Origin of the sequence: Streptomyces sp. NBC_01261 (genome assembly GCF_036226385.1) — a bacterium.
Classification (GTDB): Bacteria; Actinomycetota; Actinomycetes; order Streptomycetales; family Streptomycetaceae; genus Streptomyces.
The window spans coordinates 10,101,017-10,156,926 of sequence record NZ_CP108463.1; the positions used below are offsets into that span (position 1 = coordinate 10,101,017).

General features: G+C 70.8%; 56 protein-coding genes (1 of these 56 cut by a window edge). 33 read left to right on the top strand and 23 right to left on the bottom strand.

Annotated features, from left to right (window positions below; translation table 11 throughout):
• Positions 1-392 carry the start of a SulP family inorganic anion transporter gene (locus OG226_RS44780; protein ID WP_329353704.1) on the bottom strand. The gene continues 1,081 nt to the left of window position 1, outside the view, so only the first 392 of its 1,473 coding nucleotides appear in the window; the start codon lies at positions 390-392; its stop codon lies beyond the left edge, outside the window.
• A 274-nt stretch (positions 393-666) separates the two neighbouring features.
• Here OG226_RS44780 and OG226_RS44785 point away from each other — a divergent pair, with 274 nt between their 5' ends.
• Both OG226_RS44785 and OG226_RS44790 read left to right on the top strand, forming a co-directional pair.
• The gene (locus OG226_RS44785) at positions 667-1,071 is read left to right on the top strand and encodes a MerR family transcriptional regulator (protein WP_329352345.1); all 405 of its coding nucleotides are present in this window, start codon (positions 667-669) and stop codon (positions 1,069-1,071) included.
• Positions 1,072-1,194: 123 nt separating this feature from the next.
• Positions 1,195-2,661 carry a WGR domain-containing protein gene (locus OG226_RS44790; RefSeq protein WP_329352346.1) on the top strand — a complete coding sequence of 489 codons (1,467 nt, stop codon included), beginning with the start codon at positions 1,195-1,197 and terminating at the stop codon, positions 2,659-2,661.
• 61 nt (positions 2,662-2,722) lie between these two features.
• On the opposite strand, the gene OG226_RS44795 is transcribed toward OG226_RS44790, so the two are convergent.
• Positions 2,723-2,851, bottom strand: coding sequence for a hypothetical protein (locus tag OG226_RS44795; RefSeq protein WP_328685243.1), 129 nt, complete (start codon positions 2,849-2,851; stop codon positions 2,723-2,725).
• A gap of 124 nt (positions 2,852-2,975) precedes the next feature.
• On the opposite strand from OG226_RS44795, the gene OG226_RS44800 reads away from it, so the two are divergent.
• Complete coding sequence (locus tag OG226_RS44800) at positions 2,976-3,263, top strand: DUF6059 family protein (protein WP_328685244.1); 288 nt, start codon at positions 2,976-2,978, stop codon at positions 3,261-3,263.
• Positions 3,264-3,267: 4 nt separating this feature from the next.
• On the opposite strand, the gene OG226_RS44805 is transcribed toward OG226_RS44800, so the two are convergent.
• The 5 genes from OG226_RS44805 to OG226_RS44825 all read right to left on the bottom strand — a co-directional run bounded on the left by OG226_RS44805 (position 3,268) and on the right by OG226_RS44825 (position 9,301).
• Positions 3,268-4,503 carry an FAD-dependent monooxygenase gene (locus OG226_RS44805; RefSeq protein WP_328685245.1) on the bottom strand — a complete coding sequence of 412 codons (1,236 nt, stop codon included), beginning with the start codon at positions 4,501-4,503 and terminating at the stop codon, positions 3,268-3,270.
• Positions 4,504-4,512: 9 nt separating this feature from the next.
• Positions 4,513-6,366: an asparagine synthase (glutamine-hydrolyzing) gene (asnB, locus tag OG226_RS44810; RefSeq protein WP_329352347.1), complete on the bottom strand. Its 1,854-nt coding sequence runs from the start codon at positions 6,364-6,366 to the stop codon at positions 4,513-4,515.
• A 94-nt stretch (positions 6,367-6,460) separates the two neighbouring features.
• Complete coding sequence (locus OG226_RS44815; RefSeq protein WP_328685247.1) at positions 6,461-6,718, bottom strand: acyl carrier protein; 258 nt, start codon at positions 6,716-6,718, stop codon at positions 6,461-6,463.
• 79 nt (positions 6,719-6,797) lie between these two features.
• On the bottom strand, positions 6,798-8,033 hold the full coding sequence (locus OG226_RS44820; protein WP_328685248.1) for a ketosynthase chain-length factor: 1,236 nt from the start codon (positions 8,031-8,033) through the stop codon (positions 6,798-6,800).
• Positions 8,030-9,301, bottom strand: coding sequence for a beta-ketoacyl-[acyl-carrier-protein] synthase family protein (locus tag OG226_RS44825; protein WP_328686608.1), 1,272 nt, complete (start codon positions 9,299-9,301; stop codon positions 8,030-8,032). The genes OG226_RS44820 and OG226_RS44825 overlap by 4 nt, the downstream gene beginning before the upstream one ends.
• A 255-nt stretch (positions 9,302-9,556) precedes the next feature.
• Here OG226_RS44825 and OG226_RS44830 point away from each other — a divergent pair, with 255 nt between their 5' ends.
• A complete protein-coding gene (locus tag OG226_RS44830) occupies positions 9,557-11,188 on the top strand; it encodes an NAD(P)/FAD-dependent oxidoreductase (RefSeq protein ID WP_328685249.1) in 1,632 nt (543 codons plus the stop codon).
• 145 nt (positions 11,189-11,333) lie between these two features.
• Here OG226_RS44830 and OG226_RS44835 read toward each other — a convergent pair whose 3' ends face one another.
• Entirely contained in the window at positions 11,334-11,912 is a 579-nt protein-coding gene (locus OG226_RS44835) for a flavin reductase family protein (protein ID WP_329352348.1), read from the bottom strand.
• Positions 11,913-11,929: 17 nt separating this feature from the next.
• Positions 11,930-12,757 (bottom strand): AfsR/SARP family transcriptional regulator, encoded by an 828-nt coding sequence (locus tag OG226_RS44840; RefSeq protein ID WP_328685251.1) that lies wholly within the window; start codon positions 12,755-12,757, stop codon positions 11,930-11,932.
• A 514-nt stretch (positions 12,758-13,271) separates the two neighbouring features.
• Between OG226_RS44840 and OG226_RS44845 the strand changes: the two genes are divergently transcribed.
• The gene (locus OG226_RS44845) at positions 13,272-14,603 is read left to right on the top strand and encodes a cation:proton antiporter (protein WP_328685252.1); all 1,332 of its coding nucleotides are present in this window, start codon (positions 13,272-13,274) and stop codon (positions 14,601-14,603) included.
• A 762-nt stretch (positions 14,604-15,365) separates the two neighbouring features.
• Here OG226_RS44845 and OG226_RS44850 read toward each other — a convergent pair.
• A complete protein-coding gene (locus OG226_RS44850) occupies positions 15,366-15,971 on the bottom strand; it encodes a TetR/AcrR family transcriptional regulator (RefSeq protein ID WP_328685253.1) in 606 nt (201 codons plus the stop codon).
• 198 nt (positions 15,972-16,169) lie between these two features.
• On the opposite strand from OG226_RS44850, the gene OG226_RS44855 reads away from it, so the two are divergent.
• The 4 genes from OG226_RS44855 to OG226_RS44870 all read left to right on the top strand — a co-directional run bounded on the left by OG226_RS44855 (position 16,170) and on the right by OG226_RS44870 (position 20,377).
• Positions 16,170-17,174 carry an ATP-binding cassette domain-containing protein gene (locus tag OG226_RS44855; protein WP_328685254.1) on the top strand — a complete coding sequence of 335 codons (1,005 nt, stop codon included), beginning with the start codon at positions 16,170-16,172 and terminating at the stop codon, positions 17,172-17,174.
• 39 nt (positions 17,175-17,213) lie between these two features.
• The gene (locus tag OG226_RS44860; protein ID WP_328685255.1) at positions 17,214-18,065 is read left to right on the top strand and encodes an ABC transporter permease; all 852 of its coding nucleotides are present in this window, start codon (positions 17,214-17,216) and stop codon (positions 18,063-18,065) included.
• A 280-nt stretch (positions 18,066-18,345) separates the two neighbouring features.
• Positions 18,346-18,996, top strand: a complete 651-nt coding sequence (locus OG226_RS44865; RefSeq protein ID WP_328685256.1) for a response regulator transcription factor — start codon at positions 18,346-18,348, stop codon at positions 18,994-18,996.
• Between the two features lie 196 nt (positions 18,997-19,192).
• Positions 19,193-20,377, top strand: coding sequence for an acyltransferase family protein (locus OG226_RS44870; RefSeq protein ID WP_329352349.1), 1,185 nt, complete (start codon positions 19,193-19,195; stop codon positions 20,375-20,377).
• Between the two features lie 87 nt (positions 20,378-20,464).
• On the opposite strand, the gene OG226_RS44875 is transcribed toward OG226_RS44870, so the two are convergent.
• From OG226_RS44875 to OG226_RS44890, 4 genes are all read right to left on the bottom strand, one after another.
• Positions 20,465-21,565, bottom strand: coding sequence for an acyltransferase domain-containing protein (locus OG226_RS44875; RefSeq protein WP_328685258.1), 1,101 nt, complete (start codon positions 21,563-21,565; stop codon positions 20,465-20,467).
• Between the two features lie 128 nt (positions 21,566-21,693).
• A complete protein-coding gene (locus OG226_RS44880; protein ID WP_328685259.1) occupies positions 21,694-22,725 on the bottom strand; it encodes a methyltransferase in 1,032 nt (343 codons plus the stop codon).
• 88 nt (positions 22,726-22,813) lie between these two features.
• The gene (locus OG226_RS44885; RefSeq protein ID WP_329352350.1) at positions 22,814-24,742 is read right to left on the bottom strand and encodes an AMP-binding protein; all 1,929 of its coding nucleotides are present in this window, start codon (positions 24,740-24,742) and stop codon (positions 22,814-22,816) included.
• Positions 24,739-25,191 (bottom strand): nuclear transport factor 2 family protein, encoded by a 453-nt coding sequence (locus tag OG226_RS44890; RefSeq protein WP_328685261.1) that lies wholly within the window; start codon positions 25,189-25,191, stop codon positions 24,739-24,741. Before OG226_RS44890 ends, OG226_RS44885 begins: the two co-directional genes overlap by 4 nt.
• A 181-nt stretch (positions 25,192-25,372) precedes the next feature.
• On the opposite strand from OG226_RS44890, the gene OG226_RS44895 reads away from it, so the two are divergent.
• Genes OG226_RS44895 through OG226_RS44930 form a run of 8 tightly spaced genes read left to right on the top strand, consistent with a single transcriptional unit; the run spans position 25,373 to position 32,716 of the window.
• Entirely contained in the window at positions 25,373-26,188 is an 816-nt protein-coding gene (locus OG226_RS44895; RefSeq protein WP_328685262.1) for an SDR family NAD(P)-dependent oxidoreductase, read from the top strand.
• A gap of 44 nt (positions 26,189-26,232) precedes the next feature.
• Positions 26,233-27,201 (top strand): aromatase/cyclase, encoded by a 969-nt coding sequence (locus OG226_RS44900; RefSeq protein ID WP_328685263.1) that lies wholly within the window; start codon positions 26,233-26,235, stop codon positions 27,199-27,201.
• A complete protein-coding gene (locus OG226_RS44905) occupies positions 27,194-28,891 on the top strand; it encodes an FAD-dependent oxidoreductase (protein ID WP_329352351.1) in 1,698 nt (565 codons plus the stop codon). The genes OG226_RS44900 and OG226_RS44905 overlap by 8 nt, the downstream gene beginning before the upstream one ends.
• 1 nt (position 28,892) lies before the next feature.
• Entirely contained in the window at positions 28,893-29,342 is a 450-nt protein-coding gene (locus tag OG226_RS44910) for a PPOX class F420-dependent oxidoreductase (RefSeq protein ID WP_328686609.1), read from the top strand.
• Positions 29,343-29,344: 2 nt separating this feature from the next.
• Positions 29,345-30,436 (top strand): class I SAM-dependent methyltransferase, encoded by a 1,092-nt coding sequence (locus OG226_RS44915; protein WP_329352352.1) that lies wholly within the window; start codon positions 29,345-29,347, stop codon positions 30,434-30,436.
• Positions 30,433-31,449 (top strand): aldo/keto reductase, encoded by a 1,017-nt coding sequence (locus OG226_RS44920; protein WP_328685266.1) that lies wholly within the window; start codon positions 30,433-30,435, stop codon positions 31,447-31,449. The genes OG226_RS44915 and OG226_RS44920 overlap by 4 nt, the downstream gene beginning before the upstream one ends.
• Positions 31,450-31,463: 14 nt before the next feature.
• Entirely contained in the window at positions 31,464-31,901 is a 438-nt protein-coding gene (locus tag OG226_RS44925) for a PPOX class F420-dependent oxidoreductase (protein ID WP_329352353.1), read from the top strand.
• Positions 31,898-32,716 (top strand): aromatase/cyclase, encoded by an 819-nt coding sequence (locus OG226_RS44930; protein WP_329352354.1) that lies wholly within the window; start codon positions 31,898-31,900, stop codon positions 32,714-32,716. The genes OG226_RS44925 and OG226_RS44930 overlap by 4 nt, the downstream gene beginning before the upstream one ends.
• 96 nt (positions 32,717-32,812) lie before the next feature.
• On the opposite strand, the gene OG226_RS44935 is transcribed toward OG226_RS44930, so the two are convergent.
• Positions 32,813-33,847, bottom strand: a complete 1,035-nt coding sequence (locus OG226_RS44935; protein WP_328685269.1) for a methyltransferase — start codon at positions 33,845-33,847, stop codon at positions 32,813-32,815.
• Between the two features lie 235 nt (positions 33,848-34,082).
• Here OG226_RS44935 and OG226_RS44940 point away from each other — a divergent pair, with 235 nt between their 5' ends.
• Positions 34,083-35,105 (top strand): carbohydrate kinase family protein, encoded by a 1,023-nt coding sequence (locus tag OG226_RS44940; RefSeq protein WP_328685270.1) that lies wholly within the window; start codon positions 34,083-34,085, stop codon positions 35,103-35,105.
• Positions 35,102-35,986 (top strand): methylenetetrahydrofolate reductase [NAD(P)H], encoded by an 885-nt coding sequence (metF, locus tag OG226_RS44945; RefSeq protein WP_329352355.1) that lies wholly within the window; start codon positions 35,102-35,104, stop codon positions 35,984-35,986. Before OG226_RS44940 ends, metF begins: the two co-directional genes overlap by 4 nt.
• Before the next feature lie 132 nt (positions 35,987-36,118).
• Here the strand turns inward: metF and OG226_RS44950 are convergent, their stop codons facing one another.
• Positions 36,119-36,856: an SDR family oxidoreductase gene (locus OG226_RS44950; RefSeq protein WP_328685272.1), complete on the bottom strand. Its 738-nt coding sequence runs from the start codon at positions 36,854-36,856 to the stop codon at positions 36,119-36,121.
• Between the two features lie 205 nt (positions 36,857-37,061).
• Here OG226_RS44950 and OG226_RS44955 point away from each other — a divergent pair, with 205 nt between their 5' ends.
• The 5 genes from OG226_RS44955 to OG226_RS44975 all read left to right on the top strand — a co-directional run bounded on the left by OG226_RS44955 (position 37,062) and on the right by OG226_RS44975 (position 41,762).
• Entirely contained in the window at positions 37,062-37,997 is a 936-nt protein-coding gene (locus OG226_RS44955) for an MBL fold metallo-hydrolase (RefSeq protein ID WP_328685273.1), read from the top strand.
• Between the two features lie 88 nt (positions 37,998-38,085).
• Positions 38,086-39,663: an acyl-CoA carboxylase subunit beta gene (locus OG226_RS44960; RefSeq protein ID WP_328685274.1), complete on the top strand. Its 1,578-nt coding sequence runs from the start codon at positions 38,086-38,088 to the stop codon at positions 39,661-39,663.
• The gene (locus OG226_RS44965; protein WP_328685275.1) at positions 39,660-39,899 is read left to right on the top strand and encodes an acyl-CoA carboxylase epsilon subunit; all 240 of its coding nucleotides are present in this window, start codon (positions 39,660-39,662) and stop codon (positions 39,897-39,899) included. Before OG226_RS44960 ends, OG226_RS44965 begins: the two co-directional genes overlap by 4 nt.
• Before the next feature lie 134 nt (positions 39,900-40,033).
• Complete coding sequence (locus OG226_RS44970; RefSeq protein WP_328685276.1) at positions 40,034-40,519, top strand: cation:proton antiporter regulatory subunit; 486 nt, start codon at positions 40,034-40,036, stop codon at positions 40,517-40,519.
• Positions 40,520-40,523: 4 nt separating this feature from the next.
• On the top strand, positions 40,524-41,762 hold the full coding sequence (locus OG226_RS44975; protein WP_329352356.1) for a cation:proton antiporter: 1,239 nt from the start codon (positions 40,524-40,526) through the stop codon (positions 41,760-41,762).
• 104 nt (positions 41,763-41,866) lie between these two features.
• Here OG226_RS44975 and OG226_RS44980 read toward each other — a convergent pair whose 3' ends face one another.
• Positions 41,867-42,799, bottom strand: a complete 933-nt coding sequence (locus OG226_RS44980) for a M56 family metallopeptidase (protein WP_328685278.1) — start codon at positions 42,797-42,799, stop codon at positions 41,867-41,869.
• A gap of 6 nt (positions 42,800-42,805) precedes the next feature.
• Positions 42,806-43,195, bottom strand: a complete 390-nt coding sequence (locus OG226_RS44985) for a BlaI/MecI/CopY family transcriptional regulator (RefSeq protein ID WP_328686610.1) — start codon at positions 43,193-43,195, stop codon at positions 42,806-42,808.
• A 200-nt stretch (positions 43,196-43,395) separates the two neighbouring features.
• Between OG226_RS44985 and OG226_RS44990 the strand changes: the two genes are divergently transcribed.
• Both OG226_RS44990 and OG226_RS44995 read left to right on the top strand, forming a co-directional pair.
• Positions 43,396-43,971 carry a TerD family protein gene (locus OG226_RS44990; protein ID WP_328685279.1) on the top strand — a complete coding sequence of 192 codons (576 nt, stop codon included), beginning with the start codon at positions 43,396-43,398 and terminating at the stop codon, positions 43,969-43,971.
• Positions 43,972-44,247: 276 nt separating this feature from the next.
• Entirely contained in the window at positions 44,248-44,472 is a 225-nt protein-coding gene (locus tag OG226_RS44995) for a hypothetical protein (RefSeq protein WP_329352357.1), read from the top strand.
• Positions 44,473-44,520: 48 nt separating this feature from the next.
• On the opposite strand, the gene OG226_RS45000 is transcribed toward OG226_RS44995, so the two are convergent.
• Complete coding sequence (locus tag OG226_RS45000; protein ID WP_019059608.1) at positions 44,521-44,679, bottom strand: twin-arginine translocase TatA/TatE family subunit; 159 nt, start codon at positions 44,677-44,679, stop codon at positions 44,521-44,523.
• Between the two features lie 212 nt (positions 44,680-44,891).
• Between OG226_RS45000 and OG226_RS45005 the strand changes: the two genes are divergently transcribed.
• Positions 44,892-45,914 (top strand): LLM class flavin-dependent oxidoreductase, encoded by a 1,023-nt coding sequence (locus OG226_RS45005; RefSeq protein ID WP_329352358.1) that lies wholly within the window; start codon positions 44,892-44,894, stop codon positions 45,912-45,914.
• Between the two features lie 41 nt (positions 45,915-45,955).
• On the opposite strand, the gene OG226_RS45010 is transcribed toward OG226_RS45005, so the two are convergent.
• On the bottom strand, positions 45,956-46,330 hold the full coding sequence (locus OG226_RS45010) for a YybH family protein (RefSeq protein ID WP_328685282.1): 375 nt from the start codon (positions 46,328-46,330) through the stop codon (positions 45,956-45,958).
• A 91-nt stretch (positions 46,331-46,421) separates the two neighbouring features.
• On the opposite strand from OG226_RS45010, the gene OG226_RS45015 reads away from it, so the two are divergent.
• The 5 genes from OG226_RS45015 (at position 46,422) to OG226_RS45035 (ending at position 51,643) form a co-directional block, all read left to right on the top strand.
• Entirely contained in the window at positions 46,422-47,183 is a 762-nt protein-coding gene (locus OG226_RS45015; RefSeq protein ID WP_329352359.1) for a dienelactone hydrolase family protein, read from the top strand.
• A 31-nt stretch (positions 47,184-47,214) separates the two neighbouring features.
• A complete protein-coding gene (locus OG226_RS45020) occupies positions 47,215-47,901 on the top strand; it encodes a YdcF family protein (RefSeq protein ID WP_328685284.1) in 687 nt (228 codons plus the stop codon).
• 172 nt (positions 47,902-48,073) lie between these two features.
• Positions 48,074-49,399, top strand: a complete 1,326-nt coding sequence (locus OG226_RS45025) for an aminotransferase class I/II-fold pyridoxal phosphate-dependent enzyme (protein ID WP_328685285.1) — start codon at positions 48,074-48,076, stop codon at positions 49,397-49,399.
• Positions 49,400-49,463: 64 nt separating this feature from the next.
• Complete coding sequence (locus OG226_RS45030) at positions 49,464-50,357, top strand: dihydrodipicolinate synthase family protein (protein WP_328686611.1); 894 nt, start codon at positions 49,464-49,466, stop codon at positions 50,355-50,357.
• Between the two features lie 11 nt (positions 50,358-50,368).
• A complete protein-coding gene (locus OG226_RS45035; RefSeq protein WP_329352360.1) occupies positions 50,369-51,643 on the top strand; it encodes an MFS transporter in 1,275 nt (424 codons plus the stop codon).
• A 565-nt stretch (positions 51,644-52,208) separates the two neighbouring features.
• Here the strand turns inward: OG226_RS45035 and OG226_RS45040 are convergent.
• From OG226_RS45040 to OG226_RS45050, 3 genes are read right to left on the bottom strand one after another with little or no spacing between them, the layout of a single operon-like run.
• Complete coding sequence (locus tag OG226_RS45040; protein WP_329352361.1) at positions 52,209-52,892, bottom strand: DUF6461 domain-containing protein; 684 nt, start codon at positions 52,890-52,892, stop codon at positions 52,209-52,211.
• A 55-nt stretch (positions 52,893-52,947) separates the two neighbouring features.
• Positions 52,948-53,592: an HAD family hydrolase gene (locus OG226_RS45045; protein WP_329352362.1), complete on the bottom strand. Its 645-nt coding sequence runs from the start codon at positions 53,590-53,592 to the stop codon at positions 52,948-52,950.
• A 32-nt stretch (positions 53,593-53,624) separates the two neighbouring features.
• Positions 53,625-54,848 (bottom strand): MFS transporter, encoded by a 1,224-nt coding sequence (locus OG226_RS45050; RefSeq protein ID WP_329352363.1) that lies wholly within the window; start codon positions 54,846-54,848, stop codon positions 53,625-53,627.
• Between the two features lie 89 nt (positions 54,849-54,937).
• On the opposite strand from OG226_RS45050, the gene OG226_RS45055 reads away from it, so the two are divergent.
• Positions 54,938-55,702 carry a DeoR/GlpR family DNA-binding transcription regulator gene (locus tag OG226_RS45055; protein ID WP_329352364.1) on the top strand — a complete coding sequence of 255 codons (765 nt, stop codon included), beginning with the start codon at positions 54,938-54,940 and terminating at the stop codon, positions 55,700-55,702.
• The last annotated feature ends 208 nt before the right edge of the window (positions 55,703-55,910 follow it).

Genomic DNA, 55,910 nt, shown 5'->3' on the forward strand with positions numbered 1-55,910 from the left:
ATGGCGAGGGAGTTCACGAAGCCGACCATCACGGAGCGCGGCACGAACCGCATCAGCTTCGCGACGCCGAGCGCGCCGAGGACGATCTGGAAGACACCGGCGAGGATCACGGCCGCGACGAGGTAACCGAAGCCGTGCTCGCGGTTGAGCGGACCGATGACCAGGGCGACGGCACCGGTGGCCGCGGAGATCATCCCGGGCCGGCCGCCGACGACCGCGATGGTCACGGCCATCGTGAACGACGCGAACAGGCCGATCGCCGGGTCGACCCCGGCGATGACCGAGAACGAGATCGCCTCCGGGATCAGCGCGAGGGCGACCACCAGACCGGCCAGTACCTCGGTGCGGAACACCTTCGGCGACAGCCAGGACGGACGACGGGAGCCGCGCATCCACGCGGCCGGGGACAGCTGGGACAGCTGGGACAGCGGGGACGGTACGGAGGGGGCCAAGACGCGATGAACCTGTCCGGTGTCATCGTGGGCGCGCGGGGAGGCATGAGGGGAGGGGATTGCGACGATCCACAACGTCGTCGGCCCCGGCATGGTTGATGGGCACGGCACAGCACACGTCGATCCCAACGCCAAGGAACTCTACCCTAACGTTAGAGTAGAGTTCGGCGGCGGTCCTCCGGGGACCGTACCGCGAGACGAGGAAGGCGCCCGCGTGAGCAGCGAGCACATGCAGATCGGCGAGGTGGCCGCACGGACCGAACTGTCGCTGCGCACCATCCGGCACTACGAGGACAGCGGCCTGGTCACCCCCTCCGCCCGCTCCCAGGGCGGCTTCCGCCTCTACACCGAGTCCGATGTCGCCCGGCTGATGGTCGTCCGCCGGATGAAACCGTTCGGCTTCACGCTGGACGAGATGCGCGACCTGCTGGCAGCCACGGACCGCCTGGACTCCGGCGAGGAACTGCCGGCCGAGGAGCACGAGGAGTTGCTGGAGCGGATTCGTGGCTTCGAGCGCGCCGCTCACCGGCGGGTGGCCGACCTGCGCACCCAGCTGGCACGCGCGGAGGAGTTCGCGGTCACGCTCGCTGAACGCCTGACGCGGACCCCCGCGCCCTGACACGCGCGAGCGGACGGACGCCAACTGCCCTTGCCGGCACGGCGATGTCAGTGGTCACCACTAGTTTGGAGTCACTGGAGATCGGCCGCACGGGCCGAACGGGCCTTTGGGGAGGGGTGTGCTGTGTCCGCTGCGCAGACACGACAGTCGGGGAACACGACGTACCTGGAGCTGTCTCAGGAGAGTGGTGGCGCCCACAAGTTCTACGAGGTGACTGTCGAGGGGACCACCGTCTCCGTGCGGTACGGACGGATCGGCGTGGACGGGCAGCACCAGACCTCCGCCTTTCCGACCGTCGAGAAGGCGCAGGCGGCAGCGGCGAAGAAGATAGCCGAGAAGGTACGCAAGGGGTACGCGCCCGCGGTTCAGGGGCAGCGCGCGGCCCGCCCCGTGACGCGCCGTCAGGTGACGTCCGCCCCGTCGACGGCACGGGCGACCGCCCCGGTGCTGTGGCGGTTCCGCACCGGTGCCTCGGCGTTCGGCATCCACGTGGACGAGGACCGCTGCTGGGTCGGCAACCAGCACGGCAGCGTCTACAACCTGAGCCACGACGGTGAGGTGCTGGCCCACTACTCCCTGCCCGACGGCGTGAAGTGCCTGGTGGCCGACGACTTCTGGATCTACGCGGGCTGCGACGACGGCCGGGTGTACGACCTCTCCTCGAAGGTGCCGTTCGCGGCCTACGACATCGCGGCCGAGGTCGACATCTTCTGGCTGGACATCCACGCGGGCGTACTGAACGTCTCCGACCGCAACGGCGGACTGACGGTCATCGACCACGAGGACGAGCTCCAGTGGTCCCGCAACTCCTCCGGGGACAACGCCTGGATGGTGCGGGCCGACGACCACGCCGTCTACCACGGGCACAGCCAGGGCGTGACGGCCTACGCGGCGGACGGCGCCAGACAGCTCTGGCACACCGCGACCAACGGCAACGTGCTCTTCGGCTGGCAGGAGGAGCACGCGGTCTACGCCGGTACGGGACGCCGGGTCGTCCAGCGCCTCGCGAAGTCCTCCGGGGCCATCGAGGCGTCGTACCAGTGCGATGCCGCGGTGTACTCGTGCGCCACGTCCGCCGGCGGCCGGTACGTCTTCGCGGGCGACTCGGCGTCCTCCGTCTACTGCTTCACCGCCGACGGCACCCGGCTGTGGAAGCTCGGCACGGGCGGCGGCTCGGCGCTCTCCATGCAGTACCACGACGAACGGCTGTACATCGTCTCCACGGACGGCTCGCTCGCCTGCGTCGACGCGAGCGAGGCCGCGATCACCGCCGCCCAGTCCGGCACCGTCCCGGTCGCCGCGGACATCAAGCTCGCCGCCGCCATGCCGACGTACGCACCGCTGACCACCGCCGCGGCCGTCGCCACGGTCAGCGCCGTCTCCGCGGCGGGGAGCGGAGTCGTCGTGGAGTGCTTCGAGCAAGGCGGCCGGGTGCGGGTCCACGTGGTCTCCGAGGGCTACGAGCAGGGCTGGAACGTCCAGTTCCCGCGTGCGATACGCGAGCCCGGAGCGCGCTATGTGGTGGACGCGTTGCATTCCTCCTCGGCCGGCTTCTACCGGGTGCGCGGGGAGATCAGGCGCCTGGTGTGACTCGCGGGCTTCGGAAGCGGTCCGGCCAGGACCGCTTCCGAAGCCCGACCGGCCCGAGCCCTCAGTCGATGCCGCGGCAGATGTGCGGCTCCGACTGCGTGTCGTCGTCCTCGCCCGCGAGCAGCAGGGGCGGCCCCCACAACTCCTCTTCCGCGGACGGCCCGTTCTCCTGGGGAATGGTGTCGTTCACTGTGGCTCCTCCGCTGTGCCCGTCGGTGGGCTCTAACGAGACACGGACGATCGTCCAGCCGTTCCCGACGCGCGATCCGCATGCTGGCCCGTGACATGGCCGACGGACGACGGGGAGACGAATCATGGACGGTGTCTCACGGAGCAGGACGGTCTGGCGGGCGTTCTGCCGTTCCGGCCTGCGATCCCTGGTGGCTCTGGGTTCCTTCTACCTCGTCATCCCGGAGGCCTTCGAGGCGCTGGCGGAGCTGAGGCAGCGGACCGACCGGGCGTCCGTCCCCCGCCGGTCCACCGCCGCCGTGCTGCCCCTCGGCCATCCGGAGCGGCTGCTGCCGGATCTGCCGCTGAGTGCGCTGGAGCGCGAACTCACCGAGGAGCTGGCCTTCCTGCGCACCGAGCGCCCCGGCGAGTGACCGCTCAGCTCCGCACTGCGGGCTGGAACAGGTCCCGGCGGATGGCGATCGCCCGGTTGCCGAAGGCCAGTTGGTTCAGCACGGTGCGGTAGACCGGCGTACGGGAGACCGCCGCGGCCACCCTGGGGCGGGCCGCGGACGAGAAACCCCCGGTCGACAGCATCACCTTGCTCTGCATCCGCTGGATCTTCATGATCCGCCGGACGTCCCGGCCGCGGCTCGTGACGTACTCCCGCAGCGGTTCGGTGCCGTCGTCGCCGGAGCGCAGCGACGACATCAGCGCGGGATGCGCCGCCACCGCGTCCTGGATCGCCAGGTTGATGCCCTGGGCGCCGATCGGCCCGTGGGTGTGCGCGCTGTCCCCGATGAGGAGCAGGCCCGGCCGCACCCACTCCCGGGCCGTACCGGAGAAGACGTCGAGGAGGGAGAGATCCCGGAACGAGGTGATCGCCGCCTCGATCCGCCCCGCCTGCTCCGGTACGGCCCTGCTCAGCTGCGCCTTGACGTGTTCGAGGCCGTGCGCCGCCAGCTCCCGGTACCCCTTGTGCGGCAGCGTCCAGCCGATCTGGATGCCGTCCGGGTAGGACGCGTACGCGAGGGCGGGGTTGCCGCCCGCCCGGAAGATCCGCACGTCCCGCGGAAGGTCGTCCCCGGCGGGGAGCTTGAACCACAGCACGTCCTGGTCGAAGGCGTCGAGCCGGTCGTACGCCAGGCCCGCGAGCTGCCGGACCTTCGAGTAGCGACCGTCCGCCCCGACGACGCAGTGCGCGCGGACGATCCGGTCGCCGTCCGGGCCGCGGCCGATGACTCCGCGGACCCGCTGACGGGTGTCCTCGATCAGGGCCGAACACCGGGTGGACGCCAGGTACTCGAACCCTGCGTGCGTGGAGCACTGTCCGAGCAGCTCCTCCAGGATGTGCCGTTGCGGAATGCTGAGCAGACAGTTGAACGGGCCGGGCAGCCGGCCGTAGTCACCGTTGATCAGGATCCGGCCCCGCTCCTCCAGCAGGAAGCGCCGGTGTTCGTAGCAGCCCCGTTCGCGGGCGCCCCGCAGCACGCCCAGTCCGTCCAACAGGGCCTGCCCGCCCGGCTGCAGGATCTCGCCCCGGTACTCGCGGTCGAGAGACCTGAGCTTTTCGAGGACGGTGACCCGGGCCCCGGAGCGGAGCAGCAGCAGGGCGAGCGTCAGACCGGCGGGGCCGCCGCCGACCACGCAGAAGTCGGTGTATGTCTCCGTCATCGCGTCACCTCACACGTCGAGACTGATGTCGTACTCGGTGAGCCACGCGTTGAGCCACAGCGCCATCTCCAGGCTGCCGCGGTCGTACGGCAGGCTGACGTCGCCGAGCGGCCGGTCCACGGCATCGGCCGCCCGGGAGCGGTCGAGCAGGGGCAGGACGGGGGAGTCGCCGTCGGCGAGCACGCCCGCCAACTCGGCGCGCAGCGCCCGCTCGTAGGCCGGGTCCTGGGTGGCGGGGTAGGGGCTCTTGACGCGTTCGAGCACCGATGTGGGCAGCAGGTCCGCGACCGCCGCGCGCAGCAGGCTCTTCTCCCTGCCGTCGAACGACTTCATGGCCCAGGGGGTGTTGAAGACGTACTCGACGAGCCGGTGGTCGCAGAACGGGACGCGGACCTCCAGGCCGACGGCCATGCTCATCCGGTCCTTGCGGTCGAGCAGGGTCTGCACGAACCGGGTGAGGTTGAGGTAGCCGATCCGTCGCATCGTGCGGTCCTCCGCGCTCTCCCCGGGCAGCACCGGGACCTCGGCGAGCGCTTCCTGGTAGCGGTCTTTGCGGTAGCCGGCGATGTCGAGCTTGTCGAGGAGGCCCTTGTCGAGCAGCGCGAGCCCGCCGAAGTAGCGGGCCGAACCGGACGTCAGCCAGGGGAAGGTGTCGGCCCGGAGCGCGTTGGGGTTGCGGAACCAGCGGTAGCCGCCGAAGAGTTCGTCGGCCGCCTCGCCGGACAGCGCCACCGTGGAGCGCTGCTTCACGGAGCGGAACAGAAGATAGAGGGAGGGCCACATGTCCCCCCAGAACGCCGGCGGCTGGTCGACCGCGCGCAACACCGCCGCGCGGAGCGCGGGATCGGTCAACTCGGCGCTCTCCAGGACGACTTCGGTGTGATCCGAGCCGACATGGCGGGCCAGGTCCCTGACGAACGGCGCGTCGCGCACACCCCGTACCGCGTCGGGCCGGAACCGGTCGTCCGCGTGCGCGAAGTCGACGGAGAACGACGACACCGGCGGCAGGCCGCGGGCCTTCGACCCACGGGCCGCGAGCGCGGTCACCGCGGAGGAGTCGAGGCCGCCCGAGAGCAGCAGGCACAGCGGCACGTCCGCCACCAGCTGGCGCGAGACGATGTCCTCCAGGAGACCGCGGACCGTGGCGATCGTGGTGTCCAGGTCGTCGGTGTGCGGGCGGGCCTCCAGCGTCCAGTAGGCACGCTTGCGCGGGCCCTGCCTGCCGATCACGACCTGATGCCCCGGCCGGACCTCGTACATGCCCTCGAAGACGGCAGCCTCCGGGGTCTTCACCATGTCCAGGACCTCGCACAGGCCCTCCGCGGAGACGCGGCGCGGCACCATGGGATGGGCGAGGATCGCCTTGGGCTCGGAACCGAACAGGACGCCTTGCTCGGTGGGCAGGTAGAAGAGCGGTTTGACCCCCATACGGTCGCGCAGCAGGAGGAGTTCCTCGGTACGGGTGTCCCAGACGGCGAGCGCGAACATGCCGTTGAGCCGGGTGGCGAGTCCCGCACCCCACTGGAGGTAGCCGCGCAGGACGACCTCGGTGTCGCTCGCCGTCCGGAACCGGTGCCCCAGGCCGGACAACTCGGACCGCAGCTCACGGTAGTTGTAGATCTCGCCGCAGAACGTCAGCGCGGCGAGCGTGCGCCCCTCGTCGTCCTCGGCCGTCATGGGCTGGCGCCCGCCGTCGAGGTCGATCACCGAGAGCCTGCGGTGCCCGAGCGCCGCGTGGCCGTCGATCCACACACCTTCCGCGTCGGGGCCGCGGCACGCCATCGTCCGCGTCATCGCCCCCACGGTGGACGACTCGTGCGAGAGGTCCCGCTCGAAGTCGACCCATCCAGTAATGCCACACATCGCGAACTCTCCTTCGGATGAAGCGCCGTGCGAAGGCACCGCCGTCCGCGAACGGTCGTGCGGTGCCTTGGCGACGCGGGTCGGACGGGGACCGTCACACCCGCTCGGTGAGCCGTGCCCGGACCAGATCCAGCAACTGCCTGGGCGTGCCGGCCTCGGCGACCACGTCGTCGGGCAGCTCCACGGAGTAGTCGCGTTCGATGCGGCTGACCGTGTTGAAGAGGGCGAGGGAGTCGTAGCCCAGGTCCTGGAAGGTGGCGTCGATGATGTCGCCGTCCAGATCGACGGACTCCTCCTCACCGGCGCACTCGCGCAGCAGCTGAACCAGGTCCTTGGTCTCGAACGAAGTCATGCGGGTCGGTTCCTTTCCGGAGACGACAGCGGTGCTCTTCCCCGCGGGCCCGCCCTGGGCGGTTCCGCGGACGGACGTGTCATACGGCCTCGCGGACGACCAGGGCGGAGTTGTAGCCGCCCTGGCCGCGGGCGAGGATCAGCGCGGCGGCCACCTTCTGCTCCCGTGGCGTGTCGCGTACGAGGTCGAGGAGGTCCGCGTGGGCCGGTGCGTCCACATGGACCGTCGGGGGGATCACTCCGTCCCGCATGGACAGCAGGGCCATCGCCACGTCCAGCGGCGCCCCACCGCCCAACAGCCGGCCGGTCATGGTCTTGGGCGCGGTCACCGGCACCCCGCGCGGGCCGAAGACCTCGGCGAGCACCTCCGCCTCGATCCGGTCCAGGTCCGGGTCGCCGGCCGCGTCCGCGAACACCACGTCGATGTCCGCGGCCGTCATCCGGGCGTCCCGCAGGGCGAGTTCGACGGCCCGGCGCAGCCCCGGCTCGCGCCCGGAGCCCGGGCGCGGGTCGAACGTCGCACCGTGGCCGGCGACTTCGCCGTACCGGTGGGCCGCGCCGCGTTCCCGGGCCCCGTCGGCGCCTTCCAGCACCAGCAGCGCGCCGCCCTCGCCCACGACCGCCCCCTCCGCACGGCGGTCGAACGGCAGATACGCGGTGCGCGGATCGGTGGAGGTGCTCACCCGGCCGGAGCGGATGATGCACAGCCAACTCCAGGGCGACAGCGAGCCGTCGACGCCACCGGTGACCATCAGCTGAGTACCCGAGCGGACATGCCGGCGAGCCTTCGCCACGGCGTCGAGACCACCGGCCTGCTCGGCCACGACGGCGCTGCCCGGCCCGCGCAGTCCGTGCCGGATCGAGATCTGACCGGTGTTGACGGGATAGAACCAGGCGAAGGACTGATAGGCGCTCACATACTTGGCGCCCTTCGCCCAGAGGGCCTCCAACTCCTTGTGGCCGAACTCGAATCCGCCGCCCGACGCCGAGGTGACCACTCCGCAGGCGAACGGCGGCATCTCCCTGGGGATGGCGTCGGCGTCGGTCAGCGCCTCCTCCGCGGCGATCAGGGCCAGCCTCGTCATCCGGTCGGTCTGCGGCAGCAGGCGGCTGGGCAGCAGTCGCGAGGGGTCGTACTCGGGTATCTCGCCCGCGATCCGGGCCGAGTAGCCGGACGGGTCGAAGCGCGTGATCGTGCGGATGCCGCTCTCGCCGCGCAGGACGGCCGCCCAGTACGCGGCGGTGGTGAGCCCGGTCGGAGCGACGACGCCCATCCCGGTGACGACGGACCTGACCGTCGGACCCCCGTCGCTCATCCCGCCCTCCGTCCGGGTTCGTTGAGCACCAGAGCACTCTGGAAGCCGCCGAAGCCACTGGCCACGCTGAGCACCGTGCCGACCTTGTGCTCCCGGGCCACCAGCGGCACGAAGTCCAGATCGCAGTCGGGGTCCGGCTCGTGCAGATTGGCCGTGGGCGGCACGACCGAATGCTCCACGGCCAGGGCGCAGGCCGCGGTCTCCAACGCCCCGATGGCGCCCAGCGAGTGGCCGATCATCGACTTGATGGAGCTGACCGGCGTCGCGTACGCGTGCCCGCCCAGACTGAGCTTGAGGGCGTTGGTCTCGTGCCGGTCGTTCTGCTTGGTCGCCGAACCGTGGGCGTTCACGTAGTCGATGTCCGTCGGGTTGACGCGGGCCATGTCGAGGGCGCCGGTGATGGCGTCGGCCATCTCGACGCCCTCGTCGCTCAGTCCGGTCATGGAGTACGCGTTGCAGCGCGAGGCGTGCCCCGAGATCTCCGCGTAGACGTGCGCGTCCCGGCGGCGGGCGTGCCCCAGCTCCTCCAGGACGAAGACCGCGCTGCCCTCGCCGAGCACGAAGCCGTTGCGGGTGCGGTCGAAGGGACGCGACGCCGTCTCGGGGCTGTCGTTGCGCGCGGTCGTCGCCTTGATGGCGTCGAAGCAGGCCACCGTGATGGGGGAGATCGCGGCGTCCGACGCGCCCGTGACGATCACGTCGGCCTGGCCCTCGCGGATCAGGTCCGTCGCGTGCCCCAGCACGTCGATGCCCGAGGTGCAGCCGGTGGAGACGATGCCCACCGGACCCTCGGCCTCGGCGATCCAGGCCACCTCCGCGGACATGGAGGACGGCACGAAGTAGTCGTAGAGATGGGGCGATCCGTAGAACTCGTCGACGAGCCAGGACTTCCCCTCGTCGCTGACGAGGGCGTACTGGCTGTCCAGGCTCATCGTGGAACCGCAGGCCGTGCCCAGCATGACGCCGGTGCGGTGCGGGTCGCACTGGCCGAGGACACCGCTGTCCTCCAGCGCCTCGTTCGCGGCCACGACGGCGAATTGTGTGGTGCGGTCCCATTGGCTGATCTGCCGTCGGCTCAGGCCGGCGGCGAGCGGGTCGAAATCACATTCCGCCGCTATCCGGGAACGGAACGGCGAGGCGTCGAACAACGAGATGGTGCGCGTCGCCGTACGCCCGGCCGTGAGCAACTCCCAGTACTGCTTCCTGCCGATTCCGCCAGGGGCCACCACGCCGATTCCGGTGATGACGACGCGGCGCCCCTCGGGTATTCCTTGCACCGTAGCTCCCTCCGCCGGCGTTACCCGGTGCACGCCTTCCGGCGGGCTGAGCGCCGGACGCAGACGACAATGCGGCGGAGCGATCGAAGCTGCTTAGAGGCCCGATCGACGGTGGGTCCGCGGCGGAAACGGCCGTGCGGTCGCGCCGGTCGAGCGACGCGTGCTCGACGAGACTTTGAAGACCCCTTGCTCTACTCGACCGAGCAGATCGCCGTCCGGGCGACTCGAACCGAGGGGTCCTCGAATATGCAGCGAGACGAAGGAACGTACGATGTCGCCATTGTCGGGACCGGCCTGTCCGGGACAATGCTGGGCGCCATTCTCGCGAAGCACGGCTTTCGCACACTCCTGCTGGACGGAGCGCAGCATCCGCGTTTCGCCGTGGGGGAGTCGACGATCGGCCAGACGCTCTTCATTCTCCGGCTTCTCGCGCACCGCTACGGGGTTCCGGAGATCGGCCATCTGGGCAGCTTCGACACCGTGATGAAGCACGTCGGTTCCTCACACGGACAGAAGAGCAACTTCGGGTTCATCATGCAGCGGGACGGCGAGGAGCCCGATCCCCGCGAGACCAACATGTTCCGGCTCCTGGACGTGACCGGGAACGCCGCCCACTTCTTCCGCCAGGACAGCGACTCGTACATGTTCCATGTCGCGCTGCGGTACGGCTGCGAGGCGCGGCAGAACTACCGGGTCTCCAAGGTGGACTTCGCCGACGACGGAGTCACCGTCATCGGCGCGGACGGCTCCTCCTACCAGGCCCGCTACATCGTCGACGCGAGCGGATTCCGCTCGCCGCTGGCCGACCAGCTCGGCCTGCGGGAGGAGCCGAGCCGGCTCAAGCACCACGCCCGGTCGATCTTCACGCACATGATCGGCGTCGAACCGGCCGACGACCATCTGCGGCACGCGCCGGAGGACCGGCCGCCGGTGCCCTGGCACAGCGGCACGCTGCACCACATGTTCGACCGGGGCTGGCTCTGGATCATCCCGTTCGACAACCACCCGGGCGCCACCAATCCCCTGTGCAGCGTGGGCCTCCAGGTGGATCCGCGGCGCTATCCGGAGAAGCCGGGGCTCTCGCCCGAGGACGAGTTCTGGGAGCACGCGCGCCGGTTCCCGGTCGTCGAGCGCCAGTTGGCGGGTGCCCGCAGCGCCCGCGAGTGGGTGCGCACCCCGCGGATGCAGTACTCCTCCACGCAGACCGTCGGTGACCGCTGGTGCCTGATGTCCCACGCGGCGGGCTTCATCGACCCCTTGTTCTCCCGGGGTCTGTCCAACACGTGCGAGCTGATCAACACGCTGGCCTGGCGGCTGATGGAGGCGCTGGGCGACGGCGACTTCTCCGCGGAGCGGTTCGAGCCCGTGGAGCGGCTCGAACAGGGCCTGCTCGACTACAACGACAAGCTGGTCAACGCCTCGTACATCGGCTTCCAGAACTACGACCTGTGGAACGCGGTCTTCCGGATCTGGGTGGCGGGCAGCGCGGTCGGCAGCAAGCGGTTCCTCAACGCGCTGGCGGCGTCCAAGGCGGCCGGGAACGACGGTCCGCTGCGCGCCCTCGACGACAGCAAGTACCCGGGACTGTGGTGCCCGACGGACTTCAACGCGGAGCTCTTCGACGAACTCGTCGCCCAGTGCGACGCGGTGGACGAGGGGCGGCTGTCCGCGCAGGAGGCGGCCGACGGTCTGCTCGCCCGGATCAGGGAGTCCGACTGGATGTTCCCGGCCCTCGGGCTCGACCGGCCCGAGGAGCGGTTCATCAGCCCCACGGCCGAGAACATGCAGGTGGTCGCGGAGTGGGCCAAGGATCATCCGCGTCAGGAGATACGCGACCTGCTGGCGGTCTCTCCGCAGCAGGTGCAGTCCGCGCTGTGACCCTCGCGCACAGGGTGTGCCGTGACCGGTGATCCCGGTCACGGCACACGCGGGGCGGTTGTCGCCGGCAACGCGGCGATCGGCGTGGACAGGGTGGGCTGCTGCCGGTGATCCCGGGAGCAGCCCACCGCTGTGCGTTCTCGTGTCAGCCCTCGGTCGCCAGGGTCAGGTCCGGGCCCGTCGGCCAGCCGGCGTACTCGCGCCGCCAGTACATCAGCGGGCCGTGCGACTGGCGGGCGGCCCCGCCGACGATGGTGCCGATGACCACGGTGTGGTCGCCCGCGGTGATGGCGGAGTGCAGGCGGCACTCCGCGTAGGCGACCGTGTGGTCCGCCAGCCAGGGCAGGCCGAGGGTGCCGGTGGGCTCCCATGCCACCTCGGCGAAGCGGTCCTCGGCCCGGGAGGCGAAGTGGGACGAGACCCATTCCCGGCTGTCCCGCAGGACGTTCACCGCGAGGGCTCCGGTGCCAAGGATCTCCCGCAGCACCTTGCTGCGGCTGTTCACACAGACGAGCAGCAGGGGCGGTTCCTGCGAGACGCTGCACGCGGCGCTGCAGGTGAAGCCGCAGGGGCCGCCCTGGGAGTCCAGCGTGGTCACCACGGTCACGCCGGTGGGGAGTGCTCCCATCACGGCGCGGAACGTCTCCGTGTCCACGGGACGCGCCGTGGCGGCCGGTGCGGTCCGGTGGTCGGTGGGGGTGGGGGTGGGGGTGGGATGGGACATGGGCGTCTCCTCCGCTGTCACAGGACGGGGGCCGACCGGCGGATCTCGGACCGCTGCGCCAGCGGGAGCCGGCTGTGCGGGGGCCGGACACGGGAGTCGGCCGCGAGGATCTCCTGGTGCAGGTGCCACAACTCCGGCGAGGGCTCCAGACCGAGTTCCAGGCGCAGCAGGTCCCGTACGTTCTGGTAGGCGTCCAGGGCCTCGCTGCGGCGGCCCGCCTTGTGCAGGGCCGTGATGAGCTGGCTGTGGAACCACTCGTTGAGCGGGTGGACGGTCACCAGGGAGCGGAGCTCGCCGATTATCTCCCGGTGATTACCGAGCCGCATTTCCGCCTGGAGGCGGAGTTCCAGTGCGGCGATGTGACGTTCTTCCAGGTTCACCGCATAACCGCGCAGAATGTTTCCGCGTTCCACGCCGGCCAGCGGGGCGCCGGTCCACAGGGACAGTGCTTTTTTCGCGTTTCGGGCCGATTCCCGAAAATCCTCAGCGGTGGCCGCGAGCTGGGCGCGGGTGATGAGGGAATCGAATTGCGGAATGTCGATATCGTTGTCATCCGCGGTGAGGACGTACCCGGGTGCGGCGGTCCTGATGATTTTCTCGGCCTGGTCGGCGCCTACTGACCTGCCCAGCGACCTGCGCAGATGATAGACGTACGTCTGTGTCGTGGTGATGGCTGTCTGGGGTGATTTGTCGCCCCACAGTTCCTCGATGAAGGTGTCGAGGCCGACCACTTGGTTCGCCCGCAGGAGGAGCAGGGCTAAAACCTTCTTCACTTTAGGAGCGCGGGGGGTGCATATATGCCCTTCGTGGGTCGCTTCGAGCGGTCCGAGCAGTTTGAATTCCATGCGGCTGATCCTTTTTGGGGACGATTCTCGGGCGGTGTGAAATTGAACGTAGTGTCTCGAAAAGATCGCTGGCAATGGGGTCCTCTGAAGGTTGCCCTAACTGGGCCGGGAGGATCAAAGAAGGTGTAACTTTCGATGTATTCGGTGGCTGAAAGGTTGACGTCTCAAGAACCCGCGTGCGGGACGTGCCGGGTGCATGTGCGGGCGGGGTGGGCGGAGTTGTGAGTGGGGGTGCGGGCGGCGGTCAGCGGGTCGGGGCGTTGTGGAGGGTGTCGAGGGCCTTGTGGAGGATGAGGCCCGCCCGCGACGAGGGGGGACGTGGTGGTGCGGGCCGGGCCAGGAACGGCCTTGGCGGCCGTCCGGTCGTGGACACGAGTCCGGCCCCGCGTCATGTGATCCCGGGCCGGAACAGCACCGCGCCAGCGGCGTTCTTCTCGGTCGGTGCTCGAACGGCCTTCTGTTCGGCGGTGCGACGGTGGCGCGTCCGTGGACGACTCTCAGACAGGAGAACGCCATGCTGTCCGCTCCGCCCGTGCCACCGATACCGGCTCACTCCCTGCTCGTCTTCCTCCTCCAGGTCGGGCTGCTGCTGGTCCTCGCGCTGTTGTTCGGCAGAGCCGCCGCTCGGCTCGGACTCCCCGCCGTGGTGGGGGAGTTGTGCGTCGGCGTGGTCCTCGGGCCGACCCTGCTCGGCCATGTGCCGGGCGGGTTGGCCGGGTGGCTGCTGCCGCGACAGCCCGAGCAGTTCCATCTGTTGGACGCGGCGGGCACGCTCGGCGTCCTGCTCCTGGTGGGGATCACCGGGATGGAACTCGATCTCGCACTGATACGGCGCCGCGGACGTGCCGCGCTCGGCATCAGCCTGGCCGGCCTCGTCCTTCCGCTGGGACTGGGGCTCGCGGCCGGCCGGTACGTCCCGAACTCCTTCCTCGGCCCCGCCGTCACCGGGCGCTCGGTGTTCGCGCTGTTCCTGGGCGTGGCCATGTGCGTGAGCGCGATACCGGTGATCGTCAAGACCCTCTCCGACATGAACCTGCTGCACCGCAACGTGGGCCAGCTGACCCTGGCCGCCGGGACGATCGACGACGTCGTCGGCTGGGTCCTGCTGTCGGTCGTCTCCGCGATGGCCACCACCGGAGTGCACCCGTCGACGGTGGCCACCTCGCTGATGTGGCTCGCGGTCGTCGCCGTCGCGGCGACCACGGCGGGACGGTGGCTGGTGGGCTGGGTGCTGCGGCTGACCGAGCGCACCACCGGACCGGGAGCACCGGCCGCGGTCGTGGTCGCCACGGTCGTGCTGTGCAGCGCCGCGACCCAGGCCATGGGGCTCGAAGCGGTCTTCGGCGCGTTCGTGGCCGGCATGGTGCTGAGCCGGTCGGGCAGCCCCGTGCTCGCCCGGCTGGCCCCGGTACGTGCCTTCGTGATGAGCGTCCTGGCACCGCTGTTCTTCGCCACGGCGGGACTACGGGTGGACCTCACCGCGCTGCGACACCCCGTCGTGCTCGGGTTCGCCCTGCTGGTGCTGCTCCTCGCCGTGCTCGGGAAGTTCACGGGAGCCTTCGTCGGAGCGCGCTTCAGCAGGCTCACCAAATGGGAGGCGCTCGCCATCGGCGCCGGCATGAACTCGCGCGGGGTCATCGAGATCGTGGTGGCCTCGGTGGGCCTGCGACTGGGCGTGCTGACGACCGACTCCTACACCGTCGTCGTCCTGGTCGCCGTGGTCACCTCACTGATGGCACCGCCGATCCTGCGGTTCGCCACCCGACACATCGAGCAGACCGCCGAGGAGACCCTGCGGGCCCGGGTGTCCGCGCGGACGCGGGGGGAGCAGCTGGATCCCGCTTGAGCACGGAGCGGCCACGGGAGGCGGGCGGAGCCGGCCGAGTGCCGCTGCGCCCGCCGTTCCTGCCCGTTCCGGGGCTCCGGCCGACCTGGAAGCCGAGGGGGCCTTGCGGGCCAGGGTGTCCGAGCGGGCTCGGGGGAGTGGTTGGGCCTTGCTTGAGCGCGGAGTGGCCGCGTGGAGGCGGGTGGATCTGGTCGGGTGCCGTTGTTCCCGCCGTTCCCGTCACTTCAGCCCGTTCCGCTGCTCCCGGCGATCTAGAAGCCGAGGTGGCCTTGCGGGCCCGGGTGTCCGAGCGGGCTCGGGGGAGTGGTTGGGCCTTGCTTGAGCGCGGAGTGGCCGCGTGGAGGCGGGTGGATCTGGTCGGGTGCCGTTGTTCCCGCCGTTCCCGTCGCTTCAGTCCGTTCCGCTGCTCCCGGCGATCTAGAAGCCGAGGTGGCCTTGCGGGCCCGGGTGTCCGAGCGGGCTCGGGGGAGTGGCTGGACCTTGCTTGAGCGCGGAGTAGTCGCGTGGAGGCGGGTGGATCTGGTCGGGTGCCGTTGTTCCCGCCGTTCCCGTCGCTTCAGTCCGTTCCGCTGCTCCCGGCGATCTAGAAGCCGAGGTGGCCTTGCGGGCCCGGGTGTCCGAGCGGGCTCGGGGGAGCGGTTGGACCTTGCTTGAGCGCGGCGTAGCCACGTGGAGGCGGGCGGAGCCGGCCGGGTGCTGTTGCGCCCGCCGCTCCCGCCGCCCCCGTCCGTTCCGCCACTCCGGGCGCCGTGGCGGCGGTTGTCAGCCCCGTAGCAGGGTGGCGACCGTGGTGCGGATGTGCTCGCGGAGCACGTCCGCGCCCAGGTCCTCGTAGAAGGACGTGTACATCACCAGCGGGCCCATCATCGCGCCGAAGGCGCAGCCCAGCCGGATGCGGTCGGCGGGCGGGAGGGACGGGTCGGCGAACAGCGCGGCGAGGGGTTCGCCCTGGGCCTCGATCCGCGGTCCGAGGACCGGGTCGTCGGCGAACAGCTTCTGGAAGGCGTCGTCATTGCGGTCCCAGACCATGAACAGCCGGCGGTTCGCCAGGGCGATCTCGATGATCTGGTCGAACGCGCGCTGCCACGCCTCCGTGTCCTTGCCCGCCACGGTGAGCCGGTCAGCGATGCCGCCGTTCACCTCCATGATCTGCTCCACGATGACCCGCGCGATGTCCTCCTTCGTGCGGAAGTGGTAGTAGATCGCCGCCTTGCTCACGCTCAGGCGCTCGGCGATCTCGCGCAGGGACGTGCCTCCGTACCCCTGCGTGGTGAACAGCTCTATGGCCACCGCGAGGAGCCGGTCACGGGTGCTGCCGGAACCGGATTCCTTCCTGCTGACCTGGTCATTCGTTGTCCGACTGGCCATGACGACGGACCTCTCCTTGACGATCGGCAAGTGCCTGCCTTACCGTTTGGCAAGTAGGGACTCGCCGAAGTGTCTAATACGGGCTTGTCGGTGGGTCTGGTTTTCACCTGCACAGTAGCAAGCCGGGGGCCGGATCCGGTTACCCGGACCGTCAGTCGGTCGCTCGACCCAATCCCTTGTTCCGGTGAGGAGAAGTCCGTGGCTGTCTCTGTGCGAGACGACATCGCCATCAGCGTCAAAGGCCTCGTCAAACGTTTCGGCGATCACGATGCCCTCAAAGGGGTCGACCTGGAAGTTCCGGCCGGCACGGTCGTCGGTGTCCTCGGGCCCAACGGCGCCGGCAAGACCACGACCGTCCGGGTGCTCGCGACACTCCTCAAGCCCGACGGCGGGGAGGTGTGGGTGGGCGGTTACGACGTGCGCAAGAATCCCGCCGCCGTCCGCCGGACCGTCGGTCTGACGGGCCAGTACGCCGCGCTGGACGAGTTCCAGGGCGGCCGTGACAACCTTGTCATGATCGGGCGGCTGGCCGGCCTGCGCCGCCGGGCGGCCCACGAGCGGGCCGAGGAACTGCTGGAGGAGTTCGACCTCGTCGAGGCGGCGGGACGGCCCGTGAAGGGGTACTCCGGCGGTATGCGACGGCGCCTGGACCTGGCCGCCAGCCTGGTGTCGCGCCCGCGCATCCTCTTCCTGGACGAGCCCACGACCGGCCTCGACCCGCGCAGCCGGAACGTGATGTGGGAGGTCATCCGCGACCTGGTGGCCGGCGGCGCGACCATCTTCCTCACCACGCAGTACCTGGACGAGGCCGACCAGCTGGCCGACCAGATCGTGGTGATCGACCGCGGCGAGACCATCGCCAAGGGCACCCCGCGCGAACTCAAGTCCGTCCTGGGCGGGGCCCAGATGGAGATCGCGGTCTCGCCCGGCGGCGATCTCGCCACGGCGGCTCTGGTCCTGGGCGGCTTCGGTACCGGCCCCGCCACCATGGACTCCGAGACGCGCCATGTGCGGGTGCCCGTGACCGCGCGGCCCCGGCTGGCCACCGAGGTGGTCAAGGCGCTGCTGGCGCACGGCATCAGCCTGGACGACTGCTCGATCCGGCGGCCCTCCCTCGACGACGTGTTCCTCGCGCTGACCGGCCGCTCGACGGTCGAGAGCCGTGCGGCGGACGAGAACGACGTCGTGGCCACGGCCGGCTGACGGCGGCATCCGCACCTCTTCCTCATTGGAGACCACCGCATGACCACCCTGACGGTCGCCCCCGACCTCGACCCGGGACTCGGCACGGTCGGCCAGATCCGCCGGCTGATCAACGACACGCTGGTGCTGACCCGCCGGAACCTGGCCCGCACGCTGAGCGAGCCGGAGTCGCTCATCGACGTGACACTCACCCCCGTGGTGTTCACCCTGCTCTTCGCCTACGTGGTGGGCGGCGCCATCGCGCTGCCGAACGGCGTGAGCTACCACGACTACCTGATTCCCGGCATGTTCGCGATGACCATGACGTCGGCCTCGACCGGTACGGCGAGCGCCGTCAACCACGACATGGCGAACGGGATCATCGACCGTTTCAGGTCCCTGCCGATGTCCCGGGCCGGCGTCCTGGCCGGGCAGAGCCTGGCGGATCTGCTCACCACCGTCATCGCGGTGATCGTCCTCGCCGTGACCGGACTGGCGATCGGCTGGCGCATCCACACCGACGTCGGACACGCCGCGGAAGCCTTCGTCCTCGTTCTGTTGTTCGCCTACGCTCTCAACTGGGGCATGGCCTGTCTCGGCATGGTGTTCCGCAGCGCCGAAGGAGTCCAGCAGTTCGGTGTCCTGCTGATGCTCGGACTCACCTTCGTGTCGAGCGCCTTCGTGCCCACTTCGGGTATGCCGTCCTGGTTGCGGGTGGTGGCGAACTGGAATCCGCTCAGTTCACTTTCCGCGGCCATCCGGGAATTGTTCGGAAATCCGAATCCAGCGAGTACAGTGCAGGCTTGGCCCTTGCAGCATCCCGTCCTCGCGACGACCGTCTACTCGCTCGGAATGATCGCTGTTTTCGCACCGCTCGCCGTGCGGCTCTATCGAACGCGTACCAGCCTGTAGCCATATTGCTGCCGTCGTGAACCCCCGCATAAATGCGGGGGTTTCCGATGCGTTCGCGCCCCGTCCGCAGCCAGCTGACGAGGTGCTCCGACTTCTGTTTGCTTTTAGTAGCGTTACCCTGTTAAGTGTCGTCATTACCGAACTTTTACCTGCTGTCCGATGAGGGGTCGGGTAGAGTGCCGAACGAGAAAGAGGCTTGACAATCTGCGCCATATTCGGCGGCCTTTTGATTAGTCGAAGTTCCAGCGTGTCTCGAACTGCACTCACGGGGGGTTCGCGGATGTTGCATATCAGACTTCTTCTTGTCGATCACCAGACGCTGCTCAGGGAGTCCCTGGGCGCGATGCTGGGCGCGGAGCGTGATCTGACGGTGGTGGGATGTGCCGCCGGCGGCCGGGAGGCCGTCGACCTCGCGGTCAAGTTCCAGCCAGAGGTCGTCATCGTGGACGCGGACCGGCCCGGTGGTGTCATGGAGATCTTCATGTCGCTGCGGCAGGCCGCGGCGAAGGCCCGGTTCCTGGTGCTCAGCTCGCACGACCATCCCACTTTGCTGCAGGAACTACTGGCGCTTGGGATCAGCGGTTATCTGACGAAGAGCGTGACCGTTCTGGAACTCGTCACCGCTATCCGGACCATCGCCTCGCGCGACGGCCGGGTGGTTCTCTCGGTGACCCGCTCCAGTATCGAGGCGCTCGGCCGCCCCGGTGACGAAGGCGTTCTTTCCCGCCGGGAGAAGCAGATCATCGAGAGAATAGCGGCAGGCCTGAGCAATGGCCAGATCGCGCGCCGGCTCTCGATTTCCGAGGGTACGGTCAAGCGTCATGTGCACAGCATATTCGTAAAACTCGGAGCCGTCTCCAGGATCGACGCGGTGAACAAGTATTCCGAGGTGCGTGCGGGCGGCGGCAACCTCTACGAATCCGCTTCCTAGACTCGTGGATTCCTCGATCGTGGATCCGTAGCGTCGCAGATCCGGAGCGTCGTGGATCCGGAGCCCTCGCGGTTTCGATACGGCGCGAAGAAATGTGCGTACAGAAAACAGTCGCCCCGCGGGCGGCCTCCTTCGCATGCGCCCGCGGCCGGCCGGTCCACCCTGTCCGCAGCCGATCGGAGGCTCAGATCCAGCCATGACAGCCATCAACGCATTAAAGCGAAACAGCGCGTACAGCCCGGCACTCGACGGCCTCAGGGCCCTGGCACTCCTGGTGGTCATCCTCTACCACCTCGGGTACTGCCCCTGGGGCTGGTTCGGAGTCCCCACCTTCTTCATCCTCAGCGGGCACTTCATCACCCAGACCCTGCTGAAGCACCCCGAGCTGACGCGGGGCCGGCGCGCCCGCAACTTCGCCCGCAACCGGATACTCCGCCTGGCACCCCTGTACGTCGCGTTCTGCGTGGTGCTGACCGTGCTGGCCATCGCGGACTACGGCGACGGATCGACCATGCGCAACCTGCCCTACCTGTGGACCTGGTCGCTCGACCTCTCCACCATGGCCCACGACTTCCAGCCAACGCAGATGCAGCTCTTCACCCACCTGTGGACGCTCGGCGTCGAGGCGCAGGTCTACGTCCTCTGGGGTCTGCTCGCGATCCTGCTTCCCCGTCAGTGGTTCGTCCGCACCCTGGTCGTGCTGGCGCTGACGGGACCGCTGCTGCGGGCGGGCCTGTGGTTCTACCTGACCGAGTCGGGCTACCCCACCATGATGAGGCCGATCATCGTCTACACCTCACCGCTGACCTATCTCGAAGCATTCGCCGTCGGAGGCCTGACGGCACTGCCCGAACTGCGCGAACCGCTGCGCAAGGCCGCCCGCTGGATGGTGGCGGTGTTCGCCGCGGCCACCGCCGCGCTCGTCCTGCGCGCGCTGTCCGAGGGGCGCGGTCTGGTGGGGGACCTGGGCTATCCCGTGTTCCTGCCCGACCACTACGCCTGGGTCTGGAAGTACACCCTGGTCACGCTGTTCTTCGGAGCGGTCGTCCTGATCCTCGACGAACACGCCTGGAGCGGAGTACGGCTCTTCGAGTGGTCCCCGCTGGTACGGATCGGAGTGATCTCGTACGGGATCTACGTCTCCCACATCCCGCTGCTGGGGCAGATCCAGCGGTGGCGGGGCGGCGAGGACCAGCCCTGGACCGCGGGCGGCGCCTTGGTCACCGTCCTCCTCTTCGCCATGGCCGTCACCTTCGCCGAGCTGAGCTACCGGTTCCTCGAACAGCCCTTCCTGCGCCTCAAGCGCGGCGGTCTGCTCCAGTCGAGCGAGGAGCCGGCCCGGCCGGCCACCGCCGACCCGGTCGACCCGGTCCGCTCCTGACCCGGACCACGACGAGCGGCACCGCGCGGTGCACAGCCGTCCGCCCCCGTACTCGCTCCGGAGTGCGGGGGCGGACGGCCGTGCGGGTCAGGTGCCGACCGGCCGCGCGACCGGGTCCGGCCGTCCTGACGCGGACGGAGTGGGCAGGGAGGCCAGCGCGGTACGGAAGAACGGCAGGTCCGCGCCGGCCCGCGGCGGCAGCAGCGGCACCACCGCACTGCGGCGGGCCCGCACCTGCGGATGGCGCCGGGCCAGCGTCGACAGGCCCTGGCCCGGCCCCGTCTCCACCAGGGTGAAGTCCCCGTGCCGCAGCAGGTCGTCCAGGGCCGGCCAGAACAGCACGGGGGCGACCAGCTGCTGGGCCCAGAACCCTCCGTCGGTGGCCTCCCGCGCACGGACCGGGCGTGCCGTCCGCGTCGACCAGATCCGGACCGAGGGCGGCTTCAGCGACACCGCGTCGAACGCCGCCTCGAAGACGTCGGCGGCCTTCCCCAGCGCCGGGCAGTGGAAGGCCTGCAGGGCGGGGACCCGACGCGCCGTCAGCCCGGCCTCGCGCAGCGTCTCCTCGAACTGGGCCAACTGCGGCTCCAGTCCGCTCAGCACGGTCTGGGCGGGCGCGTTGAGCGCGCCGATGGCCGGCCGGTCGGGGCCGATGCCGGGCCCGGACGCGAGCAACGCGGTCAGCTGCTCGGGGCGCGCCGCCACGGCCAGCATGCCGCCGGGCCGGGTGTCCGCCAGCGCGGCCGACCTGGCGGACATCAGCCACGCCGCGTCGGCCAGGTCGAAGACACCGGCGAGGGCCGCCGCCGCGAGCTCCCCGACGCTGTGCCCGAGGAGCACGGTGGGCCGGACCCCGTGGTCGAGGAGCGTGCGGCCGAGGGCGTATCCGACGGCGAACAGCAGCGGCTGGGCGCGTGAGGCGTCGTCGAGGGACACGCGCGGGCTGTCGCTCAGCCAGTCCCGCCGCAGTTCCTCCCCCTCCTGCCGCAGCAGCGCGAAGAACTCGTCCATGACGGCGGTGAAGACGGGAACGTGGCCGTACAGCCCGGTGGCCATGCCGGGATGCTGCGAGCCCTGCCCCGGCAGCAGCAGGGCGACGGGCCGGTCCCGGGCGGCGGTGGCGGTCGTAGCGGACGAGGTCGAAGTAGGGGCGGGGGAGGGGGCGTTGAGGTCGGGCGAGGGTGGCATGGCGGTCCTTGGGGGAGTGGGCGCTCCGGTACGGGAGGTCGCGCATGCCTCGCCGCCGGCCCGGAAGGTTTCGGGCCGGCGGCGAGGCACGGGGAGGGCACGCCCGCGTGGGGCGGCCGGGGCGGGGGTCAGGCGGGGACGGTGGCGTCGAAGAGGTGCAGGTAGGAGTTGACCGGGCGGATGCCGTCGACCCGCAGCCCGGCCTCCTCCATCAGGGCCGCCAGCCCGGCGCGGGTGTGCTTCTTGCCGCCCACGTTCAGCAGGAGCAGCAGGTCCATCGCGGTGGTGAACTTCAGCTCGGGGCTGCCGTCCACCAGGTTCTCGATCACCAGGACCCGGGCGCCGGGCCGGGCCGCCGCCACCGCGTTGCGCAGTGCGGTCACGGTGCTGCGGTCGTCCCACTCCAGGATGTTCTTGAAGAGGTACACGTCGGCCTGGACCGGGATCTCCTTGAGGCAGTCCCCGGGCAGGAGGCGGGTGCGGGCCGCGAGCGCGCCGCCCTCGGCGAGCCGGGCGTCGGGACGCGCGACCACGTCGGGCAGGTCGAGCAGGGTGCCGTGCAGCTGCGGGTTCCGCTCCAGCAGGGTGGCCAGCACCAGCCCCTGGCCGCCCGCGATGTCGGCCACGCTGCCGACCCCGGTCAGGTCCAGTTGCTCCGCGATGGCACGGGCCGACAACTGGCTGGACTGTGTCATCGCCCGGTCGAAGACCTCCGCCGACCGCGGCGCACTGGAGTGCAGGTAGGAGAAGAACTCCTCCCCGTGCAACGAGGGGAACACACCCTTGCCGGTGCGTACGGCCTCGTCCAGGTGCTGCCACAGCTCCCAGGTCCAGGGCTCCGTCGCCCACAGGACGTTGTACTTGATGCTGTTCTCGGCGTCCTCGCGCAGCAGCCTGGACTCCGAGGTGTGCACATAGGCGCCGTCGGCGTCCTCGGCGAACACGCCGTAGGTGGTCAGCGAGCGCAGCAGCCGGATCAGCGCCTCCTCGTCCGCGCCGACGGCCGTGGCGAGGTCGGCCGCGGTGGCCGCTTCCTCGCCGAGGGCGTCGGCCAGTCCGAGCAGGGCCGCCGCGCGCACGGAGGCGGCGCAGGCGGCGCTGTGGGCCAGTTCCCGCAGCCGCATCACCGGGCCCGGTACGGCGGTTGTTGCCTTGGTCATGGTGAGAAGTCCCTTCGTCCGTCGAGGCGTGCGAGGCGGGCCCGGCCCGGCGGGGAGAACGGGCCGGGCCCGCGGATCCGCGGGGCGTTCAGGCGCCGGCGGCGGTCTCCCGTTCGGTGACCAGGGTGTACGGGCCCGGCTCGGCCTTGGCCAGCTTCATGACCTCCATCACCGGGCCGCGGAACCCGTCGCTGCCGACGGCCTCCTTGTGCGCGGCGCCGTCCGTCCACTCCGCCGTCTCCACATAGACGGTGGGGTCCTGCGCCGACCGGTACAGGCGGTACCCGCGGAAGCCGGGCTGTGCCGCCATGTGGTCGGTGATCTTGCCGAGCAGCCGCTCGAACTCCTCGGTGTCGCCGGTCACGGTGAAGCGGTTGACGAAGTGGTGCATGGCGGTCCTCTCCTTGGTCGGGTCCAGGGGTGCGGACGGGCCGGCCGGGCGGTCGCGCAGTTGCTGGCGCAGCAGCTTGCCGGTCGGCGACCGCGGGACGCGGTCTGTCCGTTCGATGTGCTCGATGTGCTCGTAGTACGGGAGTTGTGCGTTGACCTCGGCGGCCAGCGCGTCCGGATCGGTGTCGTGCGCGCCCGGGGCGAGGACCACGAAGGCGTGCGCGACCGCGCCGCTGAACTCGTGCGGCCGGTCGATCACGGCGCAGTCGGCGACCGCCGGGTGGCGCAGCAGCACCCGCTCGATCTCCGTCGGCGACACCAGCCAGTTGTCCCGTTTGAAGACGTCCTTGATCCGGTCGACGACGTAGAGACATCCGTCGGCGTCCATCACCCCGATGTCGCCGGTGGAGAACCAGCCCTCGGCATCGGTGTCGTGGGACAGGTCCCGGCCGAGGTAGCCCTTCATCAGCTGCGGCCCGCGGACCTGTATCTCGCCCTTCTCGCCGGCCGGCCGCACCCTGCGGGTGTCGACCTCGACGATCCGGCACTCGGTGCCCGCCACCGGCCGGCCCGACGACCGGGGGCGCGGTGCCTCCAGGCTGTCGAAGTGCGTGGAGGGCGAGGTCTCCTGGAGGCCGTATCCCTGGACGACCGGTACGCCGAAGTGCTGGCCGAGTGTCGCGGCGGCGGCCGGCGGCAGTGTCGAGCCGCCGGACAGCACCGCGCGCAGGGTGGGGCATTCCAGCTCCGGCAGCCGCGGATGCACGGCGAGCCGGGCCAGCCGTACCGGCAGGCTGTAGAAGTGCGTGGCCCGGTGGCGGGCCGCGGCGTCCATCGCGTCGGCCGGGTCCGGGTCCGTGCACAGGACGAGCGTGCCGGCCACCGCGACGGTGACGGTCAGGTGCATCAGATGGAACGTCGGCAGGTAGTCGAGGACCACGGACGACGCGTCGAGGCCGTGCGCCCGCGCCGACTGCGCGGCGTTGACCACCAGATTGCGGTGGCTCAGCAGCACCGCCTTGGGTGCTCCCGTGGTGCCGCTGGTGAACTGGACGCAGCCGACCGCCTCGGGATCAGCCGCCGGCGCCGGGGCCGTTCCAGTGGTGCGGGCGGCCAGTTCGTCGAGGGTCGGTACGTCGGCGGGGATCGCCGGGAAGGCCGGGTCGCGCCGGGTGAGGATCACCTGCCGCAACCCGGGCAGCCGGTCGCGGACGGCCGCGATCCGCTCGTACACCTCGGGCGGTGTCACCACGGCCCGGGCCCCGCCGACGCGGAGGACGTGCGCGAGCCCGTCCTCCCGCAGCAGCGGGTTGACCAGGGCCGGGACGCGGCCCGAGCGGAGGATGCCGAAGAAGGCCGGCGGGAAGTGCCGGTCCAGTGCGGTGGTCACGGCGATCACGTCGCCCGGCGCACCGGGCAGCGCGTGCAGGGCCGCCGCGTACCGGTCCGAGAGTTCTTCCAACTCGGCGTAGGTCAGGGTGAGTTCGCCGTCCCGCAGCGCGGTGTGTGCGGGGGCCGTGGCCGCCGCGCGGTGCAACAGGTCGTCGATCCGGGGACCGCCCGACAGGTCTCCGAGGGTGCTCAGCGGTGCGCCCGTCGCGACGAGCCCCGGCGCGGCGGCCGTCACGACCGGGGAAGGTCGTCGCGGTACACCTGACGGTGCCGTACGAGCAGCCGGCCGTCCTCGCGCACCAGCAGGTCCTCGCAGGAACAGCTCAGCTCCAGACCGGCCTTGCCGCCCTGTTGGGTGGCGATGATCTGCGCGTAGGTGCGGGCGGTGAGCGAGCCGTCGGGGTTGCGGGAGACCTGGAGCATGCCCAGCCAGTGACGGCGCTGGACGTTCTGCTCCACCAGCTTGCGGTTGGCCTCGGTCGCCCCGCGAAGGATCGCCGCACGCCCTTCCTGCGGCTCGGGGTGGGCGTTGGCGCGGAAGACGCCGTCCTCGGTGAAGGTCCCGGCCCAGTCGGCGACCTCGCCCTCGTCGAGACTGCGCATCTGCCGGGCGTAGAAGTGCAGGACCTCCTGATACAGCGCGCTGTCCTGTTCCTGGTCCACGGGAGGTGCCGACAACGGCATGGCGGGCCCCTTTCCGATCACGGTGACGTGGTGTGCAGCAGAGGCTGGCAGCACCGCTTCGAGAACCGTTGGAAAGCGCCTCTCCGCTGCGTCCACGACCGTTGCGGGACCTCGAAGCATCCTCGGCCGGATCTCGAATCCGGTCCGCCAGGCTGCCGGGCACCCGAACCAGGAGGTCGAGATGACGACAGCCCCCACCCCGGGACCGGCGGATCCGGTCCGCCCGCCCCGTATCGCACTGGTGACCGGAGGGACCAGCGGCATCGGCCTCGCCGTGGTGAACAGGCTGGCCCGGCGCGGCATCCCCGTGTTCCTGGGCGCCCGCACCGCGGAGAACGTGTCGTCGACCGTCAAGGAACTGCGGGACCAGGGGTTCGAGGTCGACGGCCAACCGGCCGACGTACGGTCGCAGGAGTCGGTCACGTCCCTGGTACGGGCCGCCGTCGACCGCTACGGGCCGATCAGCGTGCTCGTCAACAACGCCGGCCGCAACGGCGGCGGACGTACCTCGCAGATCACCGACGAACTGTGGGACGACGTCATCGACACCAACCTCACCAGCGTCTTCCGCGTCACCCGCGAGGTGCTCACCACCGGCGGTCTCGAACAGTGCGGCGACGGACGCATCATCAGCATCGCCTCCACGGGCGGCAAGCAGGGCGTGCCGCTCGGCGCCCCGTACTCGGCGTCCAAGGGCGGTGTCATCAGCTTCACCAAGGCACTCGCCAAGGAGCTGGCCACCTCGGGAGTCACCGTCAACGCGGTCTGCCCCGGCTATGTCGAGACGCCCATGGCCGTCCGCGTACGGCAGTCCTACGCGACCGCGCGCGCCATCTCGGAGGAGGAGGTGTTCGCCGAGTTCCACGCCAAGATCCCGATGGGCCGCTACTCCACCCCGGATGAGGTCGCCGGCCTCGTCGACTACCTCGTCTCCGACACGGCCGCCTCGATCACCGCGCAGGCACTCAACGTCTGCGGCGGACTCGGCATCTTCTGACCCCCCGCGCCCGGGCCCCGGCCGACCCAGAGAGAGGCAGAGCAATGCTGCGCACCGGAACCCACCGCACCACGCACCACATCGACATCGACGCGCCCGCCGCGACCGTCTACGGAATCGTCGCGGACGCACCGGCCTGGCCGGCCCGCTTCGCCCCCACCCTGCACGTCGAACGCGTCGAGGGCGCGGACACACCCGCCGAGGGCGGCCGGGAACGGCTGCGGATCTGGGCCACCGCGAACGGCGAGGCCAAGACCTGGACATCGGTGCGGGACCTCGACCCCGAGACCTCCCGCATCACGTTCCGGCAGGAGGTGTCCACCCCGCCGGTCGCCTCGATGAGCGGCGAGTGGATCGTCGAACCCGGCGCAGGACCCGGCTCCACGCGGCTCACCCTGCTGCACGAGTTCACCGCCGTCGACGACGATCAGGCCGGCGTCGAGTGGATCCGGCAGGCCACCGACCGCAACAGCGGGACCGAGCTGGCCAACATCAAGGAACTCGCCGAGACCGCGGAGGCGACCGTGGACCTCGTCTTCGACTTCGAGGACTCGGTCCTCGCGGACGCCGACCCCGAGACGCTCTACCGCTTCCTGCACGAGGCCGCCGCCTGGCCCGACCGGCTGCCGCACGTCTCCCGCATGCAACTGCGCGAGGACGTCCCGAACCTCCAGTGGATGGTCATGGACACCGTCACCAAGGAGGGCTCGGCGCACACCACCGAGTCGGTCCGCATCTGCTTCCCGGAGGAACGGCGCATCGTCTACAAGCAGTTGGTCACGCCGCCGCTCATGGCCGCCCACATCGGCGAGTGGACCGTGCGCCGGACGGCCGACGGCGTACAGGCGACCTCCTGGCACCGGGTGCGGCTGAACGCCGACAACATCGCCTCCGTGCTCGGCGCCGACGCCACCCGCGCGACCGCGAGGGACTTCGTGCGCCGGGCGGTCGGCGGCAACAGCGCCGCGACCCTCGCCCTGGCCAAGAGCTTCGCCGAGGCCCGGCATGGCTGAGAGCCCGGCCGGTGCGGGACCCGACGTCCTCGTCGCGGGCGCGGGCCCCGTCGGTCTCACCGTCGCCCACGAACTGGCGCGCCGCGGAGTGGCCGTGCGGGTGATCGACCGCGCCCCCGGCCCGGCCGTCACCAGCCGGGCGCTGGCCGTGCACGCGCGCACCCTGGAGATCTGCGAGCAGATGGGCGTCCTGCCGTCCCTGCTGCCGCGCGGGCGCAAGGTCGAGCACTTCACCATGCATCTGCGCGGCCGGACCCTGATCCGCTTCGACACCGACTACTCGGCGATGCCGACGCGCCACCCCTTCAGCCTCATGGTCGACCAGGTGGTGACCGAACAGGTGCTCCGGGAACGGCTCTCGGCGCTCGGCGTGGAGGTCGAATGGGGCCTCGGACTCGACTCGTTCGACCGGTACGAGGACCATGTCGACGCCCGGCTCACCCGCACCGACGGCTCCGCCGAGACCCTGTCCGTCCCCTGGCTGGTCGGCACCGACGGCGCCCACAGCACGGTCCGCAAGAGCCTCGGCCTGCGGCTCGTCGGCGACGCCACCGAGACCTGGCTGAACGCCGACGCCGAGATCGACGCCGACCTGCCGGCCGACAGCAACCACCTGCTGCACACCGGCGCCGGAACCCTGCTCCTGGTCCCGTTCCCCGAGCCCGCCAAGTGGCGGGTGATCGACACGCAGGACATCGCCGACGCCGACGACCCGGAGGTGGTCAGGGACCGGCTCGCCCACAAGATCTCCGTCGCCCTCGGCCGCCCCGTCAAGGTGTCACGGCCCACCTGGATCTCGGTCTTCACCGTCCAGCAGCGCATGATCACCAGCATGCGCGTCGGGCGCTGCCTCGTCGCGGGCGACGCCGCACACGTGCACAGCCCGGCCTCGGGGCAGGGCATGAACGCCGGTATCCAGGACGGCTACAACCTGGCCTGGAAACTCGCGGACGTGGTGCGCGGACTGGCCGAGGAGCGGCTGCTCGACAGCTACAGCGCCGAGCGCGTCCCCATCGGCGAACGGCTGCTCGGCTCCACCCGGCTGGCCACGGCACTGGTCACCCTGCGCAACGCGCTGGGCCCGTACCTGCTGCCGGTCGGCCTCGGCACCGTGAACGCGGTCAAGCCGCTCAAGCGCAAGCTGGAACGCAAGATGATCCGCGGCTTCTGCGGACTCACCATCGAGTACCCCACCAGCCCGATCAGCGTCACGGACCCCCCGCCGAGCGGGACCTACAAGCGGGGCCCCGCACCCGGCCAACGGGTCGGATGCACCGCCGACGACCGGCGCGACCACGCGGGCTGGGACGCGCTGTGCGAGGAACTCGCCGACCCGCGCTGGACCCTGCTCGTCACGGCGGGCCCCGACCGCTCGCGGACCGGCGACCTCCTCGACCGCGTCGAGCACCGGTACGGCCGCGCGGTGTCCATCCGCGGGGTCCGCGACGCTCCCGACGACGACACCCGGTCGCTTCCGGACCCGCGGCGGGTGCTGCGGCGCGATCTCGGCCTGGGCGAGGGCGGCTACCTGCTGATCCGGCCCGACGGGTATCTCGCCGCCAAAGGCGACCTGACCGGCTGGGACCACGTGCGCCACGTCCTCGGATCGGTCGGCCTGACCGGGGCCGAGAGGCTGCCGACACCCCTTGTGCACACACCAGTTGACGAAGCACGCGACCAGAACGGATGAACTGATGAGCCAGAGTCAGCAAGACGCCTTCAAAGCTCTGCTCGCCGAGCGGAGCGGCGGACGCGGCGTCCTGGTCACCCTCAAGCGGGACGGCCGCCCCCAGCTCTCCAACGTCGGCTACAGCTACGACCCCGACACGGAGACCATCCGCATCGCCACCACCGACGACCGCGCCAAGACCCGCAACGCGCGCCGCGACCCCCGGGTCAGCTTCCACGTGACGACCGAGGACATGTTCGCCTACGGCGTGTTCGACGGCACGGCGACCCTCTCCGAGGTGGCCGCCGACCCGCACGACGCCACCGTCGACGAACTGGTCGAGATGTACCGCGCCACCCAGGGCGAACACCCCGACTGGGAGGAGTTCCGCGAGACCAAGGTGAAGGACGCGCGGCTCGTGCTGCGGGTACGGGTCGAGCACGCCTACGGCTTCATCTTCCAGAAGAGCTGACCGTGACGACGCACCCGGCACCGGCCGTCACCCGGCAGAGCCTGCTGGAAACCCTCCAGGCGTTCAAACGCACGAGCCTGCTCCGAGCCACCGTGGAACTGGGCGTCTACGACGCGCTCGCCGCCGGCCCGCTCGACGCCCCCCGGCTGGCGGACGCGGTCGGCGCCGACCCCAGGGCGCTGCGGATCCTCCTCGGCGCCGCCGCGGCCACCGGACTGCTCGACACCGTCACCGGCACCGGCGGCGATCTCGGCGGCGACCGCTACGCGCTGCCCGAGGGCGCCGCCGACCTGCTCGTCAGCACCAGCCCGCAGTACGCCGGACACGCCCTGAAGGTCAACGTCAGCGACTGGGAGTGGGAGGCCATGCGGGACCTCGCCGCCGTCGTCCGCAAGGGCGGCACCCTGCTCGCCCCGGACGCCACCGACGAGGACTTCACCTACTGGACGGACTTCGCGGCCGACGGCACGTTCGTGACCCGGGCGGCGGCCGCGGCCCTCGTCGAGGACACCCGTGCCTGGGCCACCGGGCTGCGGCAGCCGCGGGTGCTGGACGTCGGCTGCGGACACGCCCTGTTCGGCCTCGAATTCGCCCGGCAGCACCCGCACGCCGTCGTCCGCGCCCTGGACCGGCCCGACGTCCTCGTCCAGGCCCGGGCCCACGCGGAACGCATGGGTCTGTCGGACCGGGTCGGCTTCATCGAGGGCGACGCCTTCACCACCGGACTCGACGGACCGTACGACCTGGTGATCGCCGCGAACATGCTCCCGATGTTCCCCCGGGACCAGGGCACCGGACTGCTGCGCCGGCTGGCCGGTGTGCTGCGTCCCGGCGGCCGGCTCGCGACCGTCGGCTTCAGCGTCGACGGCGGACCGCCGGCCGACGAACACGCCGCGCATCTGCTCTCCCTGCTCATGCTGATCTCGACGCCCGGCGGCGAGGCCCACTCCCTGGCGACGACCCGGCGGATGCTGGCCGACGCCGGTCTGGCGGAGCTCTCGGCCCGGCGCGTCGGCCCGCTTCCCGTGCACGTCGTCACCGCCGAACCCCTGGTGGCCACCACCGCGGGCCTACAGGAAGGAACCTCGCGATGAAGTACGCGCAAGTGGGCGACAGCGGGCTCGTGGTGAGCCGGATCATCTACGGAAACGCCATCACGCACGGCGACCAGGTCGACGAGGCGGCCGCCGCAGGGTGCGTCCGCGCCGCCCTGGACAGCGGGATCACCACCTTCGACACGGCCGACCTGTACGCCGGGGGCCGGGGGGAGGAGATCCTCGGCCGGGCCCTGGCCGGAGTGCGCCGCGAGGAGCTGGTCGTCTGCACCAAGGTGGGCCGCTGGGCACGGCCCACCGACACCAACTCCGGGCGCCTGTCCCGCAAACACATCGCCGAGTCGATCGACGGCTCCCTGCGCCGGCTCGGCCTGGACCACGTCGACCTCTACCAGGCGCACCGCTACGACGCGGCCACCCCGGTCGAGGAGACCGTCGCGGCCTTCGCCGACATCGTGCACGCGGGCAAGGCCCACTACGTCGGCGTCTCCGAATGGCCCGCCGCGAAGATCACCGAGGCGGTACGCATCGCCCGCGGACTCGGAGTCGAGCTGATCGCCAACCAGTCCCAGTACTCGGTCCTGTGGCGCGTCATCGAGGCCGAAGTCCTGCCCGCCAGCCGGGAGTCGGGCGTCGGACAGCTCGTCTGGATGCCGCTGGCCGGCGGCGCGCTCACCGGAAAGTACCGGCCGGGCCGGAGCGCTCCCGCCGACAGCCGTGCCGGGGCCACCGCGGGCGGGGCGAAGTCCATCGGCCGCTGGAACTACCTCGACGAGAAGATCCTGGCCGCCGTCGCCGACCTGGAACCCCTCGCGGCGGAGGCCGGCCTGACCCTGCCCCAGCTGGCCATCGCCTGGGTCCTCGGCAAGCCCGGGGTGAGCGCCGCCGTCATGGGCGCGTCCCGGCCGCAGCAGGTGCTGGAGAACGTCGAAGCCGTCGACGTCACCCTGGACGACGAACTGCTGCGGTGCGTCGACGCGGTCCTCGCCCCGGTCGTCCGCAGCGACCCCGCCCTCACCCTCGACCCGCTCGGCCCGGCCGCGAGCCTGTGAGGAGTGGCGACGACGTGATCTTCACCGAGAAGGAGATCGAGTACCTGCGGTCCCAGCCGTTCGGACGGCTGGCGACGGTCGGTGCCGAGGGCGACCCGCACGTGGTCCCGGTCGGCCTGCACTACAACCCGGACCTGCACACCATCGACATCGGCGGCATCGGACTCGGCAGGAGCAGGAAGTACCGCGACGTCCGGCACCGGCCGCGGGTCGCCTTCGTCGTGGACGACATCGACCCCGCCGACCCCACGGCACCCCGGGGCATCGAGATCCGCGGCCTCGCCGAGGCACTGGCCGAGGGCGGACGCGCGTTCAACGACCTCGTGGCCGACGAGATGATCCGGATCACCCCGACACGCGTCATCTCCTGGGGCATCGAGAAGAACTGGCAGGCGGGCCCCTTCGCCCGCGCTGTCTCCACCGAGGACCGACCGGACAAGGAAGTGCGATGACAACCGAAGTGGTCCACGAAGCCACCGTGCCCGCGCCCGCGCGCCGGCTCTTCGACCTGGTCGCCGACGTGGTCGCGGCACCCCGGTACTTCGCCACGCACCTGTACGCCGAGATCGTCCGCACCGAGAGCCCCGAACTCGACCTGGTGGCCCGCTGGGTCATCGACAACGGGTCGGCCCGCGGCTGGCGGCTGTGGCGCACCCGCGACACCGAGGCCCTGGTGATCGACTTTCAGCACGAGATCCCCAAGCCGCCGCTGACCCGGATGCTCGGCCGGTGGAGCTTCGAGAGCCTCCCCGCGGGCGGCACCCGGATCAGGGTCGCCCACAACTTCGACCTCGCCCCCGGCACCGACCCGGCCGCGGCCGGCAAGGTACGGCAGCAACTCGACGGCAACGTCCCCGGCCAGCTGGTGAACATCGGCGAACTGGCCGAACGGATCGATCTGTTGCGGCGGAACACCGTCACCAGCACCCGCAGCGTCCGCGTCGACGCGCCCCTGGCCGCGCTCGCGACCCGCACCGCCGAGTCCGTCGCCGACGACACACGCTGGACGAGGCTCCAACTCCCCGACAGTTCCCTGGTGTTCAAGCAACACGCAGGACACGACCCGTACCTCCACTCCTCGACCGGAGTGTTCCGGTTCACCGAGGAGGGCGACGGCACCACGGTCCACCTCACCAGGGCCGACACCATCGCCGTACCCGCGACGGCCGACGAGATCGGCACGGCCCGCAAACAGCTCGACGCCGAGGTCCGCGAACGGCTCGCCGACTGCGCGCGGTTGGGCCCGCGCGCCGCCACCACCGGCTGACACCGCACCCCTCTCCGCACGGGAGGAGACCACGAGACCGGCCCCGGAACCGTCCCATCGGTTCCGGGGCCGAACGACGTACGGTGTCACCCCGTCTCACCCGGGCTTCGCGGCCACCATCACCGTGTCGTTGCCCTTCTCCAGCCTGGTGGCGGACAGGAAGGTGAACCCCGCCCTCTCCACCCAGCCCCGGCAGTCCGGCACGGTGTACTCCGAGCCGCCCGGCGTGATCAGCGCCACGTTCAGACTGCCGATGAGGCTGCGCAGGTCGGGGGAGTCCTCGTCGAGCATCTGGTCGTAGATCACGACGGCACCGCCCGGCGGCAGCGCGGCGTACGCGCGCTCCAGCAACTCCTCGCGCAGGACGCTCGACCAGTCGTGCAGCACATGTCCGAGGACGAGGACGTCGGCCTCGGGCAGGGTGCCCGTGAAGAAGTCGCCCGGGTGGAACACCACCTTGTCGGCGAGGCCGAGTTGCTCCATGTACTCGTCGAAGAAGGGCCGCACGGCGGGGAGTTCGAACACCCCGCCTCTCAAGTGCGGGTGGTGCCGCACCAGATGGGAGGCGACGTTGCCGCGCGCGCCGCCGACATCGACGAAGGACGAGTACGCCGACCAGTCCACCGCCGTCGCCAACTGCGGCCCCACCATGCCGTTGTTGGCGTCCATGTGGACGAGGAAGTTACGGGTCGCCTCCGGGTTGGCGTACAGCGTGGCGAACGCGTCGCCGCCCACCCCCGCCTTGGGGGCGCCGTCCCGCAGCGCGTCGGTCAGCCTGCCCCAGGTGTGGTAATGCCGTTGGGCGGCCGTCCGGATCCGGGCGCCCAGATAGAGCGGACCGCCGGGCACGAGGAACTGCTCGGCGGCCGGCGCGATACGGAACTCGCCCCCGGCCCGTTCGATCAGCCCGAGCGCGCTGACCGCGCCCAGGAAGTCCCGTACGAGACGCGGGTGGAGTTCCAGGCGCCCGCAGATGGCCTCCTGGCCGAGCGGCCCCTCGGCGAGGAGTTCGAACAGACCCACCTCGACGGCGCTGTGCAGGATCCGGGCCTCGGCGTACGAGGCGCTCAGCCGGGCGATCGCCCCGGCGTCGAGGGACGGCGGCCGGGTACTGGTGTCGCTGATGGTCATGGGAGTCCTCCCATCTCTTCCGGAATTCGGATGACGGCCCATGGTCGCGAGGCACGTTCGAGGGATCGTCGAAGTACCGGAGAGCTCCCGGGCGCAGCCGGACACCGGTGCGAAAAGGTCTCTAACGGCGATGGCTACTTTTGCTTCCAACCGGTCCTGCCTGGTCCCGCACTTCCGGAGAACCGACGCCCGCACCACACGCGCGTCCAGCACATCCACGAGAAGGGAGTCCGTCGTGCGCATCGCCGTCACCGGCTCTATCGCCACCGACCATCTGATGGTGTTCCAGGGCCGGTTCACCGACCAGCTGCTCACCGGAAGTCTTGAGAAGGTGTCGCTCTCCTTCCTCGCCGAGGAACTGGAGATCCGGCGCGGCGGAGTGGCCGCGAACATCGCCGTCGGGCTGGGCCGGCTGGGCCTGACGCCCCTGCTCGTCGGCGCCGCGGGCAGCGACTTCGCCGACTACCAGCTGTGGCTCAAGCAGAACGGCGTCGACACCGACTCCGTCACCGTGTCCACCACCCGTCACACGGCACGCTTCGTCTCCACGACCGACAGCGAACAGAACCAGATCGCCACCTTCTACACCGGAGCGATGAGCGAGGCCCGCGAGATCGGCCTCCGCCCGCTGATCGGCCGGGTCGGCCGGCTCGACATGGTCGTCGTCGCACCCAACGACCCCGCCGCCATGCTCCGGCACACCCAGGAGTGCATCGCCCTCGGCATCCCCTTCGCGGCCGACCCCTCCCAGCAACTCGCCCACCTGGGACGCTCCGACGCACGGGAACTGCTCGACCATCCGCAGCTCCTGTTCACCAACGAGTACGAGTCCTCGCTGCTCCAGGAGCGCACCGGCTGGACCGAGCAGCAGGTGCTGGGCCGCACGGACGTCTGGGTGACGACCCTCGGCGCCGACGGCGTCCGCATCCGGCGGGCCGGCCGCCGCCCGGTCACCGTCCCGGCCGTCACCGGTGTCCCGGTCGCCGATCCCACCGGCGTGGGTGACGCCTTCCGCGCCGGGTTCCTCGCCGGCCGCGCCTGGCACACGAGCGCCGAACGCGCGGCCCAACTCGGCTGCGCCCTGGCCACGTTCGCGCTGGAGACCGTCGGTACGCAGGAGTACACCCTGGACCGCACGACACTCCTCGAACGCGTCCGCCGCGCCTACGGCCCCGACGCGGAGGACGACCTCGCCGTACACCTGCCGGCGGACGGCGAGGACGCGGCCCACGGTTCAGCGGCGGGAGACGGCGGATGAGCACACTGCGGGAAACCCTGGCCGCCGGCGGACGGAGCTTCTCGTTCGAGTTCTTCCCGCCGGGGACGGCCGCGGGGGAGCGGACGCTGTGGGACGCGATCCGCAAGGTCGAGGCGCTGTCGCCCACCTTCGTCTCGGTGACCTACGGAGCGGGCGGATCCTCCCGCGACCGCACGGTCGCCCTCACCCGGCGCCTCGCCGCCGAGACGACCCTGCGCCCCGTCGCCCATCTGACCGCGGTCGGCCACTCGGTGACCGAACTCCGGCACATCGTCGGGCAGTACGCCGACGCCGGCATCCGCGATGTGCTCGTCCTGCGCGGAGACCCGCCGGGCGACCCCCGCGGGCCCTGGGTCCGGCACCCCGAGGGCTTCGGGTACGCCCACGAACTGCTCCGGCTGGTCAAGTCGCTCGGCGACTTCACCGTCGGCGTCGCCGCTTTTCCCGAGCGGCATCCGCGGTCACCGGACTGGGACAGCGACATCCGGCACTTCGTGGCCAAGTGCCGGGCCGGCGCCGACTACGCCGTCACGCAGATGTTCTTCCACGTCGAGCACTACCTCCGGCTGCGCGACCGGCTCGACGCGGCGGGCTGCGCCACCCCCGTCATCCCGGAGATCATGCCCGCGACCGACGCCCGGCAGATCCGCCGGTTCGCGGAACTGAGCGACGCCGACTTCCCCGCGGACCTCGCGCACCGCCTGGAGTCCGCGCGACCCGCGGACGCCCACCGCATCGGGGTCGCGTACGCCACCGCCATGGCCGAGCGGCTGCTCGACGAGGGAGCGCCGGGGCTGCACTACATCACCCTCAACCGGTCCACCGCGGCGCTCGACGTCCACCGTGCCGTCCTGGCGACCAGGGGCCTGTCCGCTCGCTGACACCGCCGACGCCGTACCGGGCGGCCGGGACGCCCCGGCCGCCCGCACAGCACGAGGCCCATCGATGCCCGACGGGGGATGTCCGGGCATCGATGGGCCGGTTCGAAGGGCGGGGTCCGGGACCGCAGGGCCTCAGACCACCAGCGACAGACCTCCGTCCACGGTGATGACCTGGCCGTGGATCCAGCCCGCGTCGGCATGGCAGAGCAGGGACACCACGTCGGCGACGTCCTGCGGCGCGGTGAGCCGGCCCGCGGGTGTCCGTGCGGCGAGTCCGGCCAGCACGTCCGGCGGGCCGCCCGTGCCCGGCCCCTTGTCCAGCTTCGAGGTGGACACGGCGTTGACGGTGATGCCCAGCGGCGCGAACTCGACGGCGAGGTAGCGCACGAGACTCTCCAGCGCGGCCTTGGCCAGGCCCTGGGTCGCGTACCGCGGCACCACCCGGCCGGCTCCCGCGCTGCTGACGGCGATGACACGGCCCGCCCGGCCCGCCATCAGCTTCGTCAGCGCGGGCGCCGCGGCCAGCAGCGGACCCACCCCCATGGCGAGGTCGTCGCGCGCACCACGCAGCGTCGTCTCCAGCGTGGCCGAGGGACGCCAGTCGGCGGCGGCGTGCACGAGGACGTCCAGGGCGCCCCAGCGCGCCTGCACCTCGTCGAGCACGTGCCCGATGCCACCCGGCACGGTCAGATCCGCCCTCATCGCCGAGGCGCTGCCCGGCAGCCCGGACAGCGACTCCAGCGCGTGCCCGGCGTCCGTCCCGCTGTGCCCGTACACCAGCAGGACGTCCGCGCCGGACGCGCACAGCTTGCGCGCGACGCACAGACCGATGCCCCGGGTACCGCCCGTCACGACGGCGTAGCGGCTCATCACGGGCCCTCCCTTCCTGTCGGGACGCGGCCTTGCCCGGCCGCGTCCCGACAGGATCGCCGTCGCCCGTCCACGCGATGTCGAAGGGAGGTCGAGGACCCGGCCGCCCCTCCAGCCGCGCGCGATCGCCCTCACCCACGCTGGACGACCTCGGCAGCGGTACGGGGCGACGGCCCGGCGGGGCGTCGCGGAGAAGGGAGCCGCCATGGGCGGGTACGGGACAGTGACGCGGCGGAGTGCGTACGAGCCCCGCTTCGAGGAGGTCGCCGACGGGGTGCACGCCTTCGTGCAGCCGGACGGCGGATGGTGTCTGAGCAACGCCGGAGTGCTGCGGGACAGCGGGACGACCGTGGTGGTGGACACCGCGGCGACCGTCGCGCGCGCCACCCGGCTGCGGGCGGAGACCGATCGGCTCCGGGGCGGGGCACGGCTCGCGGTGGTCAACACCCACCAGCACGGCGACCACACGTTCGGGAACTCCCTCTTCGCGCCGGACGCCCTGTTCATCGCGCACGACACCGCCCGCACCGACATGGAGCGGTCCGGCCTCGGGCTGACCCGGCTGTGGCCCGACGTCCCCTGGGGGGACATCGCCGTCACCCTGCCGCAGCTGACCTACTCGGACCGGCTGACCCTGCACCTGGGCACCGAGGAGGCCCGACTGATCCATCCCGGGCCCGCTCACACCACCGGCGACACCGTGCTCTGGGTACCCGGCCGGAAGGTGCTGTTCACCGGCGACATCGCCATGAACGGCGTGACCCCGTTCTGCCTCATGGGCTCCGTCGAGGGCTCCCTGCGTGCCCTCCGAGACCTGCGCGCACTCGGGGCCACCACCGTGGTGCCGGGCCACGGCCCGGTCTGCGGACCCGAGGTCCTCGACACCTGCGCCCGCTATCTGCGCTGGGTCCAGGAACTCGCCCGGGACGGTGTCTCCGCCGGCCTGTCCCCGCTCGACGTGGCCCGGCAGACCGACCTGGGCGAGTGGGACGCCCTCCTCGACACCGAGCGCCTCGTGCCCAACCTCGTCCGCGCCTACGCCGAACACCGCGGCGGAACACCGGGCGAACCGGTCGACGAGACGGGCGCGTTCGGCCAGATGCTGGAGTTCTACGGCGGGCTGCCCCCGTGCCACGCCTGACGGACCGGCCGGGGCCCACAGCGTTCCTCGAAGAGCTTTCGACGCCCACGGCCCAGACTCCCGGCATCGGTGACGAGAAGGGGCAGTCATGACCACTCTGGAGGACCAGCCGCTGCAGGCCGTCCACGGCCGGGTCGCGGAGCTGGCGGAGATCCGGGCCGGCGCCGCCCGCGGCCCGAGCGAACGGGCCACCGCCGCCCAGCACGCCAAAGGCAAGCTCACCGCCCGCGAACGCCTCGCCCTGCTCTTCGACGACGGCGTGTTCACCGAGGTGGAGGGCTTGCGACGGCACCGGGCGACCGGCTTCGGCCTGGAGGACAGAAGGCCGTACACCGACGGGGTCGTCACCGGCTGGGGTCGGGTCCACGGCCGGGTCGTCTTCGCCTACGCCCACGACTTCCGCATCTTCGGCGGCTCGCTCGGCGAGGCACACGCCGAGAAGATCCACAAGATCATGGACATGGCGTCGGCGGCGGGCGGCCCCCTCGTGGGGCTCTGCGACGGCGCGGGCGCCCGCATCCAGGAGGGCGTCAGCGCCCTCGCCGGATACGGCGGCATCTTCCGGCGCAATGTACGCAACTCCGGAGTCATTCCGCAGATCAGCGTGATCATGGGCCCGTGCGCCGGGGGCGCCGCCTACTCGCCCGCCCTCACCGACTTCGTCTTCATGGTCCGCGAGACCGCGCAGATGTTCATCACCGGCCCGGACGTGATCAAAACGGTGACCGGAGAGACGATCAGCCAGGACGCGCTGGGCGGCGCCGACCCGCACACCACCCTCTCGGGCGTGGCGGGCTTCGCCTACGACGACGAGGCGGACTGCCTGGCCGACGTACGCCACCTGCTGTCGCTGCTCCCCGCGAACAACCGCGAACTCCCCCCGGCGCAGGCCACGTCGGACCCCGCGGACCGGCGTACCGAAGCACTGGCGAGCCTGGTCCCGGCCGATCCGCACCGGCCGTACGACATCCGGCTGGTCATCGAGGAGATCGTCGACGACGGGGAGTACTTCGAGACGCACGCCGCCTGGGCGGCCAACGTGGTCTGCGCCCTCGCCCGGCTCGACGGCCAGGTCGTGGGCATCGTCGCCAACCAGCCCTCCTCGCTGGCCGGCGTCCTCGACATCGGGAGCAGCGAGAAGGCCGCCCGCTTCGTGCAGACCTGCGACGCGTTCAACATCCCGCTGGTGACCCTGGTGGACGTGCCGGGCTTCCTGCCGGGCGTGGACCAGGAACACGGCGGCATCATCCGGCACGGGGCGAAGCTGCTGTACGCGTACTGCAACGCGACCGTTCCCCGCGTCCAGCTGATCCTCCGCAAGGCGTACGGCGGCGCGTACATCGTCATGGACTCGCGCTCCATCGGCTCGGACCTGTCGCTGGCCTGGCCGATCAACGAGATCGCCGTGATGGGCGCGGAAGGCGCCGCCGACGTGATCTTCCGCCGGGAGATCGCCGCCGCCCCCGATCCGGAACTCGCCCGCAAGCAGTACATGGAGGAGTACCGGGCCCAGCTGATGCACCCCTACCACGCCGTCGAGCGCGGCCTCGTCGACGACGTGATCGACCCGGCCGAGACCCGCGCCCGCCTCATCGACGCACTCGCCATGCTCCGCGCGAAGCACGTCGCCCTCCCCAGCCGCAAACACGGGAACCAGCCGCAGTGAGCACCGACGCCCCGCCCGCGCCACTCCTGACCGTACGACGCGGCACCCCGACCCGCACCGAACTCGCCGCCCTGACAGCGGTGTTGGCGATCGCGCTCGGCCGCCGCGCAGCCACGCCCGACGCGTCCGCGGCCCGCCCGGCGCCGGCCCCCTGGTGCCGCCGGGAGGAGCCGGCCCAGCAGTCGGCGGTGAGCTGGTCGGCCGCTCCGCGCGCCATGTCCCGGGGCGTGCCGTGACCGACACGGCGTAGACGTCTTCTTCCCCTCATCGGGTACCGACGGACCCCTCCCGATCACGCCGAGTCCTGCGGCTGACACGATCGGAGTGAGTCAGCGCATCGGATTCCGACAGAGAGGACAGGGAGACACCCATGGGTACTCCACGCGTGAGCAGTACGCCGTTGCCGGGGATCGGTGTCCGGTACGACCTGACGACACGCGAGCGGCGCCGTGTCTCGGTGGTCGCGCACCGGGACGGCGAGCGCACGCTGAACGCGTACCGCACGGACGACCCGGACGCCTGCGCCCTGTCGGTGCGCCTGACCGCGGGGGAGACGACGGCGCTCATCGACGCCCTGCTGCCCTCGCACCACAGCCCGAACCTGCTGTCCACCACCGAACTGGGGCTGGTCGCGGAGCGCGTCCAGCTGTCGGCGCTCTCGTACTGGAACGGCCGCGTGCTGGGCGAGACCCGGATGCGCACCGAGACCGGCGTCTCGATCGTGGCCGTACTGCGCCGGGCCGAGGCCGTGCCGTCTCCTACGCCGGACTTCCGGCTGGCCGGCGGGGACACCCTGATCGTGATCGGCACGCGCGAGGGCGTCGAGTCGGCCGCGGCGATACTCGGGCGGGAGTGAACCGATGCATTCGTCCGCGAGGTTCCTGATCGAGTTCGGCGCGATCATCCTGGCCCTGGGACTGCTGGGCCGGTTCGCCGCGCGCTTCCAGTTCTCCCCGATTCCGCTCTATCTGCTGGCCGGGCTGGCCTTCGGCGAGGGCGGGCTGCTGCCGCTGGGCACGAGCGAGGAGTTCGTCGCCATCGGCGCCGAGATCGGCGTCATCCTGCTGCTGTTGATGCTCGGCCTGGAGTACTCGGCCAGCGATCTCGTCTCCAACCTCAAGACCCAGTACAGCGCGGGACTCGTCGACGCCGCGCTCAACGCGCTCCCGGGCGCGGCCATGGCCCTCCTCCTCGGCTGGGGACCGGTCGCCGCGGTGGTGCTGGCCGGGGTCACCTGGATCTCCTCCTCCGGTGTCATCGCCAAGGTCCTCGGCGACCTGGGCCGCCTCGGCAACCGCGAGACCCCGGTCATCCTCAGCGTCCTGGTCCTGGAAGACCTCTCCATGGCCGTCTACCTCCCGATCATCACCGCCCTGCTGGCCGGCACGGGCCTCGCGGCGGGCAGCCTCACCCTGGCCGTCGCCCTCGGCGCCGCGGCATTCGTCCTGCTCGTCGCGGTCCGCTACGGCCGCCACATCTCCCGTTTCGTCTCCAGCGACGACCCGGAGAAGCTGCTGCTGGTCGTCCTGGGCCTGACCCTGCTGGTCGCCGGACTCGCCCAGCAGCTCCAGGTCTCCGCCGCCGTGGGCGCGTTCCTGGTCGGCATCGCCCTGTCCGGCGAGGCCGCGGAGGGCGCGCACAACCTGCTCTCCCCGCTGCGGGACCTGTTCGCCGCCGTCTTCTTCGTCTTCTTCGGCCTGCACACCGACCCGGCGAGCATCCCGCCGGTCCTGCTGCCCGCGTTGGCACTGGCGGTCGTCACCGCCGGCACGAAGATCGCCACGGGGTACTGGGCGGCCCGGCGCGCGGGGATCTCGGCGAAGGGCCGCTGGCGCGCGGGCGGCACGCTGGTCGCCCGGGGCGAGTTCTCCATCGTCATCGCCGGACTCGCCGTCACCTCCGGCATCGAACCCTCCCTCGGCCCCCTGGCCACGGCGTACGTACTGATCCTGGTCATCGTCGGCCCGCTCACCGCCCGCTACACCGAGCCCCTGGCCACCCTCCTCACCGGGCGGCTACGCAAACCCGCACCCGCGTCCGACACGGCGGACAGCGGACTGGAGAGCGTGGCCGAGGAGCCGCACGAGGTGGGCCAGTGACGGTGTGGACCGTCGGCCACGGGTGAGAGGTGCGGGACTGCCGGACTCCCCGGCCCGTGCTCCGCTTCGCTACCGCTCGTCGGCGGTGCGGATCTTCCATCCGCCTAGAGCGGGGTCGCCGCGTGCAGGAGCAGCAGCAGCGTCACGGCCGAGTTCGCGGAGAGCGTCGCGGACAGGGCGGCACCCGCCGCCGCGCTCCAGAGCGCGAGGCTCACGGCGGTGAAGAGCGGTGGCCAGGTGCGTGCCGGGGGCGGCGGGGCCAGCAGTGCGGCGACCCTACGGGGGAGGGGGCCCGGCGCCGCGAGGGCCGCGAGCGTAGGTGCCGGCGTGCCGCGGGAGACGAGGGCCGCCTTGCCGATCGCGCGGGCGACGACTCTACGGCTGCCGACGGACTGGGCGGCCTCTTCGTCGGCCCAGCGTTCCGTGACGTAGGAGACCGCCGTCCGCAGGGGCAGCAGGAACGGGTTGGCGCGGGCGGCCAGTTGGGCGATCAGCAGGTGGCGGTGGTGCCGGGCGGTGAGGTGGGCCCGCTCGTGGGCGAACAGGGCCCGGCGTTCCCGGGAGTTCAGGCAGCCGAGCAGAGCGGTGGTCACCACGATGCGGTCGCGTGGGCCGCCCGGGAGGGCGTAGGCGTACGGCTCGTCGTCGGGGAGGACCGCGACCGAAGTGGCCCGCAGTTCGGCGAGTGCGGCGTGGGCCCGGCGCCGAACTCGGCAGTGGTGCAGGAGAGTTCGGGCGCAGCCCATGACCACGGCGAGGAGGACGGGAATCGCGGCCTTCCCCACGATCTCGTCGTGGGGCACGCTCTCGCGCACCTCGGGGTCCGACCAGCCGTCCGGCAACGGGTTGCCCGGCAGTTGGGCGGTGCCGACCACCATCAGCAGGCCCAGGCACAGCGTGCTGCACAGGGCCATGACGGCGGCCATCGCGCTCAACAAGGCCGTGGCGGTGCGGGGATGCAGGTGCTGGGTGGCGAGGCGGGCGATCGGCCAGGCCGTCAACGGCAGGACGAGCGGCAGGAAGACGAAGACGCCCACGGGACGTCAGCCCGCCGACTCGTCGGTTGCCTGGTCCAGCAGGTCGCGCAGCAACCGCTCGTCGTCCTCCGGAAGGGCGGTGATGAAACTGGCCAGCACCGCCCGGCGGTCCTGCTCGCGATCGAGCACCTTGCGCATCTTCAACGCGGCGAGTCCCGCCTCGTCCGCGGCCGGCGACCAGGCGAACGAGCGGCCCTCCCGCACCCGGGTCACCGCCTGCTTCTCCAGCAGCCGGCTCAGCACGGTCATCACGGTCGTGTACGCGAGCTCGGCGTCCAGACGCTCCTGCACCCAGGCCGCGGTCACCGGCGCGTCGGCCGTGCGCAGCACGGTGAGCACCTGCGTCTCCAACTCGCCCTGCGCCCGGCGCGGAGGGCGCGGATCCGGCTGCTTCACCACGCTCCGTCCCCTCCTGTATGCCATTGCGCTGTTTCGGGCTCGCGATCGTCCCGTCCATCGTATCGACGCGGTACCGCTCGGCCGCACGGTCCTCGGTCGCACCGTCCCGTCCCCTCGACCATTTCTACAGTGTTGTAGATTTTGGTTCGGGTCCGTGCCGCGGACCGGAACCGTCGGTATGCGTGGAGGAATAAGCCATGGGTGTTTCCCTGTCCAAGGGTGGCAACGTTTCGCTGAGCAAGGAGGCACCGGGGCTTACGGCGGTGCTGGTCGGCCTGGGCTGGGACGTGCGCACCACGACCGGCACCGACTTCGACCTGGACGCCTCGGCGCTGCTGCTCAACGCCTCGGGCAAGGTCATCTCCGACCAGCACTTCGTCTTCTACAACAACCTCAAGAGCCCCGAGGGTTCGGTGGAGCACACCGGCGACAACACCACCGGCGAGGGCGAGGGCGACGACGAGTCCATCAAGGTGGACCTCGCCGCCGTACCCGCCGAGGTCGACAAGATCGTCTTCCCGGTCTCGATCCACGACGGCGAGAACCGTCAGCAGTCCTTCGGCCAGGTCCGCAACGCCTTCATCCGCGTCGTCAACCAGGCCGGCGGCGCCGAACTCGCCCGCTACGACCTCTCCGAGGACGCGTCGACCGAGACCGCGATGGTCTTCGGCGAGCTGTACCGCAACGGCGCGGAGTGGAAGTTCCGTGCGGTGGGCCAGGGGTATGCGTCCGGGCTGGCGGGCATCGCGTCCGACTTCGGGGTGGGTGTCTGAGAACCCTTAGGGGGAGGGCTGGCGTGGGTCGGCCGACCTGGGCAAGGGCCGACGGATCGGCCTGAGCAAGTCGGTTGCCGGCGCCCTGGGTTCGGTACGGATGGGGCTCGGCCGGCGGGTCGCACCGCGCGAGGCTTCCCGGCCGGGCCGGGCCGACCGATCGCCGCGAGATCGACCTGGGCGCTTCGGTGCCGCTCTTCGTCGACGTCGGCCGTGTCCCTGTCCGACCTCCCGACTCCGGGTGTCGGACAGGGCGATGAGGGGAACCGTCCTTCGATGAACAACATACGGTGCACTCAATGCGGTGCGGTGGGGCTGGAGCCGGGCTTCGTCGAGGACTCCGGGCAAGGTGCTCGCGGGTTCGCACGGTGGATCGCGGGCGCCCTTCAGCGAGGCCCGCTCGGCAACGCCAAGAGGATGGGCCGACCGCGTTGGCAGATCGACGCCTATCGTTGTCCGACCTGCGCGCACCTTGAACTGTTCGCCGCCCAGCCGGACTAGGGACCAGCCGGACCAGGGACCAGCCGTCGCCGGACCAGGGCCTGGTCGTCAGGGGCGTCGCGAGTCGTCCTCCTTGAGTGCCCTGGCCTCGCTCTTGAAGATCCGGGTCGCCTTGCCCGCCGAACGCGTCAGCTCCGGCAGCTTCTTGATCCCGAGGACGACCACGACGACGAGAAGGATCACGGCCAGTTCGCTCAAGCCGAACATCAGGTCTGCTTTCTCCCGGGAGCAAGGCCGCTACGGCGTACCGGCCACACGCTTCAATCTACAGTGCTGTAGAAGTCTCCCCCGAGGTGTGATCGTTCAACAACCCCGCCTTTGGGCCCGGTTCGCCCCTCACCGGCCGGCCGGCCTGGTCACACCATGCGGGCGCGGGGAACCAGGGGAATCAAACGTGGCAGCCGGACGCTTCAGGCTGTGTGAAGAAGATAGGTTTTCTCTCCTTTGGTCACTGGTCGCCGAGTCCGCACTCCAAGACCCGGTCCGGCGCCGATTTCCTGCACCAGTCCATCGACCTGGCGGTCGCCGCCGAGGAACTCGGCGTGGACGGCGCGTACTTCCGCGTGCACCACTTCGCGCAGCAGGCGGGCAGCCCGTTCCCGCTGCTGTCGGCCATCGGTGCGCGGACGTCGAAGATCGAGATCGGTACCGGCGTGATCGACATGCGCTACGAGAACCCGCTGTACATGGCCGAGAACGCGGGTGCCGCCGACCTCATCTCCGGCGGCCGACTGCAGCTCGGCATCAGCCGTGGCTCACCGGAGCAGGTGATCGACGGCTGGCGCTACTTCGGTTACGAGCCCGCGGAGGGTGAGACCGGCGCGGACATGGCGCGCCAGCACGCCGAGGCCTTCCTGAAGGTGATCGAGGGCGAGGGCTTCGCGCAGCCGAACCCGCGGCCGATGTTCGCCAACCCGCCGGGCCTGCTGCGCGTCGAGCCGTACTCCGAGGGGCTGCGCGAGCGGATCTGGTGGGGTTCCAGCTCGAACGCGACCGCCGTCTGGGCCGCGAAGCTGGGCATGAACCTGCAGAGCTCGACACTGAAGGACGACGAGACGGGCGAGCCGCTGCACGTCCAGCAGCGCAGGCAGATCGAGGCGTACCGCGAGGCGTACAAGGCGGCGGGCCACACGCGCGAACCGCGGGTGTCGGTCAGCCGCAGCATCTTCGCCCTGACCAACGACATGGACCGGGCCTACTTCGGCAACGACCGCAACTCGCGGGACCAGGTCGGCATGATCGACGACACGACCAGGGCGATCTTCGGACGTTCCTACGCCGCCGAGCCGGAGGTCCTGGTGAAGCAGCTCCAGGAGGACGAAGCCATCCAGGCCGCGGACACCGTGCTGCTGACCGTCCCGAACCAGCTCGGGGTCGACTACAACGCCCATGTACTGGAGAGCATCCTGACCCAGGTGGCACCGGAGCTGGGCTGGCGCTGAGCGCCCTGCCGCCCTGCCTGCGGGGCGGCTCGGGCCGCCGATCAGGAACTCAGGTGCTCGTGCCGCATCTTCCACCCGGCCTTCCGTTTCACCAGCACGTTCGTGCCCCGTCCCTCTCCGGAACGGGGCCGGCCGTCGACCACCCCCGTCCAGAAGAAGCGATACCGGCACACGGCGTGATCGGTGGCCAGGACGACCCACTCAAGATCCCGGACTTCGTACACCTCGTCCTGGATGGCTGCGAAGGTCCGCTCGATTGCTTCCATGATCTCGCTCAGGCCCCGATGGGAACCGTCGGAGAACCAATAGACGGCATCCGCATCGATCAACGGCGCCACGCGATTGATGTCGTGAGTGTTGGTCGCCTGCTCGTACCGCGTCATGAACGCCGTGAGCTCGGCAGCGAGATCCGACATCGGGGCGGCCCCTTCCAGCGCCTAAGTCATGAACAGCCGAAGCCACCAACAACCGTGGCGGGCTTGGAGTTCCTTGTGTTGTGATGGCGACGTGAGTCAGCATGTGGTCTGGTCCGCCTGTCACGCGGGTTCTGAGCACTCCACACGGCGTTCGTTCGTGATCAGCGGGTCGCACTCGACGATTCCCGGCACCGTGTGGACGTCGAACGGTCGGTCCGGGGCAGTCCCGTTGGTGTTGCTGGGGCACGGCGGCAGCGGCCATCGCCACAGCGAGCGAGTCCTGTCGATGGCCGACCGCATCACCTCGTCCGGCTGCGCGGCCGTAGCGATCGACGGTCCGTTCCACGGTGAGCGGGTGGCATCACCTCTCCAACCGGTCGAGTACCAGAGACGGATGGCCGCCGAGGGGATCGGTCGGGTGCTGGATCGCATGGCTGACGACTGGGTCGCCGCGCGCGACCTCCTGGTGGGCGTTGGGACAGCCGACCCGACACGTCAGGCGTACTTCGGGTTGTCCTTGGGCACGCGCCTCGGCCTCGCCGCCGCACGCGCCCTCGGGCCGGGACTGAGGTGCGCGGTGTTCGGAAAGTTCGGCATGGTATCAACCCCCGCTATCCATCCCGGACTTCACGCCCCGCACCGCGTCCTGAACGACGCTTCCGCCATCACCGCACCGATCCTCTTCCACCTGCAATGGGACGACGAGATCTTCCCGCGCTCGGGGCAACTCCAGTTGTTCGACGCCTTCGTGAGCCCCGACAAAGAACTGCTCGGCTTCGCGGGAGGTCACCGGGACACCCCGGAACACGCCTCCGCCATGTGGCACGAATTCATCAACCGCCATATCGCGTAAGCCGATTGCCGAGGTGTCCTAGAGTCGCCGCATGCGGCGAAGGACGGGACTGGCGATGGCCGGGGCAGCGGCGCTGGCCTGGGGTGAGTGGCTGAACTGGCGTTGGTCTCGGGTTCTGGTGGGGAACAGCGAGGGCCCTTCGGAGGCGGTCGTGGTGTTGGGGTACCGGAATCCCCAAGCGACGGCGAACCCGATCAACCGGTGGCGAGTCCGCGCCGGTATCCGCTCCATCGACGCCGACCGTGCGCAGGGGACATGCGTGATCTTCAGCGGCGGCGCACCCGGCAGAGGCGTTGCGGAGGCCCAACTAATGGGCGACTACGCGAAGTTGGTGCTCGGTTTCGACGGGAGGGTGCTTCTGGAGGACCGGAGCACGACGACGTGGGAGAACATCACGAACGTGATCCCACTCCTCGAAGACGTGGACCGCATCAAGATCGTCTCCCAGCCGGCTCATGCGCTCAAGGCCCGTGCGTACTTGCGGCGGCAGCGCCCCGATCTCGCGGCGAGGCTGGTGCGCGCGAACGACTACCGCCCCGGCGAGTGGGTGGTCGTCAAGCCGTTGCTGGCGCTGTACGGACTCTGGGCGCTGCGCGGCCTCAAGCCCGATGAGCGCAAGGTCTCGCTGTCGACAACTGCGCTGCTGCGCAGGGGTGTTCGGCCTCCTGCCGGCGTTGGCTTGACGGCGCCGATCGCCCCTTCTGACGCGGAGTCGTAGCCGGGCCGTAGTCGCCCACTCATCCGTTCACCCACACTCATCCGCTCGCCCCCTCACCCCCATCGCTCCGAACCCGCGACCCATGTACCCCCGAGCCCACCCATGACGTATCTTTGGCATAGGACAAACTTTGGCATAGGACGAACCCTCCTGTTCGAGCGGAGCTGATCACGTGGGCATCAAGGGCACCACCGCGGCCGAGATCGCGGGCAGCGTGCGGGACCAGATCGCTTCGGGCGAGTTGGCGCCGCGGGCGAGTCTGCCCCCGGTGCGGGTGCTCGCGGCCGAGCTGGGGGTCAACCGGAACACGGTTGCCCTCGCGTACCGGCGGCTTGTCGAGGCGGGGGTGGCCGAGACGCGGGGGCGCGGCGGCACGGTGGTCGCGGCGGTGCCGCAGCTCGCGCGGGAGGGGGTCGCCGCCGGTGTCGGGGGTGACTGCGTCGACCTGGCCAGTGGTAATCCCGACCCGCTGCTGTTGCCCGACCTCCTCGGTGCCGCCCGGCGCGGGGACTACAGCCCGCCGTTGTACGGCGAGCCCGCGATCGACCCGGGGCTGAATGCCTGGGCCCGCGCCGACTTCGCCGAGGACATCGACCAGCCGTTCCGCACGCTGGTGACGCACGGAGCGGTCGACGCCACCGAGCGGTTGCTCAACGCTCACCTCACCCGCGGGGACCTGGTGGCGATCGAGGACCCCTGCTTCCTGGCGAGCATCGGGACGCTGCGGCTGAGCGGTTACCGCTCCGCGCCCGTCGCGGTCGACGGCGCCGGTATGCGCCCCGACGCGCTGCGGGCCGCGCTGGAGGCCGGTGCCCGCGCGGTCGTCTGCACGCCCCGTGCCCACAACCCGACCGGCGCGAGTCTCACCGAGGAACGGGCGGCCGACCTCCGGGCGATCCTCGCCGAGCACCCCCAGGTTCTCGTCATCGAGGACGACCACTTCTCGGCGGTCTCCGCGCGGCCGTACCACCGGGTCACGCCACCCGGCAGTACACGCTGGGCGTTGGTCCGCTCCGTGTCCAAGTTCCTCGGGCCGGATCTGCGCCTCGCCCTCGTGGCCGCCGACGCCGAGACGACCGCGCGCCTGGAAGCGCGGTTGAGCGCGGGCACCACCTGGGTCAGCCGCCTGCTGCAACACACCGCCCGTGAACTCCTGTTGGATCCCCGGGTCCACGAACTCCACGAACGCGCACGTGAGTTCTACGCCCGGCGCAGCGGCCTGCTCGTCGAGCGCCTCCGCGCCCAGGGCATCGAAGTCCCGTACCGGCCGGACGGGTTGAACGTATGGGTCGAACTCGACGTCGACGCACGAGCCGTGGTCGCGGCCCTCGCGCAGCGGGGCTGGGCGGTGCGGCCGGGGCACCTCTTCGCGCCGGATCCGGCCGCCCACCAGGGCGCGATCCGGATCACCACCTCCACGGCCACGGAGGCGCAGGCCGAGGCTTTCGCCGCCGAACTCGGGGCGGTCGTAGCGGAGTTGCGCTCGACGGGCACCTGACCAACGCGATCCGCCTGCCCACTTCGCCCGCCCATTTCTCTCTCCCCTCCCTCAAGGAGCCATGATGTTCAGCGGATTGAGCGCCTTCCCCCTCACGCCCACCAGCGAGCAGGGCATCGACGAAGCGGCGTACGCGGCGCTCGTCGCCCGCCTCGCCGCCGCCGGTGTGGACTCCATCGGAGCGCTCGGCTCCACCGGCGGCTACGCCTATCTCACCCGGGAGCAGCGCGCCAGCGCAGCGAAGATCGCGGTGGGGGCCGCAGACGGGGTGCCCGTCATCGTCGGTATCGGCGCGCTGCGTACCTCGCACGTGCTGGAACTGGCCGAGGACGCGCAGAAGGCGGGTGCCTCCGGCGTGCTGCTCGCCCCGATGACGTATCAACTGCTCACCGAGGACGAGGTGTTCGGCCTCTATGAGGACGTCACGCGCGAACTCTCCGTGCCGTTGTGCGTCTACGACAACCCGGGCACCACGCACATCCACTTCACCGACGAACTGCACGGCCGTATCGCACAGTTGCCGAATGTCGGCTCGATCAAGATCCCCGGTGTGCCCGAGGACCCGCGCGAGGCCGGACTCCGCGTCGCCGCGTTGCGCGCGCTGATCCCCGACACCGTCACGATCGGGGTGAGCGGCGACCGGACGGCGGCCCGCGGACTCAACTCCGGTTGCGACGCCTGGTATTCGGTCACCGGCGGCACCTTCCCGCAGACCGCCCTCGCCCTCACCCGCGCCGCCCAGGCCGGTCACGCGGACCAGGCGTACCAACTGTCCGCAGGACTCGAACCGTTGTGGGCCCTCTTCCGCCGCCACGGCAGCCTGCGCGTCATCTCCGCAGCCGCCTCCCACCTCGGCCTGACGGAGGAACCGAACCTGCCGCGTCCCCTGCGAGGGCTGGACGAGACCGCCCGCCAGGAGGTCGTCGCCGTGCTGGACGTCCTCGGGCTCACCTCCTGAGCACGAACCACATGGGTGAGCAGCACATATCAAGTACGCGGAGGGTGTGGGAAGTTCCGCCTTCGCTCGGAAAGGGTGGCAGGGAGGGCAGGCGCGGCAACGGCCTGGCGCGCTACGTCGCCGCCGCGGCCCTCGCCCGTACGGCCGACGGGGGAGCGGTCGTCGCCGTCGTTCTGCTCGTCACCTCGTCCGGTGGTTCCGGGACGCTCGCCGGGGTTCTCGGCGCGTGTATCACCGCCCCGCACCTGCTCGGCCCCTTCGTCGCCCGGCCGCTGGACCTCGCCCGGGACGGCCGGAAGGTCATCGCGGCGGCCTGCCTGCTGTACGCCACCGCACTGGCCGCGGGAGTGCTGACGTACGGACACGCCCCAGCCGTAGTGACCGGGCTGTCGCTGGCCGCTGCCGGCACCTGCGGGCCGCTGCTGACCGGCGGTATCAGCAGCCGGCTGCCCGCCATCGTCGGACCGCGACCACGACTGCGCACGCAGCGGCGGGCCCAGGGCTGGGACGTGGCCACCTACGGCATCGGGGGCACCGTCGGCCCGTCGCTGGTGGCCGCGCTGTCGGGATGGGTCTCGCCCACGGCGGCGGCTCTCGCCCTCGCGGTGGGCGCGGGCGCGGCGGCGGGTGCCGTCCTGCTGCTGCCGTTCACCGCGCCGCCCCACGACGGCGACAGGTCGGCGATCCTCAAGCCGGGAGCCACCCTCGCGCTGATAGCCCGCACCGGCCCGCTGCGGCGCACCGTCTACCTGACGATGATCGTCGCCCTGAGTGTGGCCGCCCTGCCGATCACCGCGGTCCACATGACGAAGATCCTCGGTGTCGAGCCGGCCACCGCGGCCGTGCTGACCGCCGCGTACGGCCTCGGCAATCTCACCGGTTCCATAGCCGTCATGGCCTTCCCGCTCACCGGCGACCCGGACCGGCTGATGCGCCGGCTCGCCCTGGGCGTCGTCGCCGGTCTCCTCACCGTCGCCGCGAGCCCCGCCTTCACCGTGACCGTCTCGGCGTACGCCCTCACCGGGATCCTCAACGCCTTCTTCTTCGCCTCCACCCTCGCGGCCCGCACGGAGTACGCCCCGAGCGGAGCGCGCGGTCAGGTCTTCATCTGGGTCGCGGCCCTGAAGATCACGTCCGGTTCAGCCGGAACGGCGTTGGCCGGTTCCCTGACGGGCGTGACCGTCCAACTGCCCTTGGTCGTCGGCCTCTTGGCGGTTTGCGCGGCTGTCGTCGCCGCGACCGTCGAGACGCGCTTCGGGAGAGCCGACGAGAAACGCCGCGCGTGACGGTTCCGGTGGCGAGCGAATCGAACCGACACAGCCTGTCTTCGGAACGGCAACTCGCCCCTGTCCGTACACGATCGAGCCTGACGCGATCCGCACCACCCCTTCGCTGCTGCCGGCCTTTCGACCCCACTCGGGGACCGCCGGTCGGCATGCCGCAGTTCCTCGGACACAGCCGCGATGTCGGGGTAACGCGCCGAGGACAGCCCCGGGTTGCCCGTGGCGCTGCTGACCACTCCGTGCCCGGTGGCGATCCAGGCGCTCAGGTGACGGGACCAGAAGAGCTCGTCGGTGGTGCGCGACTCCTCATAGAAGTCGTAGAGGCGCTCTTGGATCGCGGACTCGACGGCACGGCCCACGCCCGCAAGTGCCCGTTCCGGCCGGAGCCGGGAGACACCCCGGACGCGTGACCCCGACGGCACCCTCACCCTGCACCTGACCGACGGCTCGACGCGCACGGTGCGGGGCGACACCCTGCTCGACTGACCGGACCCGGCGAGCCGTCTCGTGGATCACGTGGACCGTCGGACCGGGTGGGGTCGGGTCGGGTCTGACGGGCCACGGTGCCTCAGCCCTGCCCGCCCGCGATTTCTCTGGGGGGTTCTTCGGGTACATATCCGAGTTGGTATTCGGCACCCTGGAGCAGTTCCTCCGTCACCCGAACCCCGGTCAGCCGCTCGGCGAGGGCGAAGGCCGCCGCCTTGGTGTCGACCCGTTCGCTCGTCTCGCTCGTCCCGTCCTCATCGTCCGAGAGTGCGTAACCGACCTCACGCATGGCCGAGTTGAGGGCATCAGGAGTGCTGCCGTGCCTGGCCGTGTGCCACTCGAAGGTGGTCCGGAGTTCCCCGTCCTCGTACCAATGGAAAAAGTGCATGGGCTTACCGCCGTTGCTGGAGTGCACCACGGCGCACCCACCGTCCGTCAACGCTTTCAGGAAGCGCGACCGCATCCCCGTTCCCCCCTCTCCGACGTGCAGGACGAGCGTCCAGTCACCGCCCTCGCCCGGGACGGTGAATGCCCCCGCCATGAAGGACCCGTCCGAGTAGTCCTCCGGGTCGCGCAGTTCGTCCTGCCGCTCGATCAACGCGTCCGCCCCCGTGCAACTGCCCTGGGGCTCCGCGTCCATTACCCGCAGCACCTCCCTCGGGGCGATGCCCCGCACCAGGGACAGGGTGTACCCGATCTCCAACGCGCAGTCGAACAACCGAGAGGAACGTATCCAGGCATAGTCACGAGCGGTCACCGAAGTCATACGGCACAGTCTGGGCACTGCCACTGACAACGGCCGGGACACGGGCTGGGAGCCGTCACAGCCCGCGCGCATTCCGCGTGGATCGGTGGGTCGGCAACCAGTTGTCGATGACGGCCGCCAACTTGTCGCGGCCGGTGAAGACGTGTCCGTTCATGCCCATGGTCCGTGCGGCGCGCACGTTCTCCTCTCGGTCGTCGACGAAGAGGAAGTCGCCCGGGGAGGCCCGCATGGCGTCGACGCAGTGGCGGAAGGCGGCCGGGTCCGGCTTCGCCGCCCCGATCTTCCCGGAGAAGGCGACGTGGTCCAGTTGCTGGAGCCAGGGCTGCGCGGCGAGGAAGACGTCCGCGTGGTCCGAGGGGATGTTGGACAGCAGGGCGACCTCGGAGACAGCGCGGAGGGACTGGACGTAGGCGACCATGCGGTCGTCGACGCGCGACCAACTGTCGATGTCGGTGAGGCGCAGCTCCTCGATCGTGTCGGCGTCGGCGGACAGGGACAGCCGTCGCAGTACGGCGGTCCAGTACGCGGACGCGGACTGCCGACCCGCGTCGTAGGGCGGGCGGCAGTCCCAGTAGGCCGTCGTGAAGGTGTCGGTGGGTGTGTGACAGCGGGCGGCCATCTTGCCCTGGGCGCCCGGGCGTTGGTGACGGGCGATGACCCCGAAGAGGTCGAACAGCACGATGCTTCGGTCGGTGGACATGAGCGTGGGTTCCTCCGGATTCCGAGGGCGTGTCAGCTGCTGCTCGCTGCCATCTCGGGCGTGCGGTCGGATCCGGTGCGCAGGATCCCGGCGGCCACGGCGGTGATCGCACACAGCAGGATCAGCAGGACGAAGGCGTGGTTCAGGGCGACGACGTGGGTCAGCCAGCCGATGGCGGCGGGACCGGCGAGCATGCCGACGTAACCGAGCCCGGCGACGCGGGAGACGTTGGCTCCCGCGGCGGCAGGGTCGGCGTGCCCGGCCGCACTGAAGAGTTGCGGGACGCAGCCGGACAGGCCCAGACCGAACAGCGCCCACCCCGCGAACGCGGCCCATATCCACGGCGAGACGGTGACGATCGTGATGCCGACGGCGGCCGTCGTCGCGCCGTAGCGCAGGATCGCCATCGACCCGAATCGGGTGACGAGCCGGTCGGCGAGGAGTCGGCCGATGGTCATGGTCGCCGCGAAGGTGCCGTAGGCGAAGGCGGCCGTGCTCGCGGGTGCGCCGAGGACGTCCTTCAGGTGCAGCGCGCTCCAGTCGTTGGCGGCTCCCTCGCACAGCATGACCATCAGGGCGAGGGCGGCGAGGAACCAGATGCGCCTGCTGGTGCTACGGCGCCCGGTGGCCGGAGTCTGTTCGCTCTCCCGAGGCGTCTGTTCGGTCTCCCGAGTGGAGGCGGTCTCGGCAGGAGTGGGCGCGGCAGGCAGCAGGGCGCGGGCCGACACCAGGGCGATGGCGATGCCCAGGACTCCCATGGCGGCCATGCCCGCGGCCGGGCTCAGACCGGCGCTCGCCGTAGCCGCCCCGACGAGCGCGGCCAGGACGCCGCCGACCGAGAACGTGGCGTGGAAGGCCGACATGACGGGACGGCCGTAGGCCTTCTCCACGTGTACGGCGTGGGCGTTCATGCTCACGTCCAGACAGCCGTTGCAGAAACCGAAGACCAGCAGGGCACCACCCAGCGTCCACGCGTCCCGGGGCAGGCCGGGCAGCACCAGGGCCGCACTGCACAGCACACCGGTGGCGGGGACGACGACGCGCGCCCCGAGACGGTCGGTCAGCCGCCCGGCCACCTGCATGCCGATGAAGGCGCCGAGGCCCAGCAGCACCAGCAGCCCGCCGAGCGTCGCGTGCGTGATGCCCACGCGCTCCTCGACGGCGGGGATGTTCACCACCCAGGTGCCCATCAGAGTGCCGCACAGACTGAAGTAGACAAAGGTCGCTATGCGGGCGCCTCGCAGCGAATCATTCATGCCGACCACGGTAACGAACATCCATAGCGATTGAATACTGTCGTTTCGCACACATTGAATGTTCGTTTCGGTTGGTGTTCAATCGCGGTATGAGCAGCAACACCGATCGGCACGGGGCGATCGCGCAGGCCGTCAGGGAGTCGGGCCGGGTCACGGTCCAGGAACTCGTCGAACTGACCGGCGCCTCCGAGATGACCATCCGGCGCGATCTCGACGCGCTGTCCGCGCAAGGCGTCCTCGAACGCGTCCGCGGCGGCGCGCGCACCCTGTTGCTCAGAGGTGAGGAGCCCCCCTTCGCGCTGCGCGCCCACGAGGCCGTCGACGCCAAGCGCCGCATCGCCGCCGAGGTCTCCGCGCTCATCGCGGACGGCGAGACCGTCCTCCTCGACAGCGGCACCACCTGCCTGGAGATCGCCCACCTGCTGCGCCGGCGGCCGATCACGGTGATGCCCCTGTCGTTGCAGGCCATCCACGTGTTCGGCGAGATCCCGGGCCCGGCCACGCTGATGGTGCCCGGCGGGCAGCCCCGGGGCGCCGAGGGAGCCCTCACCGGCCCCCTCACCCTCGCGTCCCTCGCCGCACTGCGCTTCGACACCGCCGTCGTGGGCTGCTGCGGTCTCAGCGCGGCTCAGGGCCTGACCGCCTACGACCTCGACGACGCGGCCGTGAAGAAGGCCGGCATCGCCGCCACGCGCCGCATCATCGTCGCCGCCGACGGCAGCAAGCTCGGCCACACCGCCTACGCCCACGTCGGCCCGTCCACCCTCCTGCACACCCTCGTCACCGACACCGGGGCACCCGCCGACGAGGTCGCCGCGCTCGAAGACACCGGCACGGTCGTGAAGGCCGTCTGACCGGACCGCCGATCGTCGGCTATCGGCTATCGGCTATCGGCTATCGGCTATCGGTCGTCGGTCGTCGGTCGTCGGTCGTGAGATTCGCCCAGTGGGATATGAGTTTCCGCGATGCCCCGTACCTCCTCAGTGGCCCGGCAGCAGGGCCGGCGGGTCGAGCCGATGAGTTTGCCGGTTGCCTGAGGTCTTCCCCCGTGACATGACCGCC

Coding starts and splice junctions, on each gene's coding strand:
- OG226_RS44805 (WP_328685245.1), bottom strand. CDS start 4,503: ATGACGGAGACATACACCGACTTCTGCGTGGTCGGCGGCGGCCCCGCC.
- OG226_RS44865 (WP_328685256.1), top strand. CDS start 18,346: ATGTTGCATATCAGACTTCTTCTTGTCGATCACCAGACGCTGCTCAGG.
- OG226_RS45055 (WP_329352364.1), top strand. CDS start 54,938: ATGAGCAGCAACACCGATCGGCACGGGGCGATCGCGCAGGCCGTCAGG.
- OG226_RS45050 (WP_329352363.1), bottom strand. CDS start 54,848: ATGAATGATTCGCTGCGAGGCGCCCGCATAGCGACCTTTGTCTACTTC.
- OG226_RS45040 (WP_329352361.1), bottom strand. CDS start 52,892: ATGACTTCGGTGACCGCTCGTGACTATGCCTGGATACGTTCCTCTCGG.
- OG226_RS44975 (WP_329352356.1), top strand. CDS start 40,524: ATGCATTCGTCCGCGAGGTTCCTGATCGAGTTCGGCGCGATCATCCTG.
- OG226_RS44955 (WP_328685273.1), top strand. CDS start 37,062: ATGGGCGGGTACGGGACAGTGACGCGGCGGAGTGCGTACGAGCCCCGC.
- OG226_RS44875 (WP_328685258.1), bottom strand. CDS start 21,565: ATGCCACCCTCGCCCGACCTCAACGCCCCCTCCCCCGCCCCTACTTCG.
- OG226_RS44960 (WP_328685274.1), top strand. CDS start 38,086: ATGACCACTCTGGAGGACCAGCCGCTGCAGGCCGTCCACGGCCGGGTC.
- OG226_RS44830 (WP_328685249.1), top strand. CDS start 9,557: ATGCAGCGAGACGAAGGAACGTACGATGTCGCCATTGTCGGGACCGGC.
- OG226_RS44820 (WP_328685248.1), bottom strand. CDS start 8,033: ATGAGCGACGGGGGTCCGACGGTCAGGTCCGTCGTCACCGGGATGGGC.
- OG226_RS44845 (WP_328685252.1), top strand. CDS start 13,272: ATGCTGTCCGCTCCGCCCGTGCCACCGATACCGGCTCACTCCCTGCTC.
- OG226_RS44850 (WP_328685253.1), bottom strand. CDS start 15,971: ATGGCCAGTCGGACAACGAATGACCAGGTCAGCAGGAAGGAATCCGGT.
- metF (WP_329352355.1), top strand. CDS start 35,102: ATGAGCACACTGCGGGAAACCCTGGCCGCCGGCGGACGGAGCTTCTCG.
- OG226_RS44890 (WP_328685261.1), bottom strand. CDS start 25,191: ATGCCGTTGTCGGCACCTCCCGTGGACCAGGAACAGGACAGCGCGCTG.
- OG226_RS44860 (WP_328685255.1), top strand. CDS start 17,214: ATGACCACCCTGACGGTCGCCCCCGACCTCGACCCGGGACTCGGCACG.
- OG226_RS44815 (WP_328685247.1), bottom strand. CDS start 6,718: ATGACTTCGTTCGAGACCAAGGACCTGGTTCAGCTGCTGCGCGAGTGC.
- OG226_RS44905 (WP_329352351.1), top strand. CDS start 27,194: ATGGCTGAGAGCCCGGCCGGTGCGGGACCCGACGTCCTCGTCGCGGGC.
- OG226_RS45045 (WP_329352362.1), bottom strand. CDS start 53,592: ATGTCCACCGACCGAAGCATCGTGCTGTTCGACCTCTTCGGGGTCATC.
- OG226_RS45030 (WP_328686611.1), top strand. CDS start 49,464: ATGTTCAGCGGATTGAGCGCCTTCCCCCTCACGCCCACCAGCGAGCAG.
- OG226_RS44835 (WP_329352348.1), bottom strand. CDS start 11,912: ATGTCCCATCCCACCCCCACCCCCACCCCCACCGACCACCGGACCGCA.
- OG226_RS44900 (WP_328685263.1), top strand. CDS start 26,233: ATGCTGCGCACCGGAACCCACCGCACCACGCACCACATCGACATCGAC.
- OG226_RS45020 (WP_328685284.1), top strand. CDS start 47,215: ATGCGGCGAAGGACGGGACTGGCGATGGCCGGGGCAGCGGCGCTGGCC.
- OG226_RS44935 (WP_328685269.1), bottom strand. CDS start 33,847: ATGACCATCAGCGACACCAGTACCCGGCCGCCGTCCCTCGACGCCGGG.
- OG226_RS44870 (WP_329352349.1), top strand. CDS start 19,193: ATGACAGCCATCAACGCATTAAAGCGAAACAGCGCGTACAGCCCGGCA.
- OG226_RS44880 (WP_328685259.1), bottom strand. CDS start 22,725: ATGACCAAGGCAACAACCGCCGTACCGGGCCCGGTGATGCGGCTGCGG.
- OG226_RS45035 (WP_329352360.1), top strand. CDS start 50,369: ATGGGTGAGCAGCACATATCAAGTACGCGGAGGGTGTGGGAAGTTCCG.
- OG226_RS44990 (WP_328685279.1), top strand. CDS start 43,396: ATGGGTGTTTCCCTGTCCAAGGGTGGCAACGTTTCGCTGAGCAAGGAG.
- OG226_RS44930 (WP_329352354.1), top strand. CDS start 31,898: ATGACAACCGAAGTGGTCCACGAAGCCACCGTGCCCGCGCCCGCGCGC.
- OG226_RS44950 (WP_328685272.1), bottom strand. CDS start 36,856: ATGAGCCGCTACGCCGTCGTGACGGGCGGTACCCGGGGCATCGGTCTG.
- OG226_RS44995 (WP_329352357.1), top strand. CDS start 44,248: ATGAACAACATACGGTGCACTCAATGCGGTGCGGTGGGGCTGGAGCCG.
- asnB (WP_329352347.1), bottom strand. CDS start 6,366: ATGTGTGGCATTACTGGATGGGTCGACTTCGAGCGGGACCTCTCGCAC.
- OG226_RS44840 (WP_328685251.1), bottom strand. CDS start 12,757: ATGGAATTCAAACTGCTCGGACCGCTCGAAGCGACCCACGAAGGGCAT.
- OG226_RS44800 (WP_328685244.1), top strand. CDS start 2,976: ATGGACGGTGTCTCACGGAGCAGGACGGTCTGGCGGGCGTTCTGCCGT.
- OG226_RS44895 (WP_328685262.1), top strand. CDS start 25,373: ATGACGACAGCCCCCACCCCGGGACCGGCGGATCCGGTCCGCCCGCCC.
- OG226_RS45010 (WP_328685282.1), bottom strand. CDS start 46,330: ATGTCGGATCTCGCTGCCGAGCTCACGGCGTTCATGACGCGGTACGAG.
- OG226_RS45000 (WP_019059608.1), bottom strand. CDS start 44,679: ATGTTCGGCTTGAGCGAACTGGCCGTGATCCTTCTCGTCGTCGTGGTC.
- OG226_RS44970 (WP_328685276.1), top strand. CDS start 40,034: ATGGGTACTCCACGCGTGAGCAGTACGCCGTTGCCGGGGATCGGTGTC.
- OG226_RS44920 (WP_328685266.1), top strand. CDS start 30,433: ATGAAGTACGCGCAAGTGGGCGACAGCGGGCTCGTGGTGAGCCGGATC.